This window comes from Pseudomonas taiwanensis (genome assembly GCF_013393345.1).
Lineage (GTDB): Bacteria > Pseudomonadota > Gammaproteobacteria > Pseudomonadales > Pseudomonadaceae > Metapseudomonas > Metapseudomonas resinovorans_C.
In genome coordinates this window covers 112882-168140 of record NZ_QJRF01000045.1, presented here as the reverse complement: position 1 = coordinate 168140, position 55259 = coordinate 112882, and the positions used below count along the sequence as shown (strand labels likewise).

At 64.5% G+C, this 55259-nt stretch carries 55 protein-coding genes (1 of these 55 running past the window's edge); 28 read left to right on the top strand and 27 right to left on the bottom strand.

The features are described from left to right. Positions 1-98: 98 nt before the first annotated feature. On the bottom strand, positions 99-914 hold the full coding sequence (locus DM872_RS09360; protein ID WP_179059214.1) for a gamma-glutamyl-gamma-aminobutyrate hydrolase family protein: 816 nt from the start codon (positions 912-914) through the stop codon (positions 99-101). A 323-nt stretch (positions 915-1237) separates the two neighbouring features. Continuing rightward, positions 1238-2152 (bottom strand): LysR family transcriptional regulator, encoded by a 915-nt coding sequence (locus tag DM872_RS09355; RefSeq protein ID WP_077524594.1) that lies wholly within the window; start codon positions 2150-2152, stop codon positions 1238-1240. Between the two features lie 159 nt (positions 2153-2311). Between DM872_RS09355 and DM872_RS09350 the strand changes: the two genes are divergently transcribed. From DM872_RS09350 to DM872_RS09335, 4 genes are all read left to right on the top strand, one after another. After that, positions 2312-3637 (top strand): nucleobase:cation symporter-2 family protein, encoded by a 1326-nt coding sequence (locus DM872_RS09350; RefSeq protein ID WP_179059213.1) that lies wholly within the window; start codon positions 2312-2314, stop codon positions 3635-3637. 37 nt (positions 3638-3674) lie between these two features. After that, positions 3675-4181, top strand: coding sequence for a nucleoside deaminase (locus DM872_RS09345; protein ID WP_179059212.1), 507 nt, complete (start codon positions 3675-3677; stop codon positions 4179-4181). Next, the gene (locus DM872_RS09340; protein ID WP_179059211.1) at positions 4178-4537 is read left to right on the top strand and encodes a hydroxyisourate hydrolase; all 360 of its coding nucleotides are present in this window, start codon (positions 4178-4180) and stop codon (positions 4535-4537) included. The genes DM872_RS09345 and DM872_RS09340 overlap by 4 nt, the downstream gene beginning before the upstream one ends. A gap of 300 nt (positions 4538-4837) precedes the next feature. Next, positions 4838-5935 carry a DUF1615 domain-containing protein gene (locus tag DM872_RS09335; protein ID WP_179059210.1) on the top strand — a complete coding sequence of 366 codons (1098 nt, stop codon included), beginning with the start codon at positions 4838-4840 and terminating at the stop codon, positions 5933-5935. A gap of 8 nt (positions 5936-5943) precedes the next feature. Here the strand turns inward: DM872_RS09335 and DM872_RS09330 are convergent, their stop codons facing one another. Further along, positions 5944-6300 carry a 5-carboxymethyl-2-hydroxymuconate Delta-isomerase gene (locus DM872_RS09330; RefSeq protein ID WP_179059209.1) on the bottom strand — a complete coding sequence of 119 codons (357 nt, stop codon included), beginning with the start codon at positions 6298-6300 and terminating at the stop codon, positions 5944-5946. A gap of 43 nt (positions 6301-6343) precedes the next feature. After that, the gene (locus DM872_RS09325) at positions 6344-7285 is read right to left on the bottom strand and encodes a LysR family transcriptional regulator (RefSeq protein ID WP_179059208.1); all 942 of its coding nucleotides are present in this window, start codon (positions 7283-7285) and stop codon (positions 6344-6346) included. A 104-nt stretch (positions 7286-7389) separates the two neighbouring features. Between DM872_RS09325 and araD1 the strand changes: the two genes are divergently transcribed. From araD1 to DM872_RS09310, 3 genes are all read left to right on the top strand, one after another. Beyond that, on the top strand, positions 7390-8385 hold the full coding sequence (araD1, locus tag DM872_RS09320; protein WP_179059207.1) for an AraD1 family protein: 996 nt from the start codon (positions 7390-7392) through the stop codon (positions 8383-8385). 128 nt (positions 8386-8513) lie between these two features. Then, a complete protein-coding gene (locus DM872_RS09315) occupies positions 8514-10094 on the top strand; it encodes an aldehyde dehydrogenase (NADP(+)) (protein WP_179059206.1) in 1581 nt (526 codons plus the stop codon). A 147-nt stretch (positions 10095-10241) separates the two neighbouring features. Then, positions 10242-10628, top strand: a complete 387-nt coding sequence (locus tag DM872_RS09310) for a VOC family protein (protein ID WP_179059205.1) — start codon at positions 10242-10244, stop codon at positions 10626-10628. Positions 10629-10656: 28 nt separating this feature from the next. Here the strand turns inward: DM872_RS09310 and DM872_RS09305 are convergent, their stop codons facing one another. The 5 genes from DM872_RS09305 to dsbD all read right to left on the bottom strand — a co-directional run bounded on the left by DM872_RS09305 (position 10657) and on the right by dsbD (position 16821). Continuing rightward, positions 10657-11301 (bottom strand): cell wall hydrolase, encoded by a 645-nt coding sequence (locus DM872_RS09305; protein ID WP_179059204.1) that lies wholly within the window; start codon positions 11299-11301, stop codon positions 10657-10659. 189 nt (positions 11302-11490) lie between these two features. Beyond that, positions 11491-13275, bottom strand: a complete 1785-nt coding sequence (locus DM872_RS09300; protein ID WP_179059203.1) for an alpha/beta fold hydrolase — start codon at positions 13273-13275, stop codon at positions 11491-11493. Positions 13276-13520: 245 nt separating this feature from the next. Next, positions 13521-14294, bottom strand: coding sequence for a thiol:disulfide interchange protein DsbG (gene dsbG, locus DM872_RS09295; protein ID WP_179059202.1), 774 nt, complete (start codon positions 14292-14294; stop codon positions 13521-13523). Next, positions 14291-15106, bottom strand: coding sequence for a TlpA family protein disulfide reductase (locus DM872_RS09290; RefSeq protein WP_179059201.1), 816 nt, complete (start codon positions 15104-15106; stop codon positions 14291-14293). Before DM872_RS09290 ends, dsbG begins: the two co-directional genes overlap by 4 nt. Continuing rightward, positions 15106-16821, bottom strand: coding sequence for a protein-disulfide reductase DsbD (dsbD, locus tag DM872_RS09285; protein ID WP_179059200.1), 1716 nt, complete (start codon positions 16819-16821; stop codon positions 15106-15108). The genes DM872_RS09290 and dsbD overlap by 1 nt, the downstream gene beginning before the upstream one ends. Before the next feature lie 142 nt (positions 16822-16963). Here dsbD and DM872_RS09280 point away from each other — a divergent pair, with 142 nt between their 5' ends. Together DM872_RS09280 and DM872_RS09275 are read left to right on the top strand one after the other, a co-directional pair. Continuing rightward, positions 16964-17653 (top strand): response regulator transcription factor, encoded by a 690-nt coding sequence (locus tag DM872_RS09280; protein WP_179059199.1) that lies wholly within the window; start codon positions 16964-16966, stop codon positions 17651-17653. After that, complete coding sequence (locus DM872_RS09275) at positions 17650-18975, top strand: sensor histidine kinase (RefSeq protein ID WP_179059198.1); 1326 nt, start codon at positions 17650-17652, stop codon at positions 18973-18975. Before DM872_RS09280 ends, DM872_RS09275 begins: the two co-directional genes overlap by 4 nt. Here the strand turns inward: DM872_RS09275 and DM872_RS09270 are convergent. Together DM872_RS09270 and DM872_RS09265 are read right to left on the bottom strand one after the other, a co-directional pair. Next, complete coding sequence (locus tag DM872_RS09270; protein ID WP_179059197.1) at positions 18972-19694, bottom strand: FadR/GntR family transcriptional regulator; 723 nt, start codon at positions 19692-19694, stop codon at positions 18972-18974. The two genes, DM872_RS09275 and DM872_RS09270, sit on opposite strands and share 4 nt — an antisense overlap. 79 nt (positions 19695-19773) lie before the next feature. Further along, on the bottom strand, positions 19774-21513 hold the full coding sequence (locus tag DM872_RS09265) for an IlvD/Edd family dehydratase (RefSeq protein WP_179059196.1): 1740 nt from the start codon (positions 21511-21513) through the stop codon (positions 19774-19776). A 197-nt stretch (positions 21514-21710) separates the two neighbouring features. Here DM872_RS09265 and DM872_RS09260 point away from each other — a divergent pair, with 197 nt between their 5' ends. Further along, on the top strand, positions 21711-23018 hold the full coding sequence (locus DM872_RS09260; RefSeq protein WP_179059195.1) for an MFS transporter: 1308 nt from the start codon (positions 21711-21713) through the stop codon (positions 23016-23018). A 104-nt stretch (positions 23019-23122) separates the two neighbouring features. On the opposite strand, the gene DM872_RS09255 is transcribed toward DM872_RS09260, so the two are convergent. The 4 genes from DM872_RS09255 to DM872_RS09240 form a co-directional block, all read right to left on the bottom strand. After that, positions 23123-25048 carry a DEAD/DEAH box helicase gene (locus DM872_RS09255; protein ID WP_179059194.1) on the bottom strand — a complete coding sequence of 642 codons (1926 nt, stop codon included), beginning with the start codon at positions 25046-25048 and terminating at the stop codon, positions 23123-23125. Between the two features lie 1142 nt (positions 25049-26190). Next, the gene (locus DM872_RS09250; RefSeq protein WP_179059193.1) at positions 26191-26712 is read right to left on the bottom strand and encodes a gluconokinase; all 522 of its coding nucleotides are present in this window, start codon (positions 26710-26712) and stop codon (positions 26191-26193) included. Between the two features lie 194 nt (positions 26713-26906). After that, on the bottom strand, positions 26907-28193 hold the full coding sequence (locus tag DM872_RS09245) for a PepSY-associated TM helix domain-containing protein (RefSeq protein WP_179059192.1): 1287 nt from the start codon (positions 28191-28193) through the stop codon (positions 26907-26909). 223 nt (positions 28194-28416) lie between these two features. Next, positions 28417-29007, bottom strand: a complete 591-nt coding sequence (locus DM872_RS09240) for a TetR/AcrR family transcriptional regulator (RefSeq protein WP_179059191.1) — start codon at positions 29005-29007, stop codon at positions 28417-28419. A 215-nt stretch (positions 29008-29222) separates the two neighbouring features. On the opposite strand from DM872_RS09240, the gene DM872_RS09235 reads away from it, so the two are divergent. Continuing rightward, positions 29223-29624 (top strand): MbcA/ParS/Xre antitoxin family protein, encoded by a 402-nt coding sequence (locus tag DM872_RS09235; RefSeq protein ID WP_179059190.1) that lies wholly within the window; start codon positions 29223-29225, stop codon positions 29622-29624. Then, positions 29624-30310, top strand: coding sequence for an RES family NAD+ phosphorylase (locus DM872_RS09230; protein WP_179059189.1), 687 nt, complete (start codon positions 29624-29626; stop codon positions 30308-30310). The genes DM872_RS09235 and DM872_RS09230 overlap by 1 nt, the downstream gene beginning before the upstream one ends. Before the next feature lie 7 nt (positions 30311-30317). Here DM872_RS09230 and DM872_RS09225 read toward each other — a convergent pair whose 3' ends face one another. Beyond that, entirely contained in the window at positions 30318-31457 is a 1140-nt protein-coding gene (locus DM872_RS09225; RefSeq protein WP_179059188.1) for a carboxylate-amine ligase, read from the bottom strand. Positions 31458-31663: 206 nt separating this feature from the next. Between DM872_RS09225 and DM872_RS09220 the strand changes: the two genes are divergently transcribed. Both DM872_RS09220 and DM872_RS09215 read left to right on the top strand, forming a co-directional pair. Beyond that, entirely contained in the window at positions 31664-31894 is a 231-nt protein-coding gene (locus tag DM872_RS09220; protein ID WP_256873336.1) for a hypothetical protein, read from the top strand. After that, positions 31894-32184, top strand: coding sequence for a hypothetical protein (locus tag DM872_RS09215; protein ID WP_179059187.1), 291 nt, complete (start codon positions 31894-31896; stop codon positions 32182-32184). The genes DM872_RS09220 and DM872_RS09215 overlap by 1 nt, the downstream gene beginning before the upstream one ends. 117 nt (positions 32185-32301) lie before the next feature. Here the strand turns inward: DM872_RS09215 and DM872_RS09210 are convergent, their stop codons facing one another. From DM872_RS09210 to DM872_RS09190, 5 genes are all read right to left on the bottom strand, one after another. Continuing rightward, positions 32302-33012: an rRNA pseudouridine synthase gene (locus DM872_RS09210; protein WP_179059186.1), complete on the bottom strand. Its 711-nt coding sequence runs from the start codon at positions 33010-33012 to the stop codon at positions 32302-32304. A gap of 222 nt (positions 33013-33234) precedes the next feature. After that, positions 33235-34152 (bottom strand): biotin-dependent carboxyltransferase family protein, encoded by a 918-nt coding sequence (locus DM872_RS09205; RefSeq protein ID WP_179059185.1) that lies wholly within the window; start codon positions 34150-34152, stop codon positions 33235-33237. Beyond that, positions 34149-34862: a 5-oxoprolinase subunit B family protein gene (locus DM872_RS09200; RefSeq protein ID WP_179059184.1), complete on the bottom strand. Its 714-nt coding sequence runs from the start codon at positions 34860-34862 to the stop codon at positions 34149-34151. The genes DM872_RS09205 and DM872_RS09200 overlap by 4 nt, the downstream gene beginning before the upstream one ends. Further along, on the bottom strand, positions 34859-35602 hold the full coding sequence (locus DM872_RS09195) for a 5-oxoprolinase subunit PxpA (protein WP_179059183.1): 744 nt from the start codon (positions 35600-35602) through the stop codon (positions 34859-34861). The genes DM872_RS09200 and DM872_RS09195 overlap by 4 nt, the downstream gene beginning before the upstream one ends. Positions 35603-35675: 73 nt before the next feature. Further along, positions 35676-36962, bottom strand: a complete 1287-nt coding sequence (locus tag DM872_RS09190) for an MFS transporter (protein WP_179059182.1) — start codon at positions 36960-36962, stop codon at positions 35676-35678. A gap of 295 nt (positions 36963-37257) precedes the next feature. Here DM872_RS09190 and DM872_RS09185 point away from each other — a divergent pair, with 295 nt between their 5' ends. The 3 genes from DM872_RS09185 to DM872_RS09175 all read left to right on the top strand — a co-directional run bounded on the left by DM872_RS09185 (position 37258) and on the right by DM872_RS09175 (position 39873). Then, positions 37258-38211: a LysR family transcriptional regulator gene (locus DM872_RS09185; protein ID WP_179059181.1), complete on the top strand. Its 954-nt coding sequence runs from the start codon at positions 37258-37260 to the stop codon at positions 38209-38211. 97 nt (positions 38212-38308) lie between these two features. After that, on the top strand, positions 38309-39097 hold the full coding sequence (locus DM872_RS09180; RefSeq protein ID WP_179059180.1) for a putative hydro-lyase: 789 nt from the start codon (positions 38309-38311) through the stop codon (positions 39095-39097). Between the two features lie 194 nt (positions 39098-39291). After that, entirely contained in the window at positions 39292-39873 is a 582-nt protein-coding gene (locus DM872_RS09175) for an MliC family protein (protein ID WP_179059179.1), read from the top strand. Here the strand turns inward: DM872_RS09175 and DM872_RS09170 are convergent, their stop codons facing one another. Continuing rightward, entirely contained in the window at positions 39874-40176 is a 303-nt protein-coding gene (locus DM872_RS09170; protein ID WP_179059178.1) for a YgaP-like transmembrane domain, read from the bottom strand. A 75-nt stretch (positions 40177-40251) separates the two neighbouring features. Then, positions 40252-40530 (bottom strand): hypothetical protein, encoded by a 279-nt coding sequence (locus tag DM872_RS09165; RefSeq protein WP_179059177.1) that lies wholly within the window; start codon positions 40528-40530, stop codon positions 40252-40254. Between the two features lie 229 nt (positions 40531-40759). Here DM872_RS09165 and DM872_RS09160 point away from each other — a divergent pair, with 229 nt between their 5' ends. Continuing rightward, positions 40760-41263, top strand: coding sequence for an anthrone oxygenase family protein (locus DM872_RS09160; RefSeq protein WP_179059176.1), 504 nt, complete (start codon positions 40760-40762; stop codon positions 41261-41263). A 61-nt stretch (positions 41264-41324) separates the two neighbouring features. Here the strand turns inward: DM872_RS09160 and DM872_RS09155 are convergent, their stop codons facing one another. Beyond that, positions 41325-41885, bottom strand: coding sequence for a DUF4256 domain-containing protein (locus DM872_RS09155; protein ID WP_179059175.1), 561 nt, complete (start codon positions 41883-41885; stop codon positions 41325-41327). Between the two features lie 177 nt (positions 41886-42062). On the opposite strand from DM872_RS09155, the gene DM872_RS09150 reads away from it, so the two are divergent. Then, the gene (locus tag DM872_RS09150; RefSeq protein WP_179059174.1) at positions 42063-42287 is read left to right on the top strand and encodes a VF530 family protein; all 225 of its coding nucleotides are present in this window, start codon (positions 42063-42065) and stop codon (positions 42285-42287) included. Between the two features lie 58 nt (positions 42288-42345). Beyond that, positions 42346-42855 (top strand): thioredoxin family protein, encoded by a 510-nt coding sequence (locus DM872_RS09145; protein ID WP_179059173.1) that lies wholly within the window; start codon positions 42346-42348, stop codon positions 42853-42855. 142 nt (positions 42856-42997) lie between these two features. Here the strand turns inward: DM872_RS09145 and DM872_RS09140 are convergent, their stop codons facing one another. After that, positions 42998-43456 carry an Ohr family peroxiredoxin gene (locus DM872_RS09140; RefSeq protein ID WP_179059172.1) on the bottom strand — a complete coding sequence of 153 codons (459 nt, stop codon included), beginning with the start codon at positions 43454-43456 and terminating at the stop codon, positions 42998-43000. A 241-nt stretch (positions 43457-43697) separates the two neighbouring features. On the opposite strand from DM872_RS09140, the gene DM872_RS09135 reads away from it, so the two are divergent. Both DM872_RS09135 and DM872_RS09130 read left to right on the top strand, forming a co-directional pair. Next, complete coding sequence (locus DM872_RS09135; protein WP_179059171.1) at positions 43698-44519, top strand: class I SAM-dependent methyltransferase; 822 nt, start codon at positions 43698-43700, stop codon at positions 44517-44519. A gap of 521 nt (positions 44520-45040) precedes the next feature. Continuing rightward, positions 45041-46498, top strand: a complete 1458-nt coding sequence (locus DM872_RS09130; RefSeq protein ID WP_179059170.1) for a sensor histidine kinase — start codon at positions 45041-45043, stop codon at positions 46496-46498. Positions 46499-46502: 4 nt separating this feature from the next. Here the strand turns inward: DM872_RS09130 and DM872_RS09125 are convergent, their stop codons facing one another. Beyond that, on the bottom strand, positions 46503-46838 hold the full coding sequence (locus tag DM872_RS09125; RefSeq protein ID WP_179059169.1) for a DUF3703 domain-containing protein: 336 nt from the start codon (positions 46836-46838) through the stop codon (positions 46503-46505). Positions 46839-47017: 179 nt separating this feature from the next. Then, positions 47018-47926, bottom strand: a complete 909-nt coding sequence (locus tag DM872_RS09120; protein WP_179059168.1) for a LysR substrate-binding domain-containing protein — start codon at positions 47924-47926, stop codon at positions 47018-47020. A gap of 110 nt (positions 47927-48036) precedes the next feature. Between DM872_RS09120 and DM872_RS09115 the strand changes: the two genes are divergently transcribed. The 6 genes from DM872_RS09115 to DM872_RS09090 form a co-directional block, all read left to right on the top strand. Continuing rightward, positions 48037-49116 carry a tartrate dehydrogenase gene (locus DM872_RS09115; protein ID WP_179059233.1) on the top strand — a complete coding sequence of 360 codons (1080 nt, stop codon included), beginning with the start codon at positions 48037-48039 and terminating at the stop codon, positions 49114-49116. Between the two features lie 213 nt (positions 49117-49329). After that, positions 49330-50943, top strand: a complete 1614-nt coding sequence (locus tag DM872_RS09110; RefSeq protein WP_179059167.1) for a BCCT family transporter — start codon at positions 49330-49332, stop codon at positions 50941-50943. Positions 50944-51184: 241 nt separating this feature from the next. After that, the gene (locus DM872_RS09105; protein ID WP_179059166.1) at positions 51185-52306 is read left to right on the top strand and encodes an aromatic ring-hydroxylating oxygenase subunit alpha; all 1122 of its coding nucleotides are present in this window, start codon (positions 51185-51187) and stop codon (positions 52304-52306) included. 55 nt (positions 52307-52361) lie between these two features. Further along, positions 52362-53810, top strand: coding sequence for an NADP-dependent succinate-semialdehyde dehydrogenase (gene gabD, locus DM872_RS09100; RefSeq protein WP_179059165.1), 1449 nt, complete (start codon positions 52362-52364; stop codon positions 53808-53810). A gap of 65 nt (positions 53811-53875) precedes the next feature. Continuing rightward, complete coding sequence (locus tag DM872_RS09095; RefSeq protein WP_179059164.1) at positions 53876-54847, top strand: PDR/VanB family oxidoreductase; 972 nt, start codon at positions 53876-53878, stop codon at positions 54845-54847. A gap of 66 nt (positions 54848-54913) precedes the next feature. Continuing rightward, positions 54914-55259: the 5' portion of a helix-turn-helix domain-containing protein gene (locus DM872_RS09090; protein WP_179059163.1), read on the top strand. It continues 767 nt past the right edge of the window; 346 of the gene's 1113 nt are visible here — the first part of the coding sequence; the start codon lies at positions 54914-54916; its stop codon lies off the right edge, out of view.

The window sequence follows — 55259 nt, the reverse complement described above, 5'->3', positions numbered from 1 at the left end:
GGCCCGGCACCCTGCAAGAGCAGGACCAGCCTCGAGCTGTTAGTCAGACATGAAGAAGCCCGGCAAGTGCCGGGCTTCTTCATTCAACGGGTGCAGTCTCAGGCAGCGTGATCGAACGCCTTGCCCTTGGCCTTGCGCTCCACCTGCTTGCGGCAGGCTTCACCGAAGGCCTGGAAGATCTTCACCGAGTCGGGGTTCTTCACCGCCTGCCATTCCGGGTGCCATTGCACCGCGAAGAGGAAGGGCGAGAGTTTTGGAGCGTGAATGGCTTCCACCAGGCCGTCTTCGGCACGGGCGATGGCTTCGAGGCCCTTGCCGAGGGTTTTCAGGCCCTGGCCGTGCAGCGAGTTCACCTGAATGGTGTCGGTACCCAGGACCTTGTGCAGCCAGCTGTTCTGCTCCACACGCACGCTGTGGGCCGGTGCGTACTGGACGTCCACCGGATCTTCAGTGTTTTCGCGGTGGTCATTGAAGCCGGGCTCGGCATAGACCTTCTGGTACATGTCGCCGCCCAGGGCGACGTTGATTTCCTGCATGCCACGGCAGATGCCGAAGATCGGCAGGCCGCGCTCGAGGGCAGCACGGATCAGGGGCAGGTCGAAGAGGTCGCGATCCTTGTCCTGACCTTTCTCCGGGGTCAGGTTTTCCTGGCCGTAGAGGGTCGGGTCGATGTTGCTGCCGGCACCGGTGAGGTAAACGCCGTCAGCCATATCGAGGTACTGCTCGAGGTCTTCAGTGCCGCAGCAGGTGGGCACGAGGACCGGTACACATTCGGAGATATCTACCAGCGGCACGATGTACTTGTGGGTCATCACCTGGTAGTCGTGGCCCTTGCGTTCCTGGGCGCCCATGGACATCAGGACGACCGGTTTACGAGTGGTCTGTTTCTTATTGCCAATGTTGCTGTTGGACATATTTCACCTTGGGACAGGCTCAGCCTATCGTTGCTGTGCAGGCGCGCCAATGAGGTTTGGGGCTACCTGAGATCTCGAGCACTGCCGGCAATCGTCGGGGCGATTTCCGGTCGAGACCTGCTATATAGCCTGCCAGAGCCGTTTAATATGTCAAACGAAGCCGACGAAAAGCGTAAAAAATAATGGCCGATTTTTATCGGTTTTCAATAGGTAAGCTATTGATGTATATAGACTTTACGGAATAGAGAAAAATATTTTTCGGTTCAGCATCTAAAACGAGTGTTCAGAATGCTGGACCCCATGCCCCGCGTGGAAGTCTCGTCCTAGAGCGTCGTCGCCTTGCCCTGGCTATCCAGCTCGAACACCTTGTTCCGCATCAGCCGCTCCCGCAGCCAGCGTTTGGCCTTGCCCCTGCCTTGCCGCCGCGGCCAGATCAGGTCCACGCCTACCAGCCAGTCCGTATGCGGATAGGCGACGAGGTTCAGTTCCACCAGATCGCCGTTGGCCAGCTCCCGATGGATGAGTTGACGGGGCAGGGTGGCCCAGCCTAGGCCCGCGCGCACCATCTCCAGCAATGCCATATAGCTTTCCGCTTGCCAGAGTTGGGTAGAGCGCAGGTATTCACTGCTCGGCAGCTTGCTGGCGTGAGCGCTGAAGGCCAGTCGTCGATGGGCGTGGAGGTCGGCGAAGCTGACCTGGGCAAGCTGCGCCAGCGGGTGTGACGGGTGGGTGGCGTGCACCATGATCAGCTTGCCCAGCTGCTGGAACTCCAGTTCCCGTGGATATTCCGGTTGGGAGAAGGCAATACCCATCTCGACTTCACCCTTCTGCACCATGCCGGCTACATCGCCATAGACCGGGTGGCGGACGATCAGGTCGACATAAGGAAACGCCTGCTCGAACTCGCGCAGTACTGGCATCACGGTGTTGTAGGGCACCTCGATGGCCAGGGTCAGGCTCGGCTCGGTTTCTTCCGTCAGGCTGTCGGCATGTCCTTCCAGCGCCAGGCAGCGCTCCAGCACCGCTTCGGCCTCCAGCAGAAGCTTCTGGCCTGCAGCGGTCAGTGCCGGGATGCGGGTGGAACGGTCGAACAATTCCACGCCCAGATCGGTTTCCAGATTGGCGATGGCGGCACTGACCGTCGACTGCGTGCGGCCCAGACGGCGTGCGGCTGCCGAGAAGGAACCGGCTTGGGCAACGGTGACCAGTACCTGCAGCTGATCCAGTGAAAAGCGCATGGCGAAGCTCCCTTGATCCATCGATGGAGGCGATGGTTATTCATTTGTTCCATCGCCAGCAAGTGGGGATCATCCGCCTCAAGCCAGCACTGCCTCCTCGAATCGCTGGGCAACCCACACCCAAAAACAAGAACACGTTGCTTTGCAGGAGTACCTTCCATGAGCCATCCCCATCCGGTGGACCAGCTGCTTCCCGTTCGCCAACTCGTTACCTACGGTCTGCAACACGTGCTGGTGCTTTATGCCGGCGCCGTGGCTGTCCCCCTGATCCTCGGAAGCGCCCTTGGGCTTTCCAGCGCCGACGTGGTGTTGCTGATCAACGCCAACCTGCTCACCTCGGGTATTGCCACGCTGATCCAGACCCTCGGCTTCTGGCGCTTTGGCGCGCGCCTGCCCCTGGTGCAGGCCTGCTCCTTCATCGCCCTGGCGCCGATGATCATGATCGGCAAGGCCTACGGGCTGACCCAGGTGTTCGGCGCGGTGATCGCCGCCGGGTTCATCACCATTGCCCTGGCGCCGGTGTTCAGCCGCCTGCTGAGGTTCTTCCCGCCGGTGGTGATCGGCAGCCTGATCACCATTATCGGCATTTCCCTCATGCCGGCAGCGGCCATCTGGCTCGGCGGCGGCAACCCCGGCGCAGAGGATTTCGGTGCGCCCGCCAACCTGCTGCTAGGCCTGGCCACGGTCGCCATCACCCTGATAATCCATGCGCGACTCTCGGGCTTCGTCGGCAATCTCAGCGTATTGATCGGGCTGTTCGCTGGCAGTCTGATTGCTGCCGCCTTTGGCATGACCGACTTCAGCCGGGTAGGGGAGGCGGCCTGGTTCGAGCTGTCCGCACCCATGGCTTTCGGCGCGCCTGAGTTCTCCCTGACACCCATCCTGATCATGACCCTGGCAATGCTGGTGATCATGGCTGAGACGACCGGCAACTGCCTGGCCATCGGCAAGCTCACCGGCCGCACCATTACCCAGCGCACCCTGGGCGATGCCTTCCGCGCCGACGGCCTCTCCACCATCGTCGGCGGCCTGTTCAACAGCTTCCCTTACAACGCCTTCACCCAGAACACTGGCCTGATCGCCCTTTCCAACATCAAGAGCCGTTTCGTGGTAGCAGCGGCGGGCGGGCTGATGATCCTCATGGGGCTGTTCCCCAAGCTCGGTGCGCTGATCGCCGCCGTGCCCACTCCGGTGCTCGGCGGCTGCGCCATCGTGATGTTCGGCATGACCACGGTGGCCGGCATCCAGGAGCTATCACGCGTGCGCTTCGAGGGCACCCGCAATGCCCTGGTGGTGGCTGTGTCGGTGAGCGTCGGCGTGCTGCCCATGTCCTTCCCGGCCCTCTTCGAACACTTCCACGGCGCGCTGCGCCTGGTGCTGGAGAGCGGCATCTTCCTCGGCGCGCTGAGCGCCATTGTCCTCAACCTCCTGCTGAACCGGGAGGCGCCCGCCAGCCAGGGTGAAACCGCCGAGCTGGCCGACTGATTCGCGCATTTGCGCCTTTACTGCCAAGGAGCCACCCATGACCTTCAGCAACCTCGTTCCCGCCGGCGTCAACGACCTCGACCTGGAACTGCTGCGCCTGTCCATCCGCCTCTCCGAGGAATCCCGCGAGCGCGGCCGCCATCCCTTCGCCGCAGTTGTGGCCGACCGCAACGGCAAGGTGATCGCCCAGGCCGGCAACAACTCCATGCCGCCGGAAGGCGACCCGACCCAGCACGCCGAACTGGCCGCTGCCGCCCAGGCCGCCAAGATCCTGAGCCCGGAAGAACTGGCCCATTGCACCCTCTACACCAGCGCCGAACCCTGCTGCATGTGCGCCGGGGCGGTGTACTGGACCGGCATAGGGCGCGTGGTCTACGCACTGTCGGAGCACGCGCTGCTGGGACTGACCGGCGCCCATCCGGAAAACCCCACCTTCTCCTTGCCGTGCCGCGAAGTGTTCGCCCGCGGCCAGCGCGAAGTCGCGGTGCTGGGGCCGATGCTGGAGTCCGAGGCTGCTACCGCCCATGAAGGCTTCTGGTCGTGAGTGGCGGCATCTCCATCCATGTGGTGGACGTCGCCAGCGGCAGCGTGGCCGAAGGACTGGAGGTGCGACTGGTACGGCTGGAGGGGGAGGCTTGCGAGCTGATCTGCGCCGGCCCTGTCAGCGCCAGCGGCCAGCTGGAAGAACTAGCCCAACTCGTAGATCGCTGCCGTCCCGGCGTCTATGAAGTGCGTCTGAAGGTGGCGGATTTCTATCGGAAAAGAGGGATGCAGTTACCCGAACTGCCCTTCCTCGATGAAGTGGTCTATCGCTTCGGCACCGCCGATGCCAAGCAGCATTACCACCTGCCGTTCAAACTCACCGCCTGGGGCCTCTCCTGCTTCCGGGGCGGCGCTTGACCGCGCTCTTGTAGGTTGTGGCTGAGCGACGCGAAGCCCAACGATTCAATGCCAGGCCCTCGTTGGGCTTCGCTGCGCTCAGACCAACCTACGGCAGGACTGCGTCCTGCTTGGCGAATGAATTCGCCCCTACATCGGCACAGTTCGCTCTTGTAGGTTGTGGCTGAGCGACGCGAAGCCCAACGATTCGCGGGCAGGCCCTACGGCAGGACTGCGTCCTGCTTCGCGAATGAATTCGCTCCCACCGCAGCTGTCTTTCATGCCATGTTTTCCGACATGAATCGCAAGGCAGCCCCTTTCATGAACAACCTCGTCCCGCGCATCGTCATCCTCGCCACGCTACTGACCCTGGCCGCCTGCGGTACACAACGGCCGGAGGAGCCGGTGCTGCGGCCGGCCGAGGTGCGTGCCAAGGTCGTGAAGCTGATGCCGGCCAAGGTGACGGATCGCCAGGGCTGGGCCGCTGATATCCAGGCCGCCTTCGCCGCGCAGGACATCTCACCCAGTAACAGCAACCTTTGCGCGGTGCTGGCAGTCACCGAGCAGGAATCCACCTACCAGGTGGACCCGCCCGTGCCGGGGTTGGCGAAGATCGCCCGGCAGGAAATCCTGCGTCGCGCCGGTGGCCTGCATGTACCGGCCTTCGTGGTGAATTCCGCCCTGAAGATCGACTCACCCAACGGCAAGACCTACGACCAACGCTTGTCCGCCGCACGTACGGAGAAGGAACTGAGCGCCATCTTCGACGACTTCATCGACATGGTGCCCCTGGGCCGGAAACTGTTTGGTAACTTCAACCCGGTGCACACCGGCGGCCCCATGCAAGTGAGCATCGCCTTCGCCGAAGCCAGCGCGAAGGACTACCCGTACCCGGTCAAGGGTTCCATTCGCCAGGAGGTCTTCACCCGGCGTGGTGGCATGTACTTCGGCATCGCCCACCTGTTGGGCTACCCGGCGCACTATCCGAAGCAGCTGTACCGCTTCGCCGACTTCAACGCCGGCTGGTACGCCAGCCGCAATGCCGCCTTCCAGAATGCCGTGAGCCTGGCCTCGGGCATTCCCCTGGAGCTGGACGGTGACCTGGTGATCCACGGCTCCAGCAAGGCGGGCGCCACCGAACTCGCGGTGCGCGCCTTGCAGAAACAACTGGACCTCAGCGACTCGGCCATCCGTCGCGCTTTGCTCAAGGGTGACACCCTGGAGTTCGAGGAAACCGACCTGTACGAACAGGTGTTCGCCCTGGCCGAGAAGATCGAGCGGCGCAAGCTGCCCCGCGAAGTGATGCCGGGCATCGACCTGAAGAGCCCGAAGATCACCCGCAAGCTCACCACCAAGTGGTTTGCCGAGCGGGTGGATGGGCGCTACCAGGGCTGCATGAAGCGCGCCTCAGGGCTCTGAGCCACAGGTCAGAGGAAGGCCTTGGAATAGGTGCTGCGCTCCATGTCCTGCATCTGCACGCTGAGCTGCACGTCGAGGCCATCGGGTTTGTTGAAGGTCTGCTCGATGGCTTCCAGCACGCCACGGGAGAGCGCCTGCTTGACGTTCTCCGGACGGCCCGAGAGCAGCCACAGCGTGGCATGTACGAAGCCCCGGCCGTCGCTGGCGGCGCCCACCAGGAAATGCTCATGGCGTACGGCGCGGCTCTTGATGTCCGCTTCGGAGAAGTGACCGGTGTCAGCCAGGAAACCATTGCAGGCGGCGAGGGTGGCGGCGGCATCGAAGCCGGTGAGGTTGGCGCTGTACTCGATGACGAGATGGGGCATGGGGCTTTCCTGTTCGTGAGGTTGTACTCGTGTTCCGGGCGCATCAGGCGCCCGGTTGTGAAGCGCTTTCCGCCTCAAGGGCCTGCCACAGCAAGCGGGCCGGCGCGGACAACGGCGCGCCCCGGCGCATCACCACCGAGAAGGGCTCACTGCGCGAACGCAGTTGCAGGCGCAGGCAGGCGAGGCTGCCCAGGTGGATCGCTTCGTCCGCCACTTCGCGAGGCATCAGGGCGATCAGCTGCGGATTCTGCCGCAGCAGCATTACGGTGGTCAGCGTCGAGGCGGTCTCCAGCGGGTAGCGCGGGAACTCCAGCCCCGCCTGGCTGAACTCGCGCTCCAGCACCAGGCGCATGGGCATGTTGGCGGGGTATACCACCCAGGGGTAGTTGGCCAGTTCCACCAGCTCCAGCTCCTTGGCACCCGCCAGCGGGTGCGCCGGATTGGCCATGACCTTCAGGGTTTCGCCATAGAGCACCTGGGCATCGTAGGCGTCGGGCCGTGGGCTCACGCTGGTGCGGCAGACGGCCAGGTCCAGACGGCCCTGGTCGATCAGGCCCAGCAGACGGGCGCTGGTGTCTTCCACCACCTCCACCGACAACTCCGGCTGGGTGTCCCGCAGTCGCTCCAGGCTGCGTGCCAGCAGCGGCACCGCGCCCATCACCGCGCCCACCGAAAGGCGACCGCCCTGGCCCTGGAGAATGCCGATCATCTCTTCCCGCAGGTGCGCCAGGTCAGTGTGGATCAGGCGCGCATAGCGAATCGCGCAGCGGCCCAGGTCGTTGGCTTCCAGGCCCTGGCTGGTGCGGTTGAACAGGCGCATGCCGAAGGCGGCTTCGATCTCGTTCAGCGCCTTGGTGGCGCCGGGCTGGGTAATGGCGACCTGCTCGGCGGCCTTGTGCAGCGAACCCTGTTCATCGAGGGCGATGAGCAGACGCAGTTGCTTCAGGCGCAGGCGGGAAACCAGGGCGGGGAGGGAAGCGATCATGGGGGGATGACCAGAAGTTATCGCGGGATCAGAAGCTCTCATTAGGCAGGCCGGCGGGGGATTCGTAAAGTCCCGGCCAACACCCCGCAACGAGAGTCATCGCCATGAGACTGATCCAGTTCGAGACCGCCACCGGCCAGCGCCATGTTGGCGTGATCGAGGGTGAGCAGGTCCAGGTCCTGCGCGCCACTGCCAGCACCCGCGCCCTTGCCCTGGCCGCCATCGCCGCCGGCCGCAGCCTGCGGGACGAAGTCCTGAGCCGTGGCACCGAACCCGGTCCGGCCTACCGCGAATTGCTGGAAGCCGGCCGCGTACTGCCGCCCCTGGACCATGAAGACCCGGCCCATTGCCTGGTCAGCGGCACCGGCCTGACCCACCTGGGCAGCGCCTCCACCCGCGACAAGATGCACCAGCAGAAGGCCCAGGACGAGGCCACCCTGACCGACACCATGCGCATGTTCAAATGGGGCGTGGAGGGCGGCAAACCCGGCGCCGGCAATGTCGGTGCGCAGCCGGAATGGTTCTACAAGGGTGACGGCGGCATCGTCGTGCGACCCGGCGCCGACTTCCCCGTGCCGGCCTTCGCCGAGGACGCCGGAGAAGAGCCCGAGCTGGTGGGCCTCTATGTGGTAGGCGAGGACGGCCAGCCCTATCGCCTGGGCTATGCGCTGGGCAATGAGTTCTCCGACCACGTACTGGAGCGCCGCAGCTACCTCTACCTGGCCCATTCCAAGCTGCGCTTCTGCGCCTACGGTCCCGAGCTGCGCGTGGGCGAGCTGCCAGCGCACCTGGCCGGTACCAGTCGCATCCGGCGCAATGGCGAGGTGATCTGGGAGAAGGAGTTCCTCTCCGGCGAAGACAACATGTGCCACAGCCTGGAAAACCTCGAATACCACCACTTCAAGTACGCGCAGTTCCTGCGTCCGGGCGATGTCCACGTGCATTACTTCGGCACCGCGACCCTGTCCTTTGCCGACGGCATCAAGGCCGGTCCGGGCGACCGTTTCGAGATCGAGATGGCCGAATTCGGCGCGCCCCTGGTCAACGGCATTGCCCGAGAAGAAGAGCACCTGGCGCCCGGCGCTGTCCGCTCCCTGTAAGCGCCGCCAGCGGCGGCACCCGCGCTTGTAAGCCGCGTACCCACGAGGTGCGTGCCTGACGCGATTCATTCATTTCCGGCCACCGCTCGCGGCGGCCACCCTCAACCCACAAGGTCAGGGAGACGAGCATGACCGTCATCACCGGTTTCAACTTCATCGCCGGCGGCCGCAGCGCCGCCGGCCCCGTTACCGTGCAGAGTTTCGATGCCACCAGCGGCGAAGCGCTGCCCTTTGCTTTCCACCAGGCCACCGAGGCCGAGGTGGACGCCGCTGCCCGCGCCGCCGAGGCGGCCTATCCCGCTTTCCGCAGCCTGCCGGCCAGCCGTCGCGCCGAGTTCCTCGACGCCATTGCCGAAGAACTGGACGCCCTGGGCGACGACTTCATCGCCACTGTCTGCAGCGAAACCGCGCTACCCACCGCCCGCATCCAGGGTGAGCGTGGCCGCACCAGTGGCCAGATGCGCCTGTTCGCCACTGTGCTGCGTCGGGGCGACTTCTACGGCGCCCGCATCGACCGCGCATTGCCCGAGCGCAAGCCCCTGCCGCGTCCGGACCTGCGCCAGTACCGCATCGGCGTCGGCCCGGTCGCCGTGTTCGGCGCCAGCAACTTCCCGTTGGCCTTCTCCACGGCCGGTGGCGACACCGCAGCCGCCCTGGCCGCCGGTTGCCCGGTGGTGTTCAAGGCCCACAGCGGGCACATGGCGACCGCCGAGTGGGTGGCCGATGCCATCGTCCGTGCGGCAGAGAAAACCGCCATGCCAGCCGGTGTGTTCAACATGATCTACGGCGGCGGCGTCGGTGAGTGGCTGGTCAAGCACCCGGCGATCCAGGCCGTTGGCTTCACCGGCTCCCTGCGCGGCGGTCGTGCCCTCTGCGACATGGCGGCAGCGCGCCCGCAGCCGATTCCAGTGTTCGCCGAGATGAGCAGCATCAACCCGGTCTTGCTGATGCCCGAAGCCCTCAAGGTCCGTGGCGATAAGGTGGCTACAGAACTGGCCGCCTCCGTGGTGTTGGGTGCCGGGCAGTTCTGCACCAACCCGGGCCTGGTGATCGGCATCCGCTCGCCAGAGTTTTCCGCCTTCCTCGAACGCTTCACCGCCCTCATGGGCGACCAGCCGGCGCAGACGCTGCTCAACGCCGGTGGCCTGAAGAGCTATTGCCACGGTCTCGATGGCCTCCACCGTCATCCCGGTATCACCCATCTGGCGGGCAACCCGCAGGAAGGCGGCAAGGCCCAGGCGCAGTTGTTCAAGGCCGACGCGAGCCTGCTGCTGGAAGGGGATGAACTGCTGCAGGAAGAAGTCTTCGGTCCTGCGACGGTGGTCGTCGAAGTGGCCGACAAGGATGAGCTCGTGCGTGCATTGCGAGGGCTGCGCGGCCAGCTCACCGCCACCCTGATCGCCGAATCGGCCGACCTCGCCAGCTTCGGCGAGCTTTCCAGCCTGCTGGAACAGAAGGTCGGGCGCCTGCTGCTCAACGGCTATCCGACCGGCGTGGAAGTCTGCGATGCCATGGTTCACGGTGGTCCTTACCCGGCCACCTCGGATGCCCGTGGCACCTCCGTCGGGACCTTCGCCATCGACCGCTTCCTGCGTCCGGTGTGCTACCAGAACTACCCGGATGCGTTGCTGCCGGACGCGCTGAAAGATGCCAATCCGTTAGGCATCCAGCGCCTGGTCGACGGAGAAAGCACGCGCAGCGCGATCTGATCCGGCGCGGTTCAGAACCTCCATCCGGTGCTGCGGTTGTCCGCTGCGCTGGGGGAGGTTCTGTGCTTTCCGGGGTCGAAGAAGCTGGGTGGCTATCATTCAGCGTTTCGCCCCGAGACCGGTCTTGACCACCGAGAGGAGCTTTTCATGAAGATCGTTGTGACCAGCGTGTTGGTGGACGACCAGGTGAAGGCGCTGGCCTTCTACCGCGACCTGCTTGGCTTCGAGCTGAAGCACGATATTCCCATGGGCGCCCATCGTTGGCTCACGCTCACTTCACCGGGTGACCCCAATGGCGTCGAGCTGCTGCTGGAGCCGGATGTGCATCCGGCTGCCGGGCCGTTCAAGGCAGCGATCAAACAGGATGGAATTCCCTTTACCTCCTTCGGTGTCGACGACGTGCACGCCGAGCACGCCCGGCTCAGCGCCGCCGGCGTCCACTTCACGCAGCCGCCGACCGCCATGGGGCCGGTCATCCTCGCCGTGTTCGACGATACCTGCGGCAACCTCATCCAGATCGTCCAGCAGGTTTGAACCGAGGGAGGCTAAGCGGAAATCGCGGCTAGGGCTGCGTCCTGTCCGCGCCGTTGGCAATCGGCTGCTTGCCCGGATTCGGCTTGTAGAAGAGGAAGCGCCGGGTCTGCGCCGTCCTGGCGTACTCGTGGGCCCAGTCGGGTGAAACGGTGCGGTCGTGGAAGTACAGCGCACCCTCAGTGCGATCCTTCAGTTGGCCATTGAGCGCCTTGCGGGCGATCTCCTTGGCCAGTTCGTAACGTTCGTCCTCCACCACTTCATCGGGGCGGCCATCGCACCACCAGGAGAATTGGCAGCTCTTGGTCTCCGAGCCCTGCTTGACCACGGTGCAGACGGTGTCCGGGAAGTCGTCGCTGGCCAGCCGGTTCATCACCACATTGGCGACCGCCTCCATTTCGTAGGGTGGCTCGCCCTTGGCTTCCCAGTAGATGGAACGCGCGAGGCAGGTGATGGCGTCGTCCAGTGGCGCCGCGCCGGCCGGGTCCACGGCCTGCGCCTCGCTGGGGGTGATGGGGGCGACCTCGACGCTGGACGGCGGTTGGTCCTGGGCAGCCTTTTCTTCCAGCACCTCGGCCTTGTTTTCCGCCGCCTCGGCTTTCTCGGTGTCGGCGGCCGATGCGTAACCGCCCAGAAGCAAGACGGCTACGCAGAGGAACCCGGGGATCCAGCGCATCTTGGACCTCGCTGATGACATGCCATCAAGGCCGCCACGTGACAGCGAGGAACGGGGCGGCAGTCGGCGGGTCCGAGCCGCTGGGTCGACCCGCTTGAGGGATAGACTGCAGCCCCGCGCATTCATTCCATTGAAGAACGCTGGAGCCCCCGAACGGCGCGGGCTTGAGGCGCTAGGTCGTGCTCGCCTTCAGCGCTGCATGACATAGGTGCCGGGTGCGGGGCAGAGCGGCGGATGTTTGCGCGAACCGGCTTTTTTCGGCGCGGCCAGGCTTTCGCCCGAGCGCTGCTGAATCCACTCACGCCAGTGGGACCACCAACTGCCTTGCTGGCGCTCGCCGGCATTCTGCAGCCAGGTTTCCGGGTCGCTGGAACTGGCGGGCGCCGCGTAGTAGAACGACTTCGGGTTGCCCGGCGGGTTGACCAGGCTCTGCAGATGTCCGGCGTTGGACAGCACGTAGGTAGCGTCCTCGCCGAACAGGCGCGCCGTGCCGTAGCAGCCTTGCCAGGGCGTGATGTGGTCGGTGGTGCCGCCGACTACATAGGCACCGACCTTCACTTGGGTCATGTCGATGGATTCGCCGGCAATCGAGAGGGTGCCCGGGTTGCTGTAGGGGTTCTGCTGGACCAGGTCGAGGTAATCCGCATGCAACTGGGCGGGCAGGCGGGTGGTGTCGTTGTTCCAGGCGAGAATGTCGAAGGCTGGCGGCTTGTTGCCCAGCAGGTAGTTGTTGACCCAGTAATTCCAGATCAGGTCGTTGGGGCGCATCCAGGCGAACATGCGCGCCATGTCCTGGCCACTCAATACGCCCTTGCGCTTCGAGCTGGCTTTGGCAGCGCGCAATGCGGCTGGTGTGGCGAACAGCCCAAGGGTGGTGTCGTCCAGTGCGGACGGCATGTCGAGCACGCACACGGCCCAACTGGTATTGGCCACCTTGTGGCCTTCGCCCCGGGCTGCGAGCCAACCGAGGTAGGCCGCCAGGGTGATACCGCCCGAGCAGGAGCCCCACATGTTCACGTCCGGGCTGCCGGTGATCTGGCAGGCCACATCCACTGCCTCGTCGAGGCACAGGGCGTACTGGGAGAGGCCCCAGTCGCGGTGCTCGCTGGTGGGGTTGCGCCAGCTGATGACGAACAGGTTCACGCCGCTGTCCTGAATCCACTTGATCAGGCTTTTTTCCGGCGAAAGGTCGATGGCGTAGTACTTGTTGATCTGCGGGGGCGACATCACCAGGGGCCGTGCATAGACGTTCGGTGTGGTCGGTGCGAATTGAAGCAGTTCGAACATCTCGTTGCGGAACACCACCTCGCCCTTGGCGGTGGCAATGTTCTCCCCGACTTTGAACGGCGTGCTGTCGACCTGCTCTGGAAGCCCGCGCTTGTTCAGCATGTCCCGGGCGAAGTGTCGGACGCCCCGGGCCAGGCTTAAACCACCGGTATCCACCAGCTTGCGCAGGGCGACGGGGTTGGTCAGCGGCGAGTTACTGGGCGCCACCGCGTCGGCCAGGAGCGACGCAACGAACTGGGCGCGACTCTTTTCCATGGGCGGGAGATCAGTGGACTCGATGAAGCGGTTGAGCTCGCCCTGGCCAGCCAGGTAGCTCTGCAGCAGGCCCCGCAGGAAGACGTTGGACTGCCAGGCCGGATCGGCGAAGCGCTTGTCCTTGGGATCGGGCGCAATGGTGGAGGAACCGCCAACGATGGCGCGCAGTTCCTTGAGGTATCCGCCCAGATGGGAGCTGGCCTTGAGCGGGGATTGGCCCAGCGCCTTGAGCAGGTAGCCGGCCGAACCGACCAGGTCCGCCGCGCGCACGCTGACCAGCGGATTACCCGCCAGCGTCTGGTTTGTCGCAGTGCCGATCAGCTCGTGTTGCGGGGACGGAAGGTCGGCCTCCTTGCGGGGGCGACGGGGCTTGGCAGTTGCGGGGCGGGGTTTGGCCGCCGAGGCCTTCGACGTGCGGGGGGATTTGCTCATGGAACTCTCGTTTTGTTCTTCTTCGGGAAACAACAGCGACTCTAGGCCCCATGAGGCGTCGACAGCCTTGCATCCCGCGACAGGCGATTTTCATTTCATGACAGGGGCAGCCTCGGTCGACGAGGGGAAGGGGTGCATTACCTGTAGGAGCTGGCTTGCCAGCGAATGGCCCCGTTTCGCTAGCAAGCTAGCTCCTACACTGCGCCGGTGGGGGGATGAGGGCACTGCCAGGGCCCTCGAAAGCATCACTCCGCCTGGGAGCCCATGATCCTCGCCATGACATCGGGCTGCGGCACGCCCTGCTGTTGCTGCAGACGGCCCTTGTCATCCAGGTAGAACACGGACGGCGTCGCCTGGGCACCCATTTCGCCCATCAGGTCGAGATTCTCCGCGAGGTTCTTGCGGATTTCGCCAGGCACCTTGTCCGCCGCTTTGAGGGTACTGCCCTTGCCGGCTGCTTCGTGCGCGTTGAGGGCGGCCTGCGGGTCCTTGGCGCCGAGCAGGGCGGCGGCCTTGCCTGGACTGTCCGGGCGCAGCATGCCGACCATGATGTGGCGCAACTGCACTTTGCCGCTCTCGACCCAGGGCCGCGCCTGTTGCCAGAACAGGTTGCAGTAGGGGCAGTTGGGGTCGCTGAACAGGTAGACGATGCGTGGCGCCTTGGGGCTGCCGTCGGCGATCCAGGCGCTCTTTTCCATCCGCTCCCACATTTCCTTGCCCATGGGCGCGAACACGTATTGCTCCAGCGCCTGTTGGCCAACGTCTGCGCCCTGGGCGTCGAGCAGGCTGCCAATCAGCACATGCTCGCCATCGGGCGTGAGATACAGCGTCATCCCCTGGCCGTTGTAGCGGGCGGCATAGCCCTTGAGTCCACCCGGGGCGTCGAAGGTGCCGACCACCTTGGCACCACGGGCCTCCACAGCCTTGATCGGCGCCGGCCAATCGGCGGCGTGGGCGGTGCTGATGGTCGACAGGCCGATGCCGGCGAGCGCACAGGTGAGTTGCTGGAGTCGCGTCATTGCTGATTGTCCTTATCAAGGGATTCCAGGGCGCGCGCCAGGCTCGCCCGCGAAAGTTCGCCCAGGTGGCTGCCGACCTGGCGGCCACTGGCGTCGTAGAACAGGGTGGTGGGCAGCGCTGTGGAGCCCACGCTCTGGCCCAGCCGGTTGCCGCTGTCGAGCAGGATGTTGTCCAGGACCAGGCCTTGGCCATCCAGGAAGCGGCTGACGGCTTCAGCCGCCTCGCCCTGGTTGACGAATAGGAACAGGGTGTCGGGATGGGCGGCCTGGGCCGCCGCCAGCACCGGCATCTCGCGCCGGCAGGGCGGGCACCAGGTGGCCCAGAGATTGATGACCAGCGGCTTGCCGGCAAGGCTTTGCAGCGCCACCGGGCGGCCCTGGATATCCAGCAGGGCCAGTTCCGGCAGACGCGTGGCGCGGTCCAGGGCGTGCCAGGTGAAGGTGCCCAGTCCCCAACTCGCGACGCCGACCGCCATGGCGATGCCCAGCGGTTTGCGCAAGGCGAGCGTGCGCCACAGCAGCCAGCCACCCAGGAGCAGGGCGGCGAGCACGCCGGGCCAGGCGATGAAACCCCCGTCGCGGATGTCGATTACCCGCCAGGGCTCTTCGCGGAAGTGCTCGAAATACGTGATGACGAAGGCCAGTCGTGCCGCCAGCAAGGCCACCAGCAACAGGCGGAACAGCCAGCGCTCCGGGTTGTGGCCGTGGCGCCGGCCGATCCACCAGCCGCAGAGGGTGGCCAGTAGCAGGCTGCCAAGGATCAGCACGTGGGGCAGTGCCAGGGCGAATGGACCCAGATTCAACGTCAACATCAGCCGCGCTCCCGAACCGCGTTCCAGCGCTTCAGGAAGGCCTGGGCGTCTACTTCACCGGTGATACGAGCGTCGCGGCGTTCCTGGCCATCGGGGCCGATCCAGAGCAACGTCGGCGGGCCGAGTACCTGGTAGCGGTCGAGCAGGGCACGGCTGTTGGCGTCACTGCGGGTCACGTCCGGGCGCAGGATTCGCACGCCAGCAAGGCTCGCTTGCACCTCGGTGTTGCCGAACACCTCTTTCTCCATGACCTTGCAGGACACGCACCAGTCCGCGTAGTAGTCCACCAGCACCCACTGCCCCTGGGCCTTGGCGGCGGCCAGCTCACGGTCGAGGGTGGCGGCGTCGCTGAAGTGGGCCTTGCTGCTCGACGTGGTATGCGGGCTGGTCGAGCCGGCATACACCGCCAGCGGGCGCTGGATATCCGTCGCGCCACCCGCAGCGCCAATCAGCAGGCTCACGCCCCACAGGCCCAGCACCATGCCGGCGGCGCGCGCGGGGACTAGCCGCGAGACATGGAAGAGGGCGGTGGCCAGGCTGACCAGCCAGACACCCCAGAGCGCCAGCCACAGGCTGTCGGCCAACAGCGGTCTGGCGACGAACAGGGCCGCTGCGAGGAAGAGGAAGCCGAACACGCCCTTGACCCGTTCCATCCAGGCACCGGGCTTGGGCAGGAAACGATTGCCCAGCGTCACCAGCAACAGCAGCGGCGTGCCGATGCCCAGGCCCAGGGCGAACAGCACCAGGCCGCCCTGCACCGCGCTGCCGCTCTGGGCGATGTACAGCAATGCGGCCGCCAGCGGTGCGGTCATGCAGGGGCCGACCAGCAGGCCGGACAACACGCCAAGCACGCCGGCACCCAGCAGGCTGCCGCCTTTCTGCTGGCGCCCGGCATTTTCCAGACGATCGCGCAGGGCCGTCGGCAGTTGCAGTTCGAACGCCCCGAACATGGGCAGGGCGAGCAGCACGAACACCCCAGCGAAGCTCGCCAGCAGCCAGGGTTGTTGCAGTGCTGCCTGCAGGTTGGCGCCCAGCCGCGCGGCCACTACGCCTAGCCCGGCGTAGACCAGTGCCATGGTCACCACGTAAGTGCCGGCGAGCGCGAAGCCGCGACGGGACGAGGCGCCGCCGCCGACTACGATGCCGGCGAGGATCGGCAGCATCGGCAAGGAGCAGGGAGTGAAGGCCAGCAGCAATCCCAGGCCGAAGAACAGCAGCAGGCTCCATGCCAGCGAGCGTTCCTGCAGGCCGCTGGCCAGGGCCTGGTCGTCGGCCTGAAGGGCGCCCGGTTCGCTGGAACCACTGGCGCTCAGTGCAACCTCGCGATTTTGCGGCGGGTAGCAGAGGCCGGCATCGGCGCAGCCCTGCCAGCCCAGGCGCACGCGCTCACCGGCTCCGGGCGGAACCTCCAGGGTCAGGCTCTGGCGATAGACCTCGGTGTCGCCGAAGAACTCGTCGCTATGGGGCTCACCGGTTGGCAGGCTGGGGCGGTTTGTCTCGGCCAGCCCCTGGAATTGCAGGCGCTGCTTGTACAGGTAGTAGCCGGGCGCGATCTGCCAATGCAGCCGGGTTGCGCCGTTCTCCAGGGGTGTGACGCTGAGGGCGAAGGCCCGGTCCACCGGGAGAAAGTCGGGTTGCGCATTGCCCAGCAACCCGCCGGCCGACGAGGCCAGGCCGGGCAACAGCAGGAACAGCGCGAGCATCAGGGCACGCATGAAGGCTCCATTGCGGTTTCAGGTGTACGGAAGATTGTGCCGGCGGCATTAACGGGGCATTAACAACGGCCGCACGGGCTGCATTAATGTCGCCTTAATCGGTAAGGTCCACCATCGACCCCATTTCAGCGGACGCGACTCCATGCATGTGCTCCTCGCCGAAGACGACGCCCTGATTGCCAGCGGCATCGTTGCCGGCCTCCTGGCCCAGGGCCTGACCGTCGACCACGCTGCCACGGCGGCCAGTGCCGAAGCGATGCTGCGCGCGGCGCGCTTCGATGTGCTCATCCTCGATCTCGGCCTGCCCGACGAAGACGGCATCGACCTGCTGCGGCGCCTGCGTCAGCGCGGGCTCGAACTGCCGGTGCTGGTCCTCACTGCACGGGATGCGGTGAGCGACCGGGTGATCGGCCTGCAGGCCGGTGCCGACGATTACCTGCTCAAACCTTTCGACTTGCGCGAACTGGCCGCGCGGCTGCACACGCTGATGCGTCGCGTGTCCGGGCGCCGCGTGAACCTCATCGAACACGGCCCGCTTTGCTATGACCCGAGCAGTTGCGAAGCGCGGCTGGAGGGTCGCCCCGTGGAACTTTCGCGGCGCGAGTTGGCGCTGTTGCAGGCGCTGCTGAACAACCCGGGTCGCGTGCTCAGTGCCGATCAACTCAAGGACGCGGTCTACGGCTTTGCCGAGGATGTGGAGAGCAATGCCCTGAACGTGCATATCCATCACCTGCGCCGCAAGCTCGGCAGCGGTATCGTCGAGACCGTGCGCGGCCTGGGCTATCGCCTCGGCCCGGCCAGCGGCGATAGCGGACGGGAGATGACGCCATGAGCCTGCGCCTTCGCCTGACCCTGATGCTGGGTTCCGCCTTTGTGGTGCTCTGGACCCTGGCGGCGACCTGGATGCTCTTCGACTTGCGTAACGAGATGATGCGTTCGCTGGACGAGCGGCTGGGGGCGTCCGCGCGGATGGTCGCCGGCTTGCTCGAACAGTTGCCGCAACCCGTGGCCAGCGATGGCACGCGCACGCCCATCAGCGCCGAGCGGCTGGGCATTCCCAATGGCATGGCCTGCCAGGTCAGTTCCCTGCGCGGCGAAGTGCTGGCTCGCAGCCACGCGGCGCCGGGACAGCAGCTGGACGCCGAGCGCGCGGGCTTTCATGACCAGATGATCGACGGCGTGCCCTGGCGCAGCTTCACCCTGTTGCACGGCGAACTGCGTGTCACCACGGCCGATCGCCTGGACGAGCGCGCTACCCTTGGGCGCTCGGTGCTGCTGGCGGCCGCGGTGCCGATGGTGGTGGCCCTGCTGGGCAGCCTGGGTCTGCTCTGGCTTGGCCTCGGACGCGGGCTGGCGCCGCTGCAGCGCATCCGCGAAGCGCTCACCCGGCGCAGCGCGGACTCCCTTCAACCCTTGCAAGTAGGCGCTTTGCCCGGCGAATTGCAGCCCCTGGTGGAAACCCAGAACCAGCTGTTCCAGCGCATCGCCCAGGCACTGGAACGCGAGCGACGGTTCACCGGCGACGCGGCCCATGAGCTGCGCAGCCCCCTCACTGCCATCAAGACCCACCTGCAAGTGGCGCGCATGACCCAAGGCGCGGCCGTCGACCAGGCGTTGGCCAACGCCGAAGCCGGCGCCGATCGCCTGCAGCGGACCCTGGAGCAGTTGCTGCTGCTGGCGCGGGTGGAGGGCAGTCTGGATTTCGAGGATGGCCTGCAGTGCAGCGCCGCAGAGGCGGCCAGGCTGGCCATCGAGGACGCCGGGCCGGGCGGGCGGGAGCGCATCGAGCTGGAGCTGCCGGATGATCTGCCTGCCGCGCCGCTGGATATTCCCATCGCGCTCGCGGTGGCGGCCCTGCGCAACCTGCTGGAGAACGCCCTGCGTCATAGCGATGCGCAGGTGAAGCTGGCCCTTGAGCGGCACGGCGACCAGGTGTGCTTCAGCGTGCGCGACCGGGGACCCGGCCTGCCGGCGGAAAAGCTGGCGCGCATGGGCCAGCGTTTTTGGCGCAGCGCTGACAGCGGCGGGAGTGGACTGGGCTTGTCCATCGTCCAGGCCATCGCCGAGCGCTGCGGTTGCACGCTGGAGTTCGCGAGTACGGAGGACGGCCTGAAGGTGACGTTGGCGGTTCGGCTGCAGCCAGCGACTTTCTAGAGCGGCGTCAGCTCGTTCATCACCGTATCCAGCGCCACGCGGGTGTCATCGAGCTGCACCAGCGACGCGTGCCGGGCGCCAAGGGCGTCGCGGTTCTTGATCGCGGTGAGGATGGCCTTGTGGCGGGGCAGGGCGAGTTGCTGGATGTTCGGGCGCAGGTTGGTGACGGTGATCGACTCGCGCAGCGGCAGCGACAGCATGTTGCACATGTAGGCGAGCAGGTCGTTGTGGGTGGCTTCAGCGATGGCGCGGTGGAAATCCAGGTCCGGCTGCAGCAGCTGCTCGCGGGTCTGGGCGGCTTCCATGCGCTTGTAAGCGTCTTCGATGGCGGCGATGTCGTCATCGGTGGCCGTCGTGGCGGCAAGGGCGGCGATTTCCGGTTCGAGGATGCGTCGCACCGCCACCAGGGTGTTGAAGAACTCGCTCTGCGGCGTGCTCTGCACCAGCCAGTAAAGGACGTCCGGGTCCAGCAGATGCCATTCATTGCGTGGGCGTACTACGGTGCCGACGCGTGGTTTCGAATAGACCAGCCCTTTGGCACTGAGCACGCGGGTCGCTTCCCGAAGTACCGGTCGGCTGACTTTGTATTCCTCGCAGAGCGTGGCTTCCAGAGGCAGCTTTTCCTCGGATTTGAAGCGGCCGGAAACAATGTGCATGCCCAGTTCTTGGACGATGCGGGCGTGCATGCTCTTGCGGGGTTTGGGGGTCTGGTAGTCCATCTGCGGCGCGCGGCTTGGAAATGATGCGGCGCATCATAACGGCGAGGGGAGATGGGACGCCAGAACGGCGCCCCGGCTCTCAGTGGGAATGGCGAGGCACGGCCGCGCCTCGGCAACCCACGAGGAAGTCGAAATCGCAGCCCTGGTCGGCCTGCAGCACGTGGTCCACATACAGCCGCGCATAGCCGCTGCTGAAGATATTCGCGCTGGTATCCGGCTGCAGGTCGGCCAGGCGGCCGGCGAGTTCCTCGTCGCTGATGTCCAGGTGCAGGCGGCCGCTGGCGCAGTCCAGTTCGATGTAGTCGCCATTGCGTACCGCTGCCAGGGGACCGCCGGCGGCCGCTTCCGGCGCCACGTGCAATACCACGGTGCCATAGGCGGTGCCACTCATCCGCGCATCGGATATCCGCACCATGTCGGTGACGCCCTTGGCCAGCACCTTGGGGGGAAGGCCCATGTTGCCCACCTCGGCCATCCCCGGATAACCCTTGGGCCCGGCGTTCTTCAGGACCAGTACGCAGGTTTCGTCGACATCCAGCTCCGGATCGGTGATGCGTGCCTTGTAGTCGTCGAAGTTCTCGAACACCACGGCGCGGCCACGGTGCTGCATCAGCTCCGGGCTGGCGGCGGAGGGCTTGAGCACCGCGCCTCGGGGCGCCAGGTTGCCGCGCAGGATGCACAGGCCGCCGTCGGCCACCAGGGGCTTGTCCAGCGGGCGGATCACTTCATCGTTGTACTGGGGGGCCGCCTGGCAGTTGTTCCAGAGGCTCTTGCCGTTGGCGGTGAGCGCCTGGGGGTTGGGCAGCAGGTTGGCTTCGCCGAGACGACGGATCACCGCCGGCAAACCGCCTGCGTAATAGAACTCTTCCATCAGGAAACGGCCGGAAGGCTGCAGGTCGACGATGGTCGGAGTGCCCTTGCCGACGCGCGTCCAGTCTTCCAGGTCCAGTTCGACGCCGATGCGGCCGGCGATGGCCTTCAGGTGGATCACCGCATTGGTGGAACCGCCGATGGCAGCGTTGACCCGAATCGCGTTCTCGAAGGCCTCGCGGGTGAGGATCTTCGACAGGCGCAGGTCCTCGGCAACCATTTCGACGATGCGCATGCCGGACAGGTGCGCCAACACATAGCGGCGCGCGTCCACTGCCGGGATGGCGGCGTTGTGCGGCAGGGAAGTGCCCAGCGCCTCGGCCATGCAGGCCATGGTGGAGGCGGTGCCCATGGTGTTGCAGGTGCCCGCCGAGCGGGACATGCCGGCCTCGGCGGAGAGGAATTCGTTGAGGTCGATTTCACCGGCCTTATAGGCCTCGTGCATCTGCCAGACGATGGTGCCGGCGCCGATGTCCTTGCCCTTGTGCTTGCCGTTGAGCATCGGCCCACCGGTGACGACGATGGCCGGCACATCGCAGCTGGCCGCGCCCATCAGCAGCGCCGGCGTGGTCTTGTCGCAGCCGGTCAGCAGCACCACGGCGTCCACCGGGTTGCCGCGAATGGCTTCTTCCACGTCCATGCTGGCCAGGTTGCGCGTGAGCATGGCGGTGGGGCGCAGGTTGGACTCGCCACTGGAGAACACCGGGAACTCCACCGGGTAGCCGCCGGCTTCCAGCACGCCTTTCTTCACGTGTTCGGCGATCTTGCGGAAGTGGGCGTTGCAGGGCGTCAGCTCGGACCAGGTGTTGCAGATGCCGATGATAGGCTTGCCCTGGAATTCGTGATCCGGGATGCCCTGGTTCTTCATCCAGCTGCGGTACATGAAGCCGTTCTTGTCGGCCGTGCCAAACCATTGGGCGGAGCGGAGCGTGGGTTTTTTCTCAGTCATGGCGCAGTCACTCTTATTGTATGACTATTTCGTAGAGGCGCTGCCGAATCTACCTGATGAAAAGCTGTTTTGAAATCGTTGCTCGATAAAAAGTATTACTATATTGTCTCCTTCACTTGGACGAGACGGGTATCTGCCATCTTCCCGCCGGACCGAGGCAACCGACCCATAAAAACAAGACAAGCTGGAGACCCGCCATGAATCCGGAAGCACGGATCATTCGTACGCTCACGCTCAGGTTGATTCCCTTCCTGATCCTGCTGTACCTCGTCGCCTACATCGACCGCTCCGCCGTGGGCTTCGCCAAGCTGCACATGAACGCAGACCTCGGCATCAGCGACATGGCCTACGGCTTTGGCGCGGGGCTGTTCTTCATCGGTTATTTCATCTTCGAAGTCCCCAGCAACCTGCTGCTGGAGCGCTACGGCGCCCGACGCTGGTTCGCTCGCATCCTGATCACCTGGGGTGCGATCACCGTGGGCATGTCGCTGGTGCAGGGCGCCCACAGCTTCTACCTCATGCGCTTCCTGCTGGGGGCCGCGGAGGCGGGCTTCTTCCCGGGCGTGCTGTACTACATCACCCGCTGGTACCCGGTGCGTAATCGCGGCAAGGTGCTGGGCCTGTTCATCCTCTCTCAGCCCATCGCGCTGATGGTCACCGGACCCTTGTCGGGAGCTTTGCTCGGCCTCAATGGCCTGGGCGGGCTGACCGGCTGGCAATGGCTGTTCATCCTGATCGGGATTCCCGCCATCCTGCTGGCCTGGCCGACGCTGAAGTACCTGCCCGACACGCCGAAGGACGCCCGCTGGCTGTCCGAGGCTGACCGCCAGTGGCTGAGCACGGAGCTTGAAAAGGACCGCCGGGAGTACGGTCAGACCGAACACCAGAACCCGCTGCGCGCCCTGACCGACCGCCGCGTGCTGCTGCTGGCGCTGCTATATCTGCCGGGCACCCTGAGCATTTATGGCCTGGGCCTGTGGCTACCGACCCTGGTGCACCAGTTCAGCGGAAGCGACCTGGCCACCGGCTTCATCACCTCGGTGCCTTACCTGTTCGGGGTGATCGGGCTGCTGGTGGTGCCGCGTAGCTCGGATCGTCTCAACGACCGCTACGGCCACCTCATCGTGCTCTACATCCTGGGCGCCCTGGGCCTGTTCTTCAGCGCCTGGCTGAACTCACCGGTGTTGCAGCTGGCGGCACTGAGCATGACCGCCTTCAGCCTGTTCTCGACCACCGCCATCTTCTGGGTACTGCCGGGGCGCTTCCTCACCGGTGCCAGCGCGGCGGCGGGCATTGCGCTGATCAATTCGTTCGGCAACCTGGGTGGCTACATCGGCCCGTTCGGCATCGGTGCGCTCAAGGAGTACACCGGCAGCCTGGCATCCGGCCTGTACTTCCTCTCCGCCGTACTGGCGTGCGGCGTGCTGCTGACCTGGCTCGTTTACGTGAAGCTTGAAAAGAAGGCCGCCGCCCCCAGCGGTGCGCTTGAGCAACAACCTTCCTGACAGCTAGTGCGAAAAAAGGCGGGCCATTGGCCCGCCTTCGTGCTTTCTGTAGGGGTGAATTCATTCGCCAAGCAGGACGCAGTCCTGTCATAGATGGGCTTACCTCACCCCCGCCGCGCCAACACCTGGACCGCCCCCTGCACCTTGTTCGTGTACCAGATCACCCGGCTCACGCCCCGCGTAATGGCCACGTAGGCCAGGCGTAGGCTTTCGTCCTGCATGGCCTGGTCGTAGCTGTTGCGGAAGAATCCCGAGTAGGCATAGAGCGCATTGCGCAGCGGGTGTTTTTCCGGCGGCGCGCAGTCGTCGACGATGATCGCCACTTCCGCCTGCAAGCCCTTGGCGCGGTGGATGCTATAGGCGCGCACCGGTAGCGCCGAATCGAGCTGGGCCTGGATCTGCCGGAGCGGCTCGTTGCGCCGGGAGAGCAGCAGCACCGGATTGCGGTCGGCATTCGCGCGGCCGGCCACATGAGCGCACTGGGCCTCGATTTCCTTTACCAGGTCGGGCAACCGCGACTTGAGGTCGAAGCGCGATTCCAGCTTCACACCATGATCGCCGGGCTGCATGGCCTTGAACGCCTTGCTGCCCTTGGCCTGCTTGAAGGCCACACCCTCCAGCACCGCCTCGCCGTCCCGCAGGATCGGCTCGATGGAGCGGTAGTTGGTTTCCAGCGTCAGCACGGTGCTCTTCTTCGTCTTGCCCTTGCTGGGGAAGTGCTTGTCGAAGTCCATGAACAGCTCCGGCGAGCTGCCGCGCCAGCCGTAGATGGACTGCCAGTCATCGCCGATGGCCATCAGGCTCACCGCCTCGCCCTGGCGCGACAGGGCGCGATGCAGTGCCTGTAGCCACTGGACGATCTGCGGCGAGATGTCCTGGAATTCGTCAATCAGCAGATGGCTGAAAGGCGCCAGTGCCTCGCCGGGCAAGCCGTTGCCCTTGGTGAGCACTTCGCCCAGACGCTGGAAGGCGGCGTTGAAGGTCATCAGCCCCTGCTGTTGCAGCACGGCCTCGAAGTGCTTCCAGAACTGCACCAGCGCTTCGACGAAGGCGCGCTCCCGAGCAGAGCAGCCCAGGGCGCGGGGTTTCAAGCGGTCGAGTCGGATACCGATGCTTTCCATGAACCCGGCCTGCATATAGAAAGCCTCGAACAGCGGCAGCGGAGTGAACTCGCCGGCCAGCTTGAAGCCGTCCAGCGGCGCCTTCGGTATCTGCGGGGGCTGGCCTTCAACCGGGGCCGGAAGGGGAGGCAAGCCCAGCAGGCTGTGCACCCGCTCACGGAAGTCGGCATTCGCCGCATAGCAATCCTGGTAGGCCTGCTGTAGCAGGCGCTGCTGGGCAGGTCGCAGGCGACCGGCGAGCAGCGGGTTGTCCAGTTCACCGCTGCCGGCCTCGTCCAGTTGTTCGAACCAGCGCGGGTTGCCCAGCAGCTCCTTGGCGAGGGTGCCCATGGCCGAGTGGAAGGTGCGCACGCACTGGCGTGCCTGGGCAGCATCGAAGGGGAACTGCCAGAAGGCCAGGACCTTCAGCAATTGCTCGCGGAGCTGGGCGCAAGAGGCGTTGGTGAAGGAAATGACGGTGAGCCGCTCCGGCGCCACACCCATGTGGCAGAGCATGAACACCACCCGCAGCACCAGGGTGGTGGACTTGCCGGAACCGGCGCCGGCGAAGATGCGGGTGAGCGGGGCGCGGCTGAGGATCATCGCCCATTGCTCATCGGACGGTGGGCTGACCACCCCAGCGGCCACGGCTTGGCCGACGCGTTCGCGCATGGCTTCCACCTGCGCGTCGGTCACTTTCATCCGCGCACCGGCATAGATGCCTTCGTCGACTGGCTTGTGGGCTTTTGCGGGGCCATCGCCGGCGGCGGCCCTCTTGGTTCCGGCGGCCTTGGTCTTGCCGGTGTTGGCGGATTTCTTCGCCCGAGGCGTGGGTTTGCGCAGTTGGTCAGCCGCTTCACGCTCGGCGCGCAGGTACTCAGTGGTTCGCGGGAAGTAACGCGCCAGGGCGCGTTTCATGGCAGACAGCATTGGATCGATCCCTGTAACCACGACAAAGCGCGGAATTCTAAGCGGTTTTGCGTGAAGACTGGATGATGGCGGATTGGCTTCAGGTGGAGGCGGGGGCTTGTATAGGGGGCTTTTCCTGGTGGGGGCGAATTTATTCGCTAAGGGTGGCGCAGCCGCCCCATGAAGTTCGGATGGCGAAGCTGCGGTCCGCTCAGCGATTGAAATCGCTCCCACAAGATTTGTGCCTGGAGCGGGACTTCTTTTCCTTGTGGGAGCGAATTCATTCGCGAAAGGGCCACCAGGCAGGTCTTCGACCTGCATCGCGATTGAAATCGCTCCCACAGTACCAGCGCAGCGCCGCCGCTCTTTGTGGGGGCGAATTCATTCGCCAAGGGCGGCGAAGCTGCCGCCTGAGGCTCACAGGGCGAACCTGCGGTCCGCTCAGCGATTGAAATCGCCCCCACAAGATTTGTGCCTGGAGCGGGATTTCTTTTCCTTGGGGAAGCAAATTCATTCGCGAAAGGCCACCAGGCAGGTCTTCGACCTGCATCGATTGAAATCGCTCCCACAGTACCAGTGCAGCGCCGCCGCTCTTTGTGGGGGCGAATTCATTCGCCAAGGGCGGCGAAGCTGCCGCCTGAGGCTCACAGGGCGAACCTTCGATCCGCTTGGCGATTGAAATCGCCCCCACAAGATTTGTGCCTGGAGCGGGATTTCTTTTCCTTGTGGGAGCGAATTCATTCGCGAAAGGGCCACCAGGCAGGTCTTCGACCTGCATCGCGATTGAAATCGCTCCCACAGTACCAGTGCAGCGCCGTCGCTCTTTGTGGGGGCGAATTCATTCGTCAAGGGCGGCGAAGCTGCCGCCTGAGGCTCACAGGGCGAACCTTCGATCCGCTTGGCGATTGAAATCGCCCCCACAAGATTTGTGCCTGGAGCGGGATTTCTTTTCCTTGGGGGAGCGAATTCATTCGCGAAAGGCCACCAGGCAGGTCTTCGACCTGCATCGCGATTGAAATCGCTCCCACAGTACCAGTGCAGCGCCGCCGCTCTTTGTGGGGGCGAATTTATTCGCTAAGGGTGGCGCAGCCGCCCCATGAAGTTCGGATGGCGAAGCTGCGGTCCGCTCAGCGATTGAAATCGCCCCCACACCTGAAATGGCTTCAGGCCGGCGCGTGATGCTGCCACCACTGGTGGATGGCGCTGGCCAGGTCGCCCACCGACAGGGTGCCGTCAAGCACCAGGGTAAGGGGCTCATCCAGCGGTTCTTCCAGATCGGCGAACTGGCTGTCCAGCAGGCTCGACGGCATGAAGTGTCCCTGGCGCCGCGCCATCCGTTCGGCTGCGGCAGTGGGGGAGAGTTGCAGGTAAGCGAACGCCAGACCCGGCACGGCATGGCGCAGACCATCGCGGTAGGCACGCTTCAAGGCGGAACAGGTGAGGATGGGGTGCTCCCCAGCACGGTAGGTCTGTTTCAGCTGTTTCTCGAGCGCATGCAGCCAGCTGGCGCGGTCCTTGTCGGTCAAGGGTTGGCCGGCGCTCATCTTCTGGATGTTGCGGTCGGGGTGGAAGGCATCCCCCTCGATCAACCGCGCCCCGCTGCGCACCTCCAGCGCCCGGGCCACGGCAGACTTCCCGCTACCGGCAACACCCATGATCACCACTGCGTTTATGGGCTCGTACATCGCGTCATCTCTGCTGCTGGTTCTTAAACGATAGGCAATGGCAGCGAAAAGATGGTTTCAGGAAGCTGATTCGATGACAGCGAAGCGGCATCCGCACTGAACGAGGCCGGAAAAACCGGAACGAATTCGCGAAAAGTTTTTGCGGTAGGCAATCAGGCCGGCCCGGAACAAGCCGGCCTGAAGGAGCACGGGAATCAGCTGGAGGGCAGGATTTCGCCGTCGGTGGCGTCCGCCTGGCGTTGTGCCTTGTTCTGCAAGGAACGCTCGCGGGCGGCGCGCTTGCGCCACCAGATGATCACGCCGGTGACCGAGAGCATGGCGATCACCACACCCATGGCGGAGATCAGGATGCGTCCCGGCAGGCCGAGGATGCGCCCGGAATGCAGGGGCAGCTGGGCCTGGACGAAGATGTCACCGGCGGTGCCTTTCCAGGGCTGGCTGTCGCCCAGCAGGCTGCCGTCCTGGCCGTCGAAGTAGAGCGCCGCCGGGCCTACGCCAGCATCACCGTGGTCACCGCCGGGGTGGTAGAAGCTGACGCCGTAGATGCCGTAGTGGCGGGCATAGAACACGCTGCCCGCGGGTTCTTCCCAGCCACGGCGCGCGGCTTCTGCCTTGGCGGTGGCAATGGCTTCGGCGAAGCCCAGGCGCGGTTCGATGGGCTGGTCTTCCGGGGTTTCCTCGCGCTTGTCGAAGGCGCCGGGGGTGACTTCGGTGACCAGTTGCATCATCGGGAAGAAGACTTCCCGGTACAGGTTCAGGGAGAAGGCGGTGAAGGCCAGGACCAGCAGCAGGACCCAGGTCCAGAGGCTGAAAGCGCGGTGCAGGTCGAAGTTGAGCTTGTAGGAACCGCCGCTCCAGCGCACTTTCCAGGCCGGCTTCCAGCGCTGCCACCAGGACGCGCCGCCGGCTGCCTTGGCCGCTGCCTGGCGGCGTCGCGCGGGCAGGGTCAGGTAGAAGCCGACGAAGCAGTCCAGCGTCCAGACGATGGCGACGATGCCCAGCAGCCATAGCCCCCAGTGGTCGATGCCCCAGAATTCGGGGATGTGCAGGCTGTAGTGCAGCACGTAAAGGAAGGACACCAGGTTTTCGCTGGTCACCGGCCACACGGCACCCCAGTCGCGCTTGCCCAGCTCGGCGCCGGTGATCGGGTCGACGAAGACCTGGTTGTACCCAAGTTCGAACGGCTTGCCGGTGGTCGGATCGACGCGGCCGGTTACGCCCAGATCCAGGGACCCGCCGGGCTCCGGGGCCAACGGCACATAGGTCACCACCGCGCGCGGATCACGGGCTTCCACCTGGCGCGCCAGCTCCAGCGGGTCGAGGGCCGGGCCCTGGCTGCTGACCTGGGTCAGGTGCGGGTTGAGCAGGTCATCCAGCTCGTGGTCCCAGGAAATGATCGCGCCGGTCAGGCCGGTGATGAACAGGAAAGTGGCCGTGGCCAATCCGGCCCAGCGATGGAGGAGGGTGGCGAAGGAACGCATGGGGGAATCCGAAATTTCAGGGCTTGTCTGGAAAGGACGGATGAGAACGGCGAATCCGCCAAGGGAGGTGTAACGGGGTGTTTCGATGGTCTGTGATTGGGCGTGTTCGTTGACGAATTCATTGGCATTGCAGCTGCATCGCCCGTAGGAGCTGGCTTGCCAGCGAATGGCCCTTATCGCTAGCAAGCTAGCTCCTACAAGGCTTCTGGATCACCGGGCGATTTCAGGGCAGGCGCAACGCCCCGCGCACTGTCCCCAGGATCATCCGTGTCATCAATTCGCGTCCTTGTTCACCCGGCAGGCCGCTGGCATCCAGCCAGGCCGGCAGTTGATTGAGCAGGGACACGATGCTCGCCACAGCGCCGCGCCCGGCGCTGTCCAGGGGCTGCCCCGCCAGTTGCTGCAGCGGCTCCAGCAGGGCCAGCTCGTAGGCCTGGCGTAGCTCACGCAGTTGTTCCAGGCGCTCGCCGGAGAGGCAGCGGCACTCCAGCTCAGCCAGGCGGAAATGCGGGCCCATCGCCTCATGCAAGGCCAGGTGGTCGTCAATCAACGTGGACAGTCGAGTGGCCGGATCGGCGTGGCGGCGGGCCAGGGCGGCGTTGTCCAGCAGCTGTTCGTAGAGCTCCTCGATGAACTCGAAGAGCAGCGCTTCCTTGCTTTCCACATGGTGGTAGATGGACCCGGCCTTGATGCCGAGGTGCGCCGCCAGGTCGCGCATGCTCACCTGACCGTAGCCCTGCTCGGCGAACAGGGCCAATGCCAGGTGACGGTTTTCCAGGTAGCGGGAGGGGCGGGCGGTAGTGGCATCGAGCATGGCGTTGGCCCTCGCGAATGGCGTGCCCGGGCACTCTAGCCAGCGTGTGCACCAGGGCCTAGGTCGAAATCGCTCCGTTACCTTGGCGTTTTTTTCCATTGATCGGCGCGGGCCTGCAATTCACGGTCGGGAATTGATACGTATCAGAACTCAATGCTTGAAATAATTCGGATCGGGAGTAGAGTGAAACCATAGCAATTCTCCCAGGAGACGCCATGAGCATTCCCGCCAGCCATGTCATTCCGGACCTCCAGAGCGGCGAAGCCGGCCGCGTGGCCCTGAAGTTCTTCTTCAACCTGATGGACAAGTGGGGTTGCAGCAAGGAACAGCAGCGCACGCTGCTGGGTTCCATCGGCAACACCACCTACTTCAGCTACAAGAAGCTGCCCAGCGTGCGCCTGCCCCACGACACGCTGGAGCGCATCTCCTACCTGATGGGCATCCACAAGTCCCTGCGTATCCTCTTCAGCAACCAGGAGGCGCGAGCCTACGAGTGGGTGCACAAGCCCAACAGTGCCGCGCCCTTCAATGGTCGCAGCGCCTTGGACTACATGCTCGGCGGCCAGGTGGTGGATGTGGCCGATGTGCGCCGTTACCTCGATGGAGTGCGTGGCTGATGACCCAGGAGTTGCTGGTGGAACGGATTCCTGACTGGAACAAGGCCTATCGCCTGGTCAATAGCGCTTTCCCACCCATATCGGTATTCGAAGACACCCTCGATCCCGCTGACCTCGATCTGGCCTACGCCATCGAGGCCATGACCAATGACCGCCTGCGTGACCAGGTGGGGGAGATTTCCCGCGTTGCTCCCGAGGACCGGGTCAGCGGCAACGGCTCCACCGTGGTGATGGCGGTGTTCACCCATATCGGCCGCAGCAGCCGCTTTACCGATGGCAGCTTCGGCGTCTACTACTGCGCCAGTTCGATCGACGCCGCCATCGCCGAAACCCGCTACCACCAGGAGCGCTTCTGGCGTGCCACCCAGGAGGAAAGCATCGAGGTCACCCTGCGCGCCTACGTCAACAAGGTGATCCAGCCGATGCTCGACGTGCGCGATCGCGCGGAGCTGCACGACCCCGACCCGGCGAGCTATACCACCAGCCAGGTCTTCGCGGGGCTGCACCGTAACGAGGGCAAGTGGGGGTTGCTGTACAACAGCGTGCGCCTGCGGGGTCATGAATGCGTGGCGGCATTCCGTCCGCCAGCGCTGACGCTGCCGGTGCAGGGGCCGCACTTCCGCTACATCTGGGATGGCCGCAGCCAGAGCTTTTCCTGCGTGCTGAAGATGAGCCCGGTCGGTTAGGTTCGCCTCAGCCGCCGGACGTTTCCGCGATCAGTTCGTCGACCACCGCCACCAGCGCCTGCTGGCGCGGCAGGCCAGCCTGCAGGGCTTCGCGATAACGGTGCAGCTGACGGTCGGCGCTGCTGCCGTAGCGCAGCACATGCCGGCCACGCACGAACGCCTGGCCATCTCCCTCGGACTCGGCGAGTTCGCCAAAGCAGCCATGGGCCCTCGCCAGCCAGGCACCGGCCGAGAGGCTGGCCTCGCCCGAGGCATCCAGGTACATGCCGTGGATACCGAAGCGCATGGCGCGCCAGTGGTTTTCCTTGAGTACCAGGCGTTGCAGTTGGGAGTCCTGCGGGTCGCCATCCTCCTGGGTCATCGCCCAGCTCACCAGTGCGCGGAACAGGGCGACGATGCACAGCGCATCTTCCACCGAGGGGCAGGCATCGGCCGCCAGGAACTCCAGGCTGGAGAAGCGTGGTGATGGGCGTACGCACCAGGCGAGGTCGCTCTCGCGGCGTATGGACCCCGCTGCCATCAGCCATTGCACGTAGGCGTCGAAGGCCGGCTCGTCCGGGAAGTGTTCGGGAATGCCCCTGTGCGGCCACTCGGCACAGACGGCCTGGCGATAGCTCATCAAACCGGTCGGTCGGCCGTTCCACAGGGGGGAAGATGTGCTCAGCGCCAGTAGCAGCGGGAGCCAGCCGAGGACCCGGTTCATCACCTTGATGCGGTCGATGTCCGGCGGAATCAGCACATGCACGCGCATGCAGCCGACCAGGCTGCGGTGGGCGATCATCCGCTGGTCTTCGAAGAGCGGCTGGTAGTGCGAGTCGTCCGTCGGCACCTGTACGTGCCAGTCGGCGAAGGGATGGGAGCCGACGCAGATGGGCGCCAACTGGTACTCCTCGGCAAGGCCGGCGAGGCGGGTGCGACGTTCCAGCAGGTAGGCGCGCGCTTCGGAAATCTCCAGCAGGCTGGGTTGGACCATGTCCAGTCGCACCAGACTCTGGAACATCTCCTGACTGAAGCCGTCCTTGAAGGTGTTGCGGGCTGCCTGCAGGAAGCCGGCGGGAAGCTGCGACGGCAGGTTGCGGCTGCGCTTGTCCACCAGAAAGAAGGTTTCCTCGACGCCGAATCCAGGGGCGAGCGGATCATTGGGCATGCCAGACGCCTCAGTCGTGCCTTATGGCAAGTGACGTACCGGCTGGGCGAGGTTTCAAGGACCGTTTGTCAGCAAGGGCTCTGCAACGGGAGTGTCATCGGGACGAGAGATGCTTTCCGATGAAAAACCGACCGAAGACATTTACGTCGTGAGTTTCCCTGCTAGGTTTTCCAGTCCGGCCACTCGATTGGTGGGGAGGACTGAGAATGAATAATTTGATGCTTCGCCAGGTTGAGGACACCTTGAACAAGATGAGCGTCACGTTTCAGTTCGAATGCTTGTGGGAGCCCGATGGGAGCTACTCCATCACCCTGCGCAACCAGCATCTTGCGATACCGCGAACCAAGGTGGCCGGCATCAGCCAGCGTGAGCTGAAGGATGTGTCCAGTACCCAGCGGCTGGGCCTGGAGCTGATGGACCGGGTCCTGGAAGACTGATGAAGCATCAATCCCATTCGCCGAAGCTGCAGGTCCTGCACCAGCCTTCCGGCAAGAACCCCAGGGTGGTCGAGCGCGTTGCCATCTTCCTGGTGATTGGCGTCTTCATGCTGGGTGTCTACGGCCAGTACTCCGGCCGCGGACCGGGCAGCGAACTCGCGAAGACCAAACCGGTGAAGATGCCGGTATTCGAGTTCCAGCGCCTGAGCGCCAACCCCGCCGAGCGGACCGCCTCGTCCGGACAGCCGTCCAAGCAGAGCAATCGCAGCGGGCAGGAACAGCAGCTGTAGGGGCTGTGCACAGCAGCATAAACCCGTCGACTGCGGTGATGGGTTTCGCTTCGCTCTACGCCATCCTACGGGTCTTCGATCACGAATGCGTTCGTCGCTGCAGAATATGGCTGCGCCTCAGAATTTCTCGGCTTGCCCCAGGTAGCGCCACTGGCCGACCGGCACCTTGCCCATGGGCACTCCGCCGATGCGGATGCGCTTCATGCCCACCACCTTCAGGCCAACGGCGGTGCAATAGGCTGCGATCAGTCCCTGTTTCGGGTTCTTCAGCGCGAAGCGCAGGTGGGTCTCGTTCTGCCAGCTGGCCTTCACCGGGGGCAGTTCGCCGCCTTTGATGCGGACACCGCGCTTGAGCTTGTCCAGGCCGTTGTCGACCATGTTGCCGGACACTTCCACCACATATTCCTGCTCCAGCTTGTTGGCGTCTTCGTTGAGCTTGCGCAGGGCGCGCCAGTCCTGGGTCAGCACCAGTAGCCCGCTGGCGCCGGGCTGCAGCGGCAGGGTGGTGGTCAGACGGGCGAAGTGGCTGCGCAGCAGGCGCAGGCTGGCGCGATCTTCCGGCCAGCGACTTTCCGGGGTGAGCTCGCGTTGGGCGGCTTCGAAGGAGAGGCCGGCGGGCTGGTTCAGTAGCAGGGTCACCGGGTCCTGCGGCTCGGGTGTGGCGCCGGGGAGCAGGGCGACGGTCTGGCCCTCGACCTTGAATTGCGGCTGCTCCACCACCTCGCCATCGACGGTGACCCAGCCTCCTTCGATATAAAGCTCGGCCTCCCGGCGGGAGCAGCCGGTGAGTTCGACGACGCATTTGGACAGGCGGATGGGGTCGGTCATGGAGGCAGCCAGTGGAGGGGAAAGGGCGCAATGGTAAACCCTTTGGTGGCTGATGGTGAGGCTGACGACCTTTCGGGCCGCCTTCGCGACTGAAGTCGCTCCCACAGGAAGAGAACCTGCGGGGGCGAATTCATTCGCTGAGGACTGCGCAGCAGTCCCCGTGGGCAGCAGGGCAGACCTGCGGTCTGCATCGCGATTGAAATCGCCCCCACACGAGGAGGCTCAGCTCCACCATCCAGCCAGCGCCTTGCGGTGTTGCTGATGGGCCGCTTCCTGCACCGTCGGCACGAACTGCAACGCGGCGCCGGGCAGGCATTGCGCCAGGCGCGCCACGGCCAGTGGGGTGAGGGCGCCGAGGCGAGGGTAGCCGCCGATGGTCTGGCGGTCGTTGAGCAGGGCGATAGGCTGGCCGTCCGGCGGGACCTGCACGGCGCCCAGGGCGATGCCTTCGGAAATCATCGACTGGGTCCTGCATTCCAGCTGCGGTCCGAGCAGGCGGACGCCCATGCGGTCGGCGCGAGTATCCACCGTCCACTGGCTATTGAAGGCGTCGAACAGGCTCTGCCCGGAGAAGTCGCCAATTTGCGCGCCGAGGATCAGCTCCAGACGGGCATCAGCGCTGAAGTCGGGAATCTGTGCGCGCGGCATGTTGCGTATCTGCACGGCGTCGCCCTGCCAGTGCAACTGGTCGCCCATGGCCAGGGCTTTGCCGTTCGCGTTGAGGCCGCCCAGTTCTTCGCGGGCGACGGTCGACACGCTGCCCAGCTGACGTTCGCCACGGAAGCCGCCCGGCGCGGCGAGATAGGCGCGAACACCACGGCGCGGATGGGCGAACTCCAGGCGCTGGCCACTGCGTACCTTGAAAGCACCCCAGGCGGGGAGCGGTTGACCGTCGAGCATGGCGCCCAGGTCGGCACCGGCGATGGCCAGGGTGCCGTCGCCCTGGCAGGTCAGACTGAAGGTGCCCAGGCCGACTTCCACTACCGCTGCATCCAGCGGATTGCCCAGCAGCCAGTTGGCCCAGCCCATGGAGACCCAATCCAGCGCACCGCCCTGGGTCACGCCCAGGTGGCGGCAGCCGAAGCGGCCGCGGTCCTGGAGGAGGATGAAGGGCGTGCTGCGGTCGATGACGAGGCTCATGACAAGGTCTCCAGCGGGGTATCGTCGCCGCCCAGGCGGATGAATTCGGCACGGTCGATGGGCTCGAAGCGCACCCGGTCGCCCGCCTGTAGCAGGCTGTAGCCGGGAAGGTCCAGGTCGAACAGGCGAACCGGCGTGCGTCCCAGGAGGTTCCAGCCACCGGGGCTTTCCACCGGGTAGACCGCCGTCTGCCGTTCGGCGATGCCGACGCTGCCGGGCGCGATGCGTTTGCGCGGCGTGGTCAGGCGCGGCGCGGCGAGCGCTTCCTCCACCAACCCCATGAAGGCAAAACCAGGGGTGAAGCCGAGGGCGAACACCTGGTATTCGCGCTGGCTGTGTCGCTGCACCAGTTCGGCCACGCTCAGGTGCTTGCGCTGGGCCAGGGGTTCGAGGTCTGGCCCGACGCTCGGGTCATACCAGGTGGGAATGACATGGCTGCGGCCACTGGCGCGGGTTTCCGGGCTGAGGTCGGCGAGGGCACCGGCAATCAGCTCGCGGGCCTGGCGCGGGTCCAGCCGCTGCAAGTCATAGTGCAGCAGCAGGGTGGTGTAGGAGGGCACCAGGTCTATCAGCGCCGTGCCGAAGGTCTCCCGCAGACGCGTGCCGGCAGCCAGCATCCAGGGCATGTTGGCTTCGTCGATGCGGTCGAACAGGCGCAGGATGAAGGCGTCGATGGACGCCACTTCGATGCGCAGTTGCGGGGTGCTCATTGGGCCTCCAGCGCTTCGCGTATGCGTTTGACCGCGGCGATCGAGCCGGGGTTGTCGCCGTGGACGCAGAGGGTGTGCGCCTTCAGCGGCAGGTCGCTGCCATCGCTGGCGCGCAGCGAGTCGCCACGGGCGAGGGTGATGGCCTGGGCCACCACCTGTTCCGGGTCGTGGTGCACCGCGCCAGGCAGGCTGCGGGACACCAGATAACCGTCGCCATCATAGGCGCGGTCGGCGAAGGCCTCGAACCAGAGGGTCACGCCGTACTCGTCGCCGATGGCCTGGGCGGCGCTGTTGTCGCGGGTGCTCATGAGCATCAGCGGCAGTTGTGCGTCGTAGTCGGCTATGGCACGCATCACGGCGGCGAGGATGGCCGGGTCGCGCATCATGTCCTGGTACAGCGCGCCATGGGGCTTCACGTAGCTGACGCGGGCGCCCTGGGCACGGCACAGGCCGTCGAGGGCGCCGATCTGGTAGAGCATCAGGTCTTCTACTTCGGCCGGCGAGCAGGCCAGGGAGCGACGACCGAAGCCCACCAGGTCCGGGTAGCCGGGGTGGGCACCAATGCTCACTCGGTGCTTCACCGCCAGGGCGATGGTGCGGCGCATGGTGCCGGGGTCGCCGGCGTGGAAGCCGCAGGCGATGTTGGCGCAGTCGATCAGGGGCATCACGTCGGCATCCAGGCCCATGGTCCAGGCCCCGAAGCTTTCGCCGATATCGCAGTTCAACAGCAGTCTGGTCATGGTTTGTCCTACAGGTAGGCGAAGGCCTGCCGCCGGCCAGGGGCTCGGCAGCAGGCGGGACAAGGGATAGGGGTTAGAGCTCGAGTTGCTTGCCGCGGGTTTCCGGCAGGCTGAGGGCGGCGAGGATGACTACCCCGTAGGACACTGCGGCGAAACCGCCGATGCCCACGCCCAGCGAGACGTGCTGGCTGAGCATGCCGATCAGCATCGGGAAGAGCGCGGCGACGGCGCGGCCGATGTTGTAGCAGAAGCCCTGGCCCGAACCGCGGATGCGGGTGGGGAACAGCTCGGTGAGGAAGGAGCCCATGCCGCTGAAGATGCCCGAGGCGAAGAAGCCCAGGGGGAAGCCCAGCCAGAGCATGGCGGTGTTGCTTACCGGCAGGTTGGTGTAGAGCAGCACCACGACGAAGGAGCCGACGGCGAAGAGGATGAAGTTCTTCTTGCGGCCGATCAGGTCGGTGAGGAAGGCGCTGATCACATAGCCCACGTAGGAGCCGAAGATCACCATGGCCAGGTAGCCGCCGGTGCCCAGTACGGTAAGCCCGCGCTCGGCCTTGAGGAAGGTCGGCAGCCAGGAAGTGATGGCGTAGTAACCGCCCAGGGCACCGGTGGTCAGCAAGGATGCGCGCAAGGTGATGCTGAGCATGCCGGGGGCGAATATCTCGTAGAAACTGACCTTCTCGGCGCCCTGGTTGTGCTTGCGAGCTTCCTTGTAGATTTCCGGTTCTTTCACCAGGCGACGAACCACGATGACGAAGATCGCCGGCAGCAGGCCCAGCATGAACAGGGCGCGCCAGGCATCTTCCGGCGGCAGGATGCTGAACATCAGCGCGTAGAGGATGGCGGTCATGCCCCAGCCAAGGGCCCAGCCGGACTGCACCAGACCCACGGCCTTGCCACGGTCCTTGGCCTTGATGACTTCACCGATCAGCACCGCGCCGGCGGTCCACTCGCCGCCGAAGCCGAAGCCCATCAGGGTACGGGCGATCAGCAATTGTTCGTAGCTCTGCGCGAGGCCGCAGAGGAAGGTGAAGAAGGCGAACCAGAGCACCGTCAATTGCAGGGTCAGGACGCGGCCGATGCGGTCGGAGAGGATGCCGGCAACCCAACCGCCAGCGGCGGAGGCGAGCAGGGTGAGGGTGTGGATGAGGCCGGCCTCACCGGTGCTGATACCCCAGATGGCGATCAGCGTGGGGATGACGAAGCTGAGCATCTGGGTGTCCATGCCGTCCAGGCCGTAGCCTATCTTGCAGCTCCAGAAGGTGCGTCGCTCCTGCTTGCTGAGGGCCCGGTACCAGCCGAAATGGCCGCCCTGGTCGATATCCAGGCCGCCGCCCGCGTGGGTCGCGTGTTTTTGCATGGGGTTCTCCGATCGCTGTTCTTGGCGTTGTATGAGCATTCGGGGGATGCGGAGTCGACTGCCGCAGCCTGTGGGCGGATTCTTGTGCCGGGGTTGGCGGATCGTCCAACTAATTAAAGCGGCCGCCGGGGATAAGAAATTCCGATACCCGATCAGTGGCGCCAGAGTCGAGGACGTTCGCGCCGTGCGCAGGCGGCGTTCGTCGTTCCGGTGACTGCGTGGTACAGGAAGTGCTTGAATCTACTGTATCTTTTCGCCCTTGCTGCGTTTGAGACCTTGCTTGCCGGTAATCGCCATGAACCTGAAGTTCCTTGAAACCTTCGTCTGGGTCGCCCGCCTGAAAAGCTTTCGCCTGACCGCCGAGAAGCTGTTCAGCACGCAGGCGTCCATTTCCAGCCGTATCGCCGTACTGGAGGATGAACTGGGCGTGAAGCTGTTCGTGCGCGACTCCCGTGGCGTGACGCTCACGCCGGAGGGGCACAAGGTGCTGGAGTACGCCGAGCAGATGATGGACACCATGCACGCCCTGCGGCAGGCCATCGACACCAGCGCCGCCACCCAGGGACGCATTCGCATCGGCGCCATGGACACGGTGATCCATACCTGGCTGAGCCCCCTCGTATCGAAGCTGAACGAGTTGTATCCGGCGGTGGAGATCGAACTGATGGCCGACACCGCGCGCAACCTCTCCGAGCAGTTGCAGAAGGGCTACCTGGACCTGATCTTCCAGACCGATCCGCTGCGCCACGAGTCGGTGCTCAACCTCGAACTGGGCGGCTACCCGCTGTGCTGGATCGTATCCACCGGTTCCATCTACCACCGCGACTACGCCTCCCTGGCCGAATTGGCCCGCGAGCGTATCGTCACGTTCTCCAAACACTCGCGGCCGCATCAGGATGTGCTCGGCCTGCTGCACGCCAATGGTGTGACGACGCCACACCTGAGTTGCGTGAACTCGGTCGCGGCCATGACCCGCCTGCTGCGCGACGGCTTCGGCATCGGCGCCTTGCCGCCGGCGCTGGTGGCCCAGGAACTGGAGCGCGGCGAGCTGACCATCCTGCGCGTAGGGCCGATGCCGCCGATCCTGCCGCTGGTGGTGTCCTGGCGCGGCGGCACCGGCCTGGAACTGGTGGACCAGGTGGTGGATGTGAGCAAGTCGGTGGTGGCGAACTACGCCGAGAACGTCGGCAAGGAACGCTTCGTGCCGGCCGAGCTGAAGAAGGGAGAAGGGCGCCCACGCGCGTTGTGAATCAATTTTCCCGATGCCCGGTCCCGGAAAATTCTTGTTGGACGGCCTGGCCACAGTGCCCCTACAAAACGCGCAGAACAATAACCGGAGCTGGCCCATGACCTCGCATCAACTCGCCCAACTTCCTCCTCATGAACTGCGCCGGCTGATCCGCCGTGGCGACTACAGCGGCCACACCAGCGGCCTGGGGCAGCGCCATCTGCAGGCCAACATCGTGATCCTGCAAAAATCCTGGGCGGACGAATTCCTCCGCTTCTGCGTGCTCAACCCGCGTTCCTGCCCGTTGCTGGACGTGACCGAACCGGGCTCGCCGTACTTCGAGAAGCTCGGTGTTGATGTCGACGTGCGCAGCGATGTGCCGCGTTACCGCGTCCATCGCCGTGGACGGGCGTTCGAGGAAGTGACCGATATCGGCGAGCTCTGGGAGGCGGATTTCGTCGCCTTCGCCATCGGTTGCTCCTTTTCCTTCGAGCAAGCGTTGCTGGATGCCGGCATCCATCTGCGGCATATCGAGATGGGGCGCAACGTCGCCATGTACCGCACCGCCATCGACACTCATCCGGCCGGGCGTCTCGCGGGCAAGACGGTGGTTTCCATGCGCCCGATGAAGGCCGCCGATGCCGTGCGCGCGATCGAAATCACCGCGCGTTTCCCGATGACCCATGGCGCACCGGTACACATCGGCGACCCGTCCCTCATTGGCATTGCCGACATCGCCGCTCCGGATTATGGCGACGCGGTGCCGGTGCATGCCGATGAAATCCCGCTGTTCTGGGCCTGTGGCGTTACCCCGCAGGCGGTGCTGGCCGAAGCCGAGCCGGAGTTCTACATCACCCACGCGCCGGGGCACATGCTGGTGAGCGACAAGCTTTACGGCGAGGTCTAGCTGCCTCTGTGGGGGCGATTTCAATCGCGATGCAGACCGCAGGTCTGCCCTGCTGCCTACGGGGACTGCTGCGCAGTCCTCAGCGAATGAATTCGCCCCCACAACAGGCACGATACCGCTGTCGCCTTGCGACATCTCCGCCGCTTTGGTCTTAACTTCGTCTCCAGATGCCCACGGAAGGATTGGAGACCGACATGATCCCCGCAAAAGGACTGATTCTGGCGCTGAGCGCCACGAGCCCACTCGCCATGGCCGATGCCGGCCCGTCTTTCGACTGCGCGAAGGCCCAGGGCATCGAGCAGCAGGTCTGCAAGAGCACCGACCTGAGCGCACTCGACCGGCAGATGGCCGACGCCTACAAGAAGACCCTGGCCGCCACGGACGCGGCGACCCAGAAACGCCTTCGCGCCGAACAGCGCGGTTGGCTCAAGGGGCGCGATGATTGCTGGAAGGCCGACGACCAGAACCAGTGCCTGACGCTCAGCTACCAGAGCCGGCTGGTGGAATTGCAGATCCAGTCCGGCGGAGCGACGGCACCGAAGGCGGTGGAATTTGCCTGCGGTGACAACAGCAAGCCCTTTGCAGCGAGCTTCTACAACAACGTGGAACCCAACGCCGCGGTCCTCACCTATGGGGGCGACCAGGTCATCGCCATCAGCCAACGGACCGCCAGCGGCGCCCGCTACAGCAATGACGGCGTCGATTTCTGGGAGCACCAGGGCGAAGCCAAGGTGGAGTGGTACGGCACCCAGCTGACCTGCAAGCCTGTGCGCTGATCAGGTATTGCCGGGGACTTCCCGGGTGAGTTTGTCGGCCGCCCGCTGCAGACGTTGCAGATCGATGCGGAGCTGGTGCAGCGCTTCGCGGCGGTCGTGCAGAATTTCCCGCACGTAGCAGTGACCGGTGAGCCCACGCAGCAACAGCGCGGCCCCGAGTCCGATGTCCCAGACGCCCAGCAAACCACCGCGCCGGAAGCCACGCCGGGCCATCAACAGGCCGCCGACGATGGAGCCGGCCCGCTCCAGTCCATGCACGTTCTGTTCGTACGCCGGACCGTGGATCTGCCATTGGTTGTCCATAGCGGGTTTCCTCCCGTGTTGGTTTGAACCTTGACCGGCTGGAGACGCACCCCGTTCCGGTACCGGGACGAGCGGTCAGCTACGCGCCTCGTGCTTTGCGGCCTTCTTCTCCGGGCTCATCAGGTACACGGTGAGAATGAAGCGCGCGGGTACCAGGGACAGCAGGCCGAGCATGCCAAACACAGCAACCAGGGTGACTCCACCTGGGGTGGAAGTGACTTCGCTGAACATCGCCAGGCCAACTGCGAGCAGGAACATCACGACCCCGAACCATTGCAGTCCCTGGGCCCAGCGGAAGATCGGCGACTGGCGAACTTCGCGCAGATGCCGGTTCGATTCGTTCTCCTCGACCATGCTCGTATCCTCGAGGGTTTCGTTTGTGACCGGACGACAGCGGTTCCCCGCATCCATTCAGCATGCATGGGGCGAAGTGGTTCAGCCAGATGGGCGACGAGTGGGCGGAAACTGGTCATCCCCGAGTTGCTGGACTATGCCTTTATCGAATCCAGGTGCATCTGGAAGCCGGGGCCGGGAAGGCTCCGGGAAACCACCGCGAATGAATGGAGTTCGGAGACGCAAACCCATGCCTTTCATAGATGACCTGGCCTTCGTGCTCGCATTTCTCACCAGCATCGCCTGCGGCCTGATGGGCGGACTGTTCTTCGCCTTCTCCAACTTCGTCATGCGAGCGTTGGAACTCATCGCGCCAGAGGCGGGCATCGCCACCATGCAGGCGATCAACCGGACTGTACTCAACCGCATTTTCCTTTCCACCTTCCTGGGCACCACGGCGGCCTGCGCCTTGCTCATGCTCTACGCCTTCCTGCATTGGGAGGTGTCGGGAACATTCTTCCTGCTCATCGGCAGCCTGTTGTACCTGGTGGGCAACGTCGGTGTGACGCTGGTGTGCAATGTGCCGCGCAACAATGCCCTGGCGAGGCTGGACGCCGGGAGCCTGGAGTCGTTGGTGTACTGGCGTATCTATCTGGAGCAATGGACCCGCTGGAACCATGTACGCACGGGCGCCGCGCTGGGGGCTTCGATGCTGCTGATGATCGGGTTGTTCATGATGCTGACGATGGTTTAGCGGCCGACACGGGCCGCGTTGTTCCGCAAGGTGCAGCCCCGAGCCAGGCTGGCGCTTCCGATCAGCGCGAGACCGCCGGGATACTCAGTGCACCACGGAACCCCCTGGCCGCGTAATAAGACTGCGCACCGTTGTGATAGACGAACACACAGTCGTAGCGACGGTCGCAAAAGAGGGCGCCGCCGAGCTTGCGGATGGCGGTCGGGGTCTGGATCCAGCTGGAGGTTTTGATATCGAAACTACCCCGCTCCTGCAAAGCCCGATACTGCTGCTCCGTCAGGATCTCGATGCCCATGGCGGCGGCCATGTCGATGGCGCAGCCGGTAGGCTTGTTCTCCTTTCTGGCATCCAGGCTCTCCCGGTCATAGCACAAGCTCCTGCGCCCGGCAGGACTCTCCGCGGAGCAGTCGACGAACAGGTAGGCATCGTTTTCCAGATCGTGGAACACCACATCCGGCTCGCCGCCCGTTCGCTCCATCTCGGCCAGGACGCGCAGTTTTTCAGGCTGGCATTCCAGCCGGGCTTGTACCGCGGACCATTCGATTTCCTGGTGTCGGTCCATGTTCGCTTCGAAGCGTGCTTGCAATGTTCCGAGTAAACCTTCGCATTGTCCGGCTTCCATGATCCTTCCTCCCTGTGATTCCTGACCTTTCCTTGGTGTGGCTTCTGGGTCAGCGCGTTGTTGTATGGGAGAGCAAGCATAGACGCTGCTCGGAAACTGGCGTGCGCGCTGTAGCCTGGTTCCGGCCGCTGCTCTAAGCTGCTCGCCTTCTTGACCGATCACCACCCAGGGCAGGCCATGACCAAGACCTCGAACGACCCGCTGCATGGCATCACGCTGGAAAAGCTGCTGAACGAACTGGTGGCCCACTACGGCTGGGATGGGCTGGCCAGCCGCATCGATATCCGCTGCTTCAAGAACGACCCCAGCATCAAGTCCAGCCTTGCCTTCCTGCGCAAGACCCCCTGGGCTCGCGAAAAGGTCGAGGCCCTGTTCACCCAGTTGCGCCAGCAACAGGACTGACGCGGCCCGCCATCGCCGATCCGGTGCCACTTTCATCCCCTTGATCGAGGAACCCTCCATGGCCTCCTACGAAGAACTCTTCTCCATTGGTGAGCGCTTCGAAGCGTTCGTCGGCCACGGACTGCCGACGGAAATCGCAGCGGTGCAGACCGTGCAGCGCAAACTTGCCAATCCAGGCGTCATCAGCGACGTGACTGTGCAGCGGCTGCGAGCCATCCAGGGCCGCTACCACCTCTTGGTGGCTGGCGAAATGTGGTGTCCGGATTGCCAGATCAACGTCACGGTCATGGACTACCTGCAACGCGTCCAGCCGAACGTCGACCTGTCCGTCATCACCAAGGGCCGTGCCGAAGACGATCTGCTCCAACGTCTGGAACTCGACCGCGTCCCGATTCCCCTGGTGGCGGTGCTGGATGCCGAGTTCCGGTTGGTCGGCCGCTTCGTCGAAAAGCCCCAGGAAGTCATTGCCGGTGGTGAGGCGATGAAGCCGGACTACCGGGCGGGGCATTACCTGGACAGTACGTTGCGTGATCTTCTCTCGATTTTCGAGGCAGCGGAGGCCAACTGAGCCACGGACAGGGCTCGAGCTGTTCGAGAGCAGAGCTCGCTCCTACAGGGGAGCATGGTGGACGACGCGCGTTAGAAGCCACCATTGAAAACGCCCCGGCTTTAAGGCCGGGGCGTTTCTTTTTGCGCGGGCTAAAGGTCAATCAATCCACGACCACATTCAGTGCGACATCGATATTGCCGTGGGTGGCCTTGGAGTACGGGCAGATCTCGTGTGCTTCCTTGGCGATGGCCTCGGCGACTTCGTACGGCAGGCCCGGAGCGGTGACGTTGAAGCGCGCCTGGATGAAGTAGGCGTTGCCGGTCATGCCCAGGTCCACCTCGATCTCCACTGCCAGGTCTTTTGGCAGTTCCACTTTACGCTGCTGGGCCACCAGGCCGATGGCGGCGATGTAGCAGGCCGACCAGGCACCTGCAAACAGTTGCTCCGCAGTGGGATGGGGCTGGGTGGCTTCGAACTGGATGCCCGAATCCGCGCTGCCGCCGCGGAGGGCAGAGAGTTTGATGTCCAGACGACCGTGATCGCTGCGTGCAGCGCCTTCACGGTGGGCGACGGTGGTGTGGGTCTTGCCGGTGAACAGTACTTTTTCGATCTTGCTCATGGGAATTTTCCTCGGGGTGTGCTTCGCGTCATCAATTACCGGGGGTGTTTCAATTGTTAGTCGCAACCGATCAAATCGGATACGATGTAAAAATATTGCACCCGAATGGACACGTCGTCAATGGGCATCCGGGGTGGTTCCGGATGGACGGTCGTTGCGTCGATGGCGCACGACGAATGGACGTGAATTGCGGGCGGGGGATACCTTCTTCGCTTTCGCGGGATGACAGGAGCTCCACCCCATGACGGATTACCTGCAGCTCAATAAGGCCAACTGGGACGAGCGCGCGCCCGCGCACGCGGCTTCGCCCGACTACGGCGTCGACGCTTTCCTCAACGACCCGCAACGCCTTTCGGAGGTGGTGCGTTTCGACCTGCCCCGGTTGGGCAATATCGCCGGACTGCGTGGCGTGCATCTGCAATGTCACATCGGCACAGACACGTTGTCCCTCGCGCGACTCGGCGCACGGATGACCGGACTCGATTTCTCTCCAGCCTCCCTCCTGCAGGCGCGTGCTCTGGCGCGGCGCTGCAATGTTGAAATCGGCTTCGTCGAGTCCGAGGTCTATGACGCCGACAAGGCGCTACCAGCAGGGACGTTCGACCTCGTCTACACCAGCATCGGCGCGCTCAACTGGTTGCCGCGCATCGACGACTGGGCGCGCGTGGTGGCTGCCCTGCTCAAGCCGGGCGGCCGCCTGTTCATCCGCGAGGGGCATCCGATGCTCTGGGCCGTGAGCGAGGAACGGGAAGACGGGCTGGTGATCGAATACCCCTATTTCGAGCGCGCTGAACCGACCGAGTGGGATGACGACAGCACCTACGTGGAAACTGAAACCAGGCTAACGGCGACCCGCACTTACGAGTGGAATCATGGCCTCGGGGAGATCATTTCCGCGCTGCTGCGCCATGGCCTGCAGCTCACAGCGCTGGAGGAGCACGACAGCCTGCCCTGGGAAGCGCTGCCCGGGCAGATGGTGGTGGATGGGGCAGGGGAGTGGCGGTTGGCGCGGGATCGCTGGCGATTGCCGCTGAGCTACACCTTGCAGGCGGTGAAGCGCTAAATCGCGCGGGGACTTAATCCGGACAAAAAAAGGCCGCCACGGTGCGGTCAACTTACGGGGGGAGGTGGCGACCGTGGCGACTTCAGTTGTCCTCTGCAAGGGGACAGTTTCACAGTAGTCCATGTCAGAAAAAGTGCGTCGGCTTTCCGTCGAGGAAATGGGGTTGATGTAACGCCATTTGTCCGAGACCCCGTGAAATGCACGGAACGCTGCATTTGCATACCAGTCAGCTCTGCACTTGGTTCTCGAATTCCGACCGCGGGTCGGATCAGTCGGGGCGGCGTGGCAGGACGGTCGCACTCAGCCGTGCAGGGACGAATGCCCCATTTTCGCGTGTCTGGGAGGGCGGTGCATCCACCGATATCGTCCACCTGCTGGCGCCCAACGTGTTCTATTTCGACAACCCGCGCTTCAGCAATCCGCCGGTACTGCCGCTTTGCACGCCAACGAGTCGCGCCTGGACTCAACGGCATTGCTCGAGGCTGCTATAAGTCTGGAGTATCCGAGTTGGGGGACTCCAGATGGACGTGGCGGCAATGCTGGGAAGGCGGTTTTGGGGAGCGGGGAGCGAGGCGGTTGCGCCGCAGGGGCAGTTCAATCTCCTGCGTTGGTTCTCGCTGGTCAGCCTGCTGATCATCGGTACGGTGGCCATTGGTATCGGTACCGTTTCAACACGGTTCCTCGTGAGCGAGAGCCTGGAGCGCGACGCCATGCTCTCGGCGCAATTCATCCAGACCCTGGCGCTTGGCGAGATGCGCCACCACGGTTTGGAGGGCATGGAAATGGGTGATGTGCTGGTGCCCCATCACTACGGCATGCTCACCAATGGCACCGCGAAGAATCGCGAGCGCGCCCGCTCGGAATTCCTCGATCACCTGTCCCATGTGCCGGATTCGCTCCTGGCCACCATCTTCTCCCCTGATCGTACGGTGATCTGGTCCACCAACCCTGATCTGGTGGGACAGCGCATCGAGGACGACGATGCGCTGGATGAGGCTTTCGAGTCGGGCGGGCGCATTTCCGCCGAGTACCAGGATGTTGAGGAAGGCCGGGTGGAGCAGAAGTTCCTGCGTCCGCCGAAGATGTTCTTCATCGAGAACTACATCCCGCTCACCGACGCCAATGGCGAGGTGAAGGCCATGGTGGAAATCTACAAGGAGCCGGTGGACCTGATCGATCGCGTCAACCGTGGCTATCGGATGATCTGGCTGGCCACCGTCATCGGCGGCCTGCTGATGTACTTCGGGCTGTACTGGATCGTGCGGCGCGCCTCCCTGCTGTTGGCTGCGCAGCAGGCACAACTGGTGGCCAACAGTACCTACGTGGGGCTCGGGGAAATGTCGTCAGCGGTGGCTCACAGCCTGCGCAACCCGCTGGCGTCGATTCGCTCCAGCGCCGAGCTGGCCCAGGAAATGGAAGGGCCGCCGGCCCGCAAATGCGTCGACGACATCATCACCCAGGTCGACCGCATGTCTGCCTGGGTACGCGATCTGCTGCTGTGCCTGCGTCCCCTGCAGGGGGACTCGGAGCAGGTGGACCCGATGGAAGCGGTGCACGCGACCCTGGGCAACTTCGACCAGCAGTTGTCCAGGTCGCAGATACAGGTCGAGTGCAGCGACACCGCTACGCCGCTGGTAGTCAGCCATCAACTCCTGCTGGCCCAGGTGCTCAACAGCGTGATCGCCAATGCCATCGAGGCAATGCCGGGTGGCGGGTGCCTCAGCATCACGGCGGCGTCCGATAACGGCGGGCAGTGGCTGCACCTGACGATCAGGGACACCGGCAAGGGTATGTCGCGGCAGCAGGAGATGATGGCCTTCAAGTCCTTCTACACCACCAAGCAGGGCGGTCTTGGCATTGGCCTCATCATGGTCAAGCAGATCATGGAGCGATTCGGCGGCAAGGCCAGCCTGACCAGTCGCGAAAACGAAGGAACCAGCGTGTGCCTCAGCTTCAAGGTGGCGGAGCGCGCCGCCTGACCCATCAGCCGAGGAGTTGGCGCAGCTCTTCGGCCATGGGCATCGGCTTGAAGGCACTCACGCGGGCTCGGCCGGTGTTGCCGAACGGAACCCAGATTCGCGAGAAGAGCAGGGCGGCCGGCATGCGCAGGGCCTGACCGAGCACCTCCCGGTAATCCCCTTGTTGCCAGCCGGCGCGCAGCATCAGCCAGTGACTACTGGTGTGCGCCAACGCCAGCCGTTGCGTGAGGATGTGCACGCGTTCGAGCCAGGGCCAGGCGCGATCCGGTTCATGGGCTGCAAGGGCTTGATTTGCCTGCTGGAAGGCCTGGTCGATGGCGATGCGCAGTTCGGTTTTCATGGCGAGTGTTCCTGCGGAGGACAAGTGATCGCAGTGAACACCCTGTAGTTACTTCAGGGTCAAGCAAGGCTTGTGTAGGGTGGATGTCGCTCTTCACATCCACCACTCGCTGCCCCGGTCATCCTCGCTGGTGGATCTATCTGTGGGAGCGAATTCATTCGCGATGGGCGTGACCCACCCTACGAAAGGCCCTGGTGCTCCTGGAAGTACTGGCGGAAGAACTCCACCGTCACGCGGATCTTGGCCGAGGTGGCAAGGGGTGCGGCGTACACCGCCCAGATGTTCGCCGGCTGCCGATACTCGGGCAGGACATGCACAAGGCGGCCGCATTCCAGGCTGTCGCTGACGTCCCACCAGGAGCGCAGGGCAATGCCACGTCCGTCCACCGCCCACTGGTGGACGATCTCGCCGTGATTGGCGGAGAGCGGCCCGGTGACCTTCACGTTTTCCTCGCCGGACGGCCCGCGCAGGCGCCAGAGGCCGAAGGGGTGATCGCGTTCCTTGATTACCAGGCAGTCGTGGCCGGCCAGTTCCGCCAGGCTTCCTGGCACGCCATGGCGCGCGAGATAGGAAGGGGAGGCACAGAGAATCCGGCTGTTTTCGGCCAGCGGCTTGGCGATCAGGTTGGGGGCGATGTTGTCGCCGATGCGGATGTCCAGGTCGAACCCTTCGTCGATCAGGTCCACCAGCCGGTCGAACAGGTCCAGGCGAATGTCCAGCGCGGGATAACGCTCCGACAGCGCCGACAACGCTGGTGCCACCAGGCGTCGGCCCAGGCCGAAGCTGCTGACGATGCGCAGCTGCCCACGTGGCTCCTGATGCAGCTCGGAGACTTCGTCGGTCATGCGCTCCACCGCCTCGAAGATGGTTTGCGCCCAGCGGTAGACACGCTCGCCGTCCTCGCTCACCGCCACGCGCCGAGTGGTGCGGTGCAGCAGGCGCACGCCAAGGCTTTCCTCCAGTAAGCGGATGCGCTTGCTGACGAAGGCGGGGGAGGTGCCCATCTCGCTGGCGACGGCGGCGAAGCTGGAGCGGCGGGCGACGAGGACGAAGACGCGGAGGTCCTCCAGGTTCGGCAGACTATTCACGATTCGTGTCTTATCTATCAATGAAGTGCTGGATTATCTTTGTTGCGAGTCCTTATAGCATGGTCGTCACCCCGCCTGAACAGGGCGCCTTCACCAAGGGCACGACCAGCATGAACAAGACATTCAAGATCGCCGCCATTCCCGGCGACGGCATCGGCAACGAAGTTCTCCCCGAAGGCCTGCGGGTCGTCGAAGCGGCGGCCCGCAAGTGGGGCCTGGACCTTTCCTTCGAGACCATCGAATGGGCCAGCTGCGACTACTACCTGCAGCACGGCAAGATGATGCCGGACGACTGGTTCGAGCAGCTCAAGGGCTTCGATGCGCTCTATTTCGGCGCAGTGGGCTGGCCGGACAAGGTGCCCGACCACATCTCCCTCTGGGGCTCGCTGCTGAAGTTCCGCCGCGACTTCGACCAGTACGTGAACATCCGTCCGGTGCGACTGTTCCCCGGCGTGCCGTGCCCGCTGGCCGGCCGTGAGCCCGGCGATATCGACTTCGTGGTGATCCGCGAGAACACCGAGGGCGAGTACTCCTCCCTGGGTGGCCGCATGTTCGAAGGCACCGAGCACGAGTTTGTGCTGCAGGAGTCGGTGTTCACCCGTCGCGGCGTCGACCGCATCCTCAAGTACGCGTTCGACCTGGCCCAGACCCGTGAACGCAAGCAGCTGACCGCTGCCACCAAGTCCAACGGCATGGCGGTGAGCATGCCCTACTGGGACGAGCGGGTGGCCGCGATGGCTGCGAAGTACCCGGAGATCAAGTGGGACAAGCAGCACATCGACATCCTCTGCGCACGCTTCGTGCTGCAGCCGGATCGCTTCGACGTGGTGGTGGCCTCCAACCTGTTCGGCGACATCCTCTCCGACCTCGGCCCGGCCTGTGCCGGCACGATCGGCATCGCGCCTTCGGCCAACCTCAATCCGGAGCGCAACTTCCCGTCGCTGTTCGAGCCGGTGCACGGTTCGGCCCCGGATATCTACGGCCGCAACATCGCCAACCCCATCGCCATGATCTGGTCCGGCGCGCTGATGCTGGACTTCCTCGGCAACGGCGACGAGCGCTACAAGGCGGCCCACGACGGCATCCTGCAGGCCATCGAACAGGTGATCGCCGAAGGTCCTGTGACCCCAGACCTCGGCGGCAAGGCTTCGACCCAGGAAGTGGGGAAGGCCATCGCTGACGCACTGTGAGACTTATCCGGCCGCCCCGTGAGAACGAGGCGGCCGGCGCGTTTCTGCAGGTGACAGACGGCCTGCAAATTGTCCGACAGGAGTTGCGTTGAAGGCATATTTCGGACAAGCTGTTAACCAATGGATTAACGTAAACCAATGATTAACAAATAACGTAGTCCGGTGGCCCCTTGCCTGATGGGGTGCCGGGTTATCCAGTTCCAGGAGACATCGATGTCCAACAACAATAAGAAAGACATGTTCTTGATCACGGCGAGCCTGATCGCCGTGGCGCTGACCGTGATCGGCCTTGCTGCGTTCCCTGCCGAGTCGGAGGCCATGGCCAACCGACTCTTCGAGATTTCCACCCGTACCTTCGGCACCACCGTCCAACTGTTCGTGTTCGGCACCGCCCTGGCCGTGCTGTACCTGGCGTTCAGCAAGTACGGCAACATCCGTCTTGGCAATGGCAAGCCGGAGTACTCGAACATGACCTGGGTGTTCATGTTCATCTGCGCCGGCATGGGCTCGTCCACCCTCTACTGGGGCGTGATGGAGTGGGCCTACTACTACCAGACGCCCGGCCTGAACATCGCTCCCGGAAGCCGAGAAGCGCTGGACTTCAGCGTCAGCTATTCCTTCTTCCACTGGGGTATCAGCGCCTGGTCGCTCTATGCGCTGTCGTCGCTGGCGCTCGCCTATCACTTCCACGTGCGCAAGAAGAGTGGCCTGGGTCTGGCTTCGATCATCGAGGCGGTCACCGGCTTCCGCGCCAATGGTCCAGTGGGCCGTCTGGTTGACCTGATCTTCCTGCTCACCATGTTTGGCGCGCTGACCGTGTCCCTGGCGCTCACGGCCTCCACCCTGACCCGTGGCCTGTCCGGTCTCACCGGCATCCCGGATACCTTCGTCACCCAGCTGGTGGTGATCGGCGCCGTGGCGGTGATCTTCTCCCTGAGTTCCTACATCGGCATCGACGGCGGCATGCAGCGCCTGTCGAAGATGGTTTGTGTGGGTGCCCTGGCCTTCGCTGGCGTGGTGTTCCTGGTCGGCCCGACCCAGTTCACCCTGAACAACACCGCCAATGCCATCGGCCTGATGATCCAGAACTACGTGCACATGAGCCTGTTCACCGACCCGGCGGGCGACGGTGCCTTCACCCGCAACTGGACGGTGTTCTACTGGCTGTGGTGGGTGTCCTACGCGCCGGGCGTGGCGATGTTCGTCACCCGCGTATCCAAGGGCCGCAAGATCAAGGAAGTGGTCGCCGCACTGCTGCTCGGCGGTAGCCTGGGCTGCTGGTTCTTCTTCGGTGCGCTGGAAAGCTACAGCATGCATCAGTTCATCACCGGCGCCATCGACGTGCCGCGTATCCTCAGCGAGCAGGGCGGTGAGACCGCCGTGGAAATGCTCCTGACCTCGCTGCCCTTCGGCAAAGTGTTCCTGGCGGTGTACCTGTTCATCATGGCGGTGTTCTGCGCCTCCCACATGGACGCGGCGGCCTACGCGGTGGCAGCCACCAGCACCCGCAACCTGAAAGAAGGCCAGGACCCGACGCCGACCCATCGCCTGTTCTGGTGCGTGATGCTGACCCTGATCCCGCTGGCCATGCTGTTCGCCAAGGCGTCGCTGTCCACCATGAAGACCGCTGTGGTGCTCACCGCGATTCCGTTCCTGGTGATCCTGCTGACCAAGATCTACGGTTTCTTCAAGTGGATGGTTGAGGACTACGGCAGCATGCCGGCCCACCTGATCGAGGAAGAAGCGGTGCGCCGCGCTCTGGACGAGAGCGTCGAGCCGCCGAAAGCGGAAGAGGGCGTGCGCCTGAAACCTGCTACCGCGCAATGAGTTGAGTTGTACCTGCACACGGACGTGCAGGGTGGTGCTCTTGTAGGTTGGGCTGAGCTCTGCGAAGCCCAACGCGATGCTGAGCTAGGCTGTTGGGCTTCGCTTCGCTCAGCCGCAACCTACGGCCTTCGGCCAAAAAATTTTGCCCGATCTGTTAACTGATAGATTGGTGTTAACCAAAAGTAAAAAGCTGTGATGGCGCGGCCCGGCCGATGCCTTTCAAATGCCTGGAGTACATAAGATGAACGATATCCAACGCCTCCCTGCCGACTTCTGCGCCAACGCCGATGAGGCCTACACCATTCCTGCCAGCTACTACACCCGCCCGGAGATCTTCGACTTCGAGAAGGAAAAGGTCTTCGCCAACAGCTGGGTCTGCGTTGGCCATCGCAGCGAAGTAGCCGAGAACAACGCGTACATCACCCGCGAGATCATCGGCGAGAGCATCATCGTCGTGCGCGGCCGCGACGCTGAACTGCGCGCCTTCTACAACGTCTGCCCGCACCGTGGCCACCAGCTGCTGCAGGGCGACGGCAAGGCGAAGAACGTGATCACCTGCCCGTACCACGCCTGGACCTTCAAGCTCGACGGCGAGCTGGCCCACGCGCGCAACTGCGACCACGTCGCCAACTTCGACAAGGCCAACTCCAGCCTGGTGCAACTGCGGGTCGAGGAGTACGCGGGATTCATCTTCGTCAACATGAACAAGGACGCCGGTAGCGTCGAAGAGCAGCTGCCAGGCATGGAGGCGCGCCTGCGCCAGGCCTGCCCGGTGGTGGACGACCTGCACCTGGCCGCGCGTTTCGTCACCGAGACCCCAGCCAACTGGAAGTCCATCGTCGACAACTACATGGAGTGCTACCACTGCGCCCCGGCCCACCCGGGCTTCTCCGACTCCGTGGACGTCGGCCAGTACACCCACACCATGCACGGCAACTGGTCGCTGCAATACGGCCTGGCCAAACCGTCGGAGAAATCCTTCAAGTTCGATGAGTCGGTGAAAGACCCGTCCTTCAGCGGCTTCTGGGCCTGGCCGTGCACCATGTTCAACGCCCCGCCCGGCGGCAACTTCATGACCGTGATCTACGAGTTCCCGATCAGCGCCGAAGTGACCCTGCAGCACTACGACATCTACTTCCTGAACAAGGACATTACCCCCGAGCAGCAGTCGCTGATCGAGTGGTACCGCGACGTGTTCCGCCCGGAAGACCTGCGCCTGGTGGAAAGCGTGCAGAAGGGCCTGAAGTCCCGCGGCTACCGTGGCCAGGGCCGGATCATGGCCGACAGCCAACGCAGCGGCCAGAGCGAGCACGGCATCGCCCACTTCCACAACCTGATCGCCGTCGCCCACCTGGACCGTTGATGACTGTGGCCGCCGCCTGTGCGCGGCGGCCCGTGTCACGAAGAGGAATGACCGAGTGAACCTGAAAGACAACGACCTGTTCCGCCAGCAGGCCTTCATCGCCGGCTCCTGGTGCGACGCCGATGACGCCCGCACGGTGGACGTGACCGACCCGGCCAGCGGCGAGCTGCTGGGCCGCGTGCCGAACATGGGTGGCGCCGAAACCCTGCGTGCCATCGAAGCCGCCAATGCCGCACTGCCGGCCTGGCGTGCGCGCACCGCCAAGGAACGTGCGCAGATCCTGCGCCGCTGGTTCGAGCTGATGCTCCAGCACGAAGACGACCTGGCGCGCCTGATGACCCTGGAGCAGGGCAAGCCTCTGACCGAAGCCGTGGGCGAGATTCGCTATGCCGCGTCCTTCATCGAGTGGTTCGCCGAAGAGGGCAAACGCATCTATGGCGACGTGATTCCCTCGCCGGCCGGCGACAAGCGCCTGGTGGTGATCAAGCAGGGCATCGGCGTCTGCGCCGCCATTACGCCCTGGAACTTCCCCTCGGCGATGATCACCCGCAAAGTGGCGCCGGCCCTGGCGGCAGGCTGCACCATCGTGGTCAAGCCGGCCAACGAGACCCCGTTCTCCGCCCTGGCACTGGCCGAGCTGGCGAAGCGCGCGGGCGTGCCGGACGGCGTGCTCAGCATCGTCACCGGCGATGCGGTGGCCATCGGCGCCCAGCTCACCAGCCACCCGCTGGTGCGCAAGCTGAGCTTCACCGGCTCCACGCCGGTGGGCCGCCTGTTGATGGGCCAGTGCGCGCCCACCATCAAAAAGGTGTCCCTGGAGCTGGGCGGCAACGCGCCCTTCATCGTTTTTGACGACGCCGATATCGATGCGGCCGTGGAAGGTGCGCTGGTCGCCAAATACCGCAATGCCGGCCAGACCTGCGTCTGCGTCAACCGTTTCTACGTGCATGACGCCGTCTATGACGCCTTCGCCGAGCGCTTCGCCGCCCGCGTGCGCGATCTGCGCGTTGGTCACGGCCTGGAAGGTGCTACCCAGATCGGCCCGCTGATCACCGGCAAAGCCCTGGACAAGGTGCAGAGCTTGATCGCCGACGCGGTGGAGAAGGGCGCCGAGATCCTGGTGGGCGGCGATGGCCATGAACTGGGCGGCAACTTCCTGCAGCCCACGGTGCTGACCGGCGTGGCACCGGGCATGCAACTGCTGGACGAGGAAATCTTCGGCCCAGTGGCGCCCCTGGTGCGCTTCTCCTCTGACGAGGAAGTGGTGCTTCTCGCCAACGACACCCTCTACGGCCTGGCGGCCTACTTCTACAGCCGCGACATCGGCCGCGTGTGGAAGATTGCCGAGCAGCTGGAGTACGGCATGGTCGGCATCAACACCGGCCTGATCTCCAACGAGGTGGCCCCGTTCGGTGGCGTCAAGCAGTCCGGCCTCGGCCGCGAAGGCTCGAAGTACGGCATCGAGGACTACCTGGAAATGAAGTACCTGTGCCTCGCCGTCTGACGGCGGGCATCACGCACCATCAGGGCGGCGCCCGGCGCCGCCCGCAGTCGCAACAGAGGTGAGCGATGGCCAACTCCTACGAAATGATGTCTGCCCGCGTGACCGCGGTGGAGCAGGCAACCCCCCAGATCAAGCGCTTCACCCTGGAGCGCGCCGACGGCCAGCCGCTGCCTGCCTTCACCGGCGGCAGCCACATCATCGTGCAGATGAAGGGCGCCGACGGCCGCCAGTTCAGCAACGCCTACTCGCTGATGAGCGACCCGGCCGATACCGCCAGCTACCAGATTGGCGTGCGCCTGGAAGAACAATCCAAGGGCGGTTCGGCCTTCATGCACCAGCAGGTCGAGGTGGGCACCGAACTGGTCATCTCCAGCCCCAACAACCTGTTCGCCGTCGATCCTGCCGCCGGCAGGCACGTGCTGATTGCCGGTGGCATCGGCATCACGCCGTTCCTTGCTCAGCTCCCCGAGCTGCGCGCCCAGGACGCCCGCTACGAACTGCATTACGCCTTCCGCAGCCCGGAACACGGTGCCTTCCAGGGTGAACTGGCCGACGGTCCCCATGCCGGGAACGTGCGCTTTTACGTCGACAGCCTGGGCACCTCGCTGAACCTGGCGGAACTCATTGGTGGCATGGACGCGGATGCGCATGTCTACGTCTGCGGTCCCAAGCCGCTTATCGATGCGGTGATCGCCACGGCCAAGGCCCAGGGCATCGCCGACACCCGCGTGCACTGGGAGCAGTTCGCCGCCGCACCGGTCACCGGTGGCGCCTTCACCGTGGTCCTGGCCCAGTCCGGCCGCGAGCTGCAGGTGGAGGAGGGCATGACCATCCTCCAGGCCATCGAGAAGTCCAACGCCGCCCAGGTGGAATGCCTGTGCCGCGAGGGCGTTTGCGGCACCTGCGAGACCCGCATCCTCGAAGGCGAAGCCGAGCACTTCGACCAGTACCTCTCCGACGATGAGAAGGCGGCCCAGCAGACCATGATGTTGTGCGTCTCCCGCGCGAAGGGGCAGCGTCTTGTTCTAGACCTGTAAGGCAGCGGGATAGGGCGGAGCTGGCGACGTGTATACTGCGTCGCCTGGCTCAGGGACATGCTCGCCATGACAGAAAACAGCTTCGCCTTCCGCCTCAAAGAACTGCTCGAACACCAGAAACTGACGCTCCAGGCCGTGGCCACCGTGCTCGGTATTTCGCGTACGGCCGTCCACAAGTGGACCCGTGGCGGCGAGATCGACTACGACAACCTGCGCATGCTGGCCACCTTCCTCAAGGTCAACTGGATCTGGCTGCGCTATGGCGACGAAGCGCTGCAGGACGCCCAGCACGTCGAGGTGCAGGACCTGCCCATGACCGACGTTCGGCGCAAATACACCGCCGAGATCATGGAAAGCGAAGCGCGCATGAAGCTGGCCCAGGAAAGCGCCGGCATCGTGAACTGGGAATGGA

Bases quoted from the DNA above. Each gene is read 5' to 3' on its own strand.
- DM872_RS09360 (WP_179059214.1), bottom strand. From the start codon at position 914: ATGTCCAACAGCAACATTGGCAATAAGAAACAGACCACTCGTAAACCG.
- DM872_RS09355 (WP_077524594.1), bottom strand. From the start codon at position 2,152: ATGCGCTTTTCACTGGATCAGCTGCAGGTACTGGTCACCGTTGCCCAA.
- DM872_RS09350 (WP_179059213.1), top strand. From the start codon at position 2,312: ATGAGCCATCCCCATCCGGTGGACCAGCTGCTTCCCGTTCGCCAACTC.
- DM872_RS09345 (WP_179059212.1), top strand. From the start codon at position 3,675: ATGACCTTCAGCAACCTCGTTCCCGCCGGCGTCAACGACCTCGACCTG.
- DM872_RS09335 (WP_179059210.1), top strand. From the start codon at position 4,838: ATGAACAACCTCGTCCCGCGCATCGTCATCCTCGCCACGCTACTGACC.
- DM872_RS09330 (WP_179059209.1), bottom strand. From the start codon at position 6,300: ATGCCCCATCTCGTCATCGAGTACAGCGCCAACCTCACCGGCTTCGAT.
- DM872_RS09325 (WP_179059208.1), bottom strand. From the start codon at position 7,285: ATGATCGCTTCCCTCCCCGCCCTGGTTTCCCGCCTGCGCCTGAAGCAA.
- araD1 (WP_179059207.1), top strand. From the start codon at position 7,390: ATGAGACTGATCCAGTTCGAGACCGCCACCGGCCAGCGCCATGTTGGC.
- DM872_RS09315 (WP_179059206.1), top strand. From the start codon at position 8,514: ATGACCGTCATCACCGGTTTCAACTTCATCGCCGGCGGCCGCAGCGCC.
- DM872_RS09310 (WP_179059205.1), top strand. From the start codon at position 10,242: ATGAAGATCGTTGTGACCAGCGTGTTGGTGGACGACCAGGTGAAGGCG.
- DM872_RS09305 (WP_179059204.1), bottom strand. From the start codon at position 11,301: ATGCGCTGGATCCCCGGGTTCCTCTGCGTAGCCGTCTTGCTTCTGGGC.
- DM872_RS09300 (WP_179059203.1), bottom strand. From the start codon at position 13,275: ATGAGCAAATCCCCCCGCACGTCGAAGGCCTCGGCGGCCAAACCCCGC.
- dsbG (WP_179059202.1), bottom strand. From the start codon at position 14,294: ATGACGCGACTCCAGCAACTCACCTGTGCGCTCGCCGGCATCGGCCTG.
- DM872_RS09290 (WP_179059201.1), bottom strand. From the start codon at position 15,106: ATGTTGACGTTGAATCTGGGTCCATTCGCCCTGGCACTGCCCCACGTG.
- dsbD (WP_179059200.1), bottom strand. From the start codon at position 16,821: ATGCGTGCCCTGATGCTCGCGCTGTTCCTGCTGTTGCCCGGCCTGGCC.
- DM872_RS09280 (WP_179059199.1), top strand. From the start codon at position 16,964: ATGCATGTGCTCCTCGCCGAAGACGACGCCCTGATTGCCAGCGGCATC.
- DM872_RS09275 (WP_179059198.1), top strand. From the start codon at position 17,650: ATGAGCCTGCGCCTTCGCCTGACCCTGATGCTGGGTTCCGCCTTTGTG.
- DM872_RS09270 (WP_179059197.1), bottom strand. From the start codon at position 19,694: ATGGACTACCAGACCCCCAAACCCCGCAAGAGCATGCACGCCCGCATC.
- DM872_RS09265 (WP_179059196.1), bottom strand. From the start codon at position 21,513: ATGACTGAGAAAAAACCCACGCTCCGCTCCGCCCAATGGTTTGGCACG.
- DM872_RS09260 (WP_179059195.1), top strand. From the start codon at position 21,711: ATGAATCCGGAAGCACGGATCATTCGTACGCTCACGCTCAGGTTGATT.
- DM872_RS09255 (WP_179059194.1), bottom strand. From the start codon at position 25,048: ATGCTGTCTGCCATGAAACGCGCCCTGGCGCGTTACTTCCCGCGAACC.
- DM872_RS09250 (WP_179059193.1), bottom strand. From the start codon at position 26,712: ATGTACGAGCCCATAAACGCAGTGGTGATCATGGGTGTTGCCGGTAGC.
- DM872_RS09245 (WP_179059192.1), bottom strand. From the start codon at position 28,193: ATGCGTTCCTTCGCCACCCTCCTCCATCGCTGGGCCGGATTGGCCACG.
- DM872_RS09240 (WP_179059191.1), bottom strand. From the start codon at position 29,007: ATGCTCGATGCCACTACCGCCCGCCCCTCCCGCTACCTGGAAAACCGT.
- DM872_RS09235 (WP_179059190.1), top strand. From the start codon at position 29,223: ATGAGCATTCCCGCCAGCCATGTCATTCCGGACCTCCAGAGCGGCGAA.
- DM872_RS09230 (WP_179059189.1), top strand. From the start codon at position 29,624: ATGACCCAGGAGTTGCTGGTGGAACGGATTCCTGACTGGAACAAGGCC.
- DM872_RS09225 (WP_179059188.1), bottom strand. From the start codon at position 31,457: ATGCCCAATGATCCGCTCGCCCCTGGATTCGGCGTCGAGGAAACCTTC.
- DM872_RS09220 (WP_256873336.1), top strand. From the start codon at position 31,664: ATGAATAATTTGATGCTTCGCCAGGTTGAGGACACCTTGAACAAGATG.
- DM872_RS09215 (WP_179059187.1), top strand. From the start codon at position 31,894: ATGAAGCATCAATCCCATTCGCCGAAGCTGCAGGTCCTGCACCAGCCT.
- DM872_RS09210 (WP_179059186.1), bottom strand. From the start codon at position 33,012: ATGACCGACCCCATCCGCCTGTCCAAATGCGTCGTCGAACTCACCGGC.
- DM872_RS09205 (WP_179059185.1), bottom strand. From the start codon at position 34,152: ATGAGCCTCGTCATCGACCGCAGCACGCCCTTCATCCTCCTCCAGGAC.
- DM872_RS09200 (WP_179059184.1), bottom strand. From the start codon at position 34,862: ATGAGCACCCCGCAACTGCGCATCGAAGTGGCGTCCATCGACGCCTTC.
- DM872_RS09195 (WP_179059183.1), bottom strand. From the start codon at position 35,602: ATGACCAGACTGCTGTTGAACTGCGATATCGGCGAAAGCTTCGGGGCC.
- DM872_RS09190 (WP_179059182.1), bottom strand. From the start codon at position 36,962: ATGCAAAAACACGCGACCCACGCGGGCGGCGGCCTGGATATCGACCAG.
- DM872_RS09185 (WP_179059181.1), top strand. From the start codon at position 37,258: ATGAACCTGAAGTTCCTTGAAACCTTCGTCTGGGTCGCCCGCCTGAAA.
- DM872_RS09180 (WP_179059180.1), top strand. From the start codon at position 38,309: ATGACCTCGCATCAACTCGCCCAACTTCCTCCTCATGAACTGCGCCGG.
- DM872_RS09175 (WP_179059179.1), top strand. From the start codon at position 39,292: ATGATCCCCGCAAAAGGACTGATTCTGGCGCTGAGCGCCACGAGCCCA.
- DM872_RS09170 (WP_179059178.1), bottom strand. From the start codon at position 40,176: ATGGACAACCAATGGCAGATCCACGGTCCGGCGTACGAACAGAACGTG.
- DM872_RS09165 (WP_179059177.1), bottom strand. From the start codon at position 40,530: ATGGTCGAGGAGAACGAATCGAACCGGCATCTGCGCGAAGTTCGCCAG.
- DM872_RS09160 (WP_179059176.1), top strand. From the start codon at position 40,760: ATGCCTTTCATAGATGACCTGGCCTTCGTGCTCGCATTTCTCACCAGC.
- DM872_RS09155 (WP_179059175.1), bottom strand. From the start codon at position 41,885: ATGGAAGCCGGACAATGCGAAGGTTTACTCGGAACATTGCAAGCACGC.
- DM872_RS09150 (WP_179059174.1), top strand. From the start codon at position 42,063: ATGACCAAGACCTCGAACGACCCGCTGCATGGCATCACGCTGGAAAAG.
- DM872_RS09145 (WP_179059173.1), top strand. From the start codon at position 42,346: ATGGCCTCCTACGAAGAACTCTTCTCCATTGGTGAGCGCTTCGAAGCG.
- DM872_RS09140 (WP_179059172.1), bottom strand. From the start codon at position 43,456: ATGAGCAAGATCGAAAAAGTACTGTTCACCGGCAAGACCCACACCACC.
- DM872_RS09135 (WP_179059171.1), top strand. From the start codon at position 43,698: ATGACGGATTACCTGCAGCTCAATAAGGCCAACTGGGACGAGCGCGCG.
- DM872_RS09130 (WP_179059170.1), top strand. From the start codon at position 45,041: ATGGACGTGGCGGCAATGCTGGGAAGGCGGTTTTGGGGAGCGGGGAGC.
- DM872_RS09125 (WP_179059169.1), bottom strand. From the start codon at position 46,838: ATGAAAACCGAACTGCGCATCGCCATCGACCAGGCCTTCCAGCAGGCA.
- DM872_RS09115 (WP_179059233.1), top strand. From the start codon at position 48,037: ATGAACAAGACATTCAAGATCGCCGCCATTCCCGGCGACGGCATCGGC.
- DM872_RS09110 (WP_179059167.1), top strand. From the start codon at position 49,330: ATGTCCAACAACAATAAGAAAGACATGTTCTTGATCACGGCGAGCCTG.
- DM872_RS09105 (WP_179059166.1), top strand. From the start codon at position 51,185: ATGAACGATATCCAACGCCTCCCTGCCGACTTCTGCGCCAACGCCGAT.
- DM872_RS09095 (WP_179059164.1), top strand. From the start codon at position 53,876: ATGGCCAACTCCTACGAAATGATGTCTGCCCGCGTGACCGCGGTGGAG.